Below are 57,671 nucleotides of genomic sequence, written 5' to 3'. Positions count from 1 at the left end.
GTGGATGTCGCCGTCGCGGTGCGCCTGGCCCGCTTCGGGGGCGAAGACGTTGGACAGCCAGTAGTTGGCGGTGACTTTTCCGGCCACGTTCAGGATCAGGCCGCCCAGGCTGTAGCCCTGGTTGGCGTTGGCGTTGACGCGCCAGTCTCGCTGGTCCAGGTATTCCTCCATGGCGCTTTCCACGTCGACAATCGTGTGGCGCAGCGCGCGCAGCCGGGCATGTTGTTCGCGGTGCACGATGTAGGCGCGGGCGGTGCGCCAGTAGCCGGCCTGGACCAGGGCTTCCTCGACCCGGTTCTGGATGGTTTCGACGCCGGGGCAGGGTTGGTCCGCCAGTGCGCCGATGACGTTATCCGTAAGGATTTGCGCGCCCGCCAGGTCCAACTCCCCCGTGCTGGTTCCGGCCGCCGCCATGGCATGCGCGATTTTGTCGCGATCAAAGGCCGCGACGCGGCCGTCGCGCTTGAGGATGTGTTGGATAGGCATTGTTGACACCATATGTAGTGGGGTGTGAAAACTCTACCACCACATATGGTGCTGCCGGCACGCAAGATGCGCGCGATATCAGCCTGATTTGATACGGGTCAAACAGGGGGGAACGGCCCCTGAAATGCGCAATGCGCGGCGGGCGTCAGAAGCCGATGCCGATGCCGGCCAACGAAATGGCCACGGCAAGGGCGGCCGTGCTGGCGGCCGGACGCGGCGCCCAGGACAGCATGCCGACCCACAGCAGCGCGCCGGCGGAAAGCCAGCCCAGCCAGGCGACGACACCCACGGTATTGCCCCACAGCCCGACGCAGGGAAGCAGGGCCAGCGCCAGCAGCAGCACGCCGGCACCGCGCAGCACGCGCGTGTGGCCGGCCGACGGATCGCGGCCCCAGACCTGGTCGTAATGGCGCGGCATGGCCAGGCTCAGGCAGGCCATGCCGGAGTAGGTCAGCAGCAACGCCATCACAATGGCGAATACGTCGTTCATGTTCATGCCGCAATCTCTTGGTTCGCGCGGGGAGTGCGCTGGGCGGGCGCGGGCATTGGCTTTTTCCACAAGCGGATGGCCGCCCAGGCGGATAGTACGCCAAAGGCGAGCGCCGTCAGTTCCACGCCGGCGCTTTCCCAGTCCCCACGCCCGATCTGTGCGAAGACGTGATCGCCCAGCGTCATGAACGACATCAAGGGCAGCAGCAGGCAAAGCGCGGCCAGCAGGCCCAACTGCGTGATCCACGCCTGACGCGGGCGGCACAGCCAGGCCAGCGCCAGCATCAGCGCCCAGATACCGAAGAAGCCGCGCAGTTCCCAAAGCACCCGGTTTTCCAGCGCGACGGGCAGCAGCCGGTTGGCCCAGAAGTAGCCAACGCAGGCCACCGCCAGGCCGGCCAGCGCGGCCACGTTCAGCCCTTCGAACAGCCGGTACATGCGGGCGGTGGCCCCGCCGAATTCATTGCCCAGCTTGGCGCGCCGCTTCACCATGAACAGCACGGCGCCGGTGCCCATCATGGCGGCCCCGGCCAGGCCGCAGATGAAATACAGCCACTGGATGGCCAGGCCGCCGAAGCGCGCCATGTGCAGGTCGCTCATTACCTGGCGCGCAAGGGCCGGCGTGCCACCATTGACGCCGCCCGCAGGCCGGGTGCGCAGCAGCTCGCCCGTGGCGCCCGAGAACTCGGCCATGCCGGTCGTGGCGCTGATATTGTTGAACGTGTCGCGGTCTTCGTTCCAGCCGTAGACGGCGATCCGCATGGAACGGTCTTCCGGATTGTGGATGACGATGGCGCGCGCGGTTTGGCCGATCAGCGCTTCCGCCTGCGCCACGAGGGGTTCAAGCTTCGGCATCGCAAGCGGCGCGCCCGTGCGCAGCGGTTTGACTTCACCCTGCATCTCGGCCAGGTACAGGCGGATGCCCTCCATGCCGGCGCCGTAGTGGGCGGCGACGGGCGCCGGCATCAGGTCGGCGCTGGAAATCACGATGCCGGTGTAGGCGATCATGAACTGGAAGGGCAAGGTCAGCACCGCGACGGCGTTGTGCGCGTCGAGCCATGAACGCTGCCCCTTCTTCGCGCGGAACGTGAAGAAGTCCTTGAAGATGCGTTTGTGCGTCACCACGCCTGATATCAGCGCGACCAGCATCGCCATGGTGGCGAACGCCACGATCCATAGGCCGAAGCGGGTCTCGTGCAGGGTGTAGTGAAAGTTCACGAAATGGGTGCCGCCCATGGTGGCGCGGCCTTCGTTGTCGTGATGGTCGTCCATCTCGGCGCCGGTGGCCGGGTTCAGTTCGGCCTCGGCGTACTGCCCGTTCTGATCGAACCAGTAGACCGACAGGCTGTTCTCATGCATGCGGTTGACGGGCCAGATTTCCCACATTTCAGCGCCCGGGTGCTTTTGCTGCATGTAGTCGACCGCCAGATCAAAGCGGCGGGCGCGGTCCACGGGGGCGCTTTCCTGCTGCGCGGCCAGGGCTTCGGCCGCGTGGTGTTCGGGCGTCATCCAGTGGCTGATCGGCTCGGAAAATACGGCCAGCGACCCGGTCAGGAACACCGCGAACAGCAGCCAGGAAAACCACAGGCCGACCCAGGTGTGCAACCAGGCCATGGATAGGCGGAAACCGGATTTCAGATCGAGCCTCTTTTATCGTCGTTGCCGCCGCGAGCCCGGCGGATTTTTGTTTTATTGAGAATGGTTCCAATTCTATGCGAACTGGGGCCGGAGTTGCGATGCTAAGCATTCCGGGCGGGCCCGTTTCAGGGCAAGCGGGGGTAGTCGGGCATGGCGCTTGCTGAAGGGGCGCTTCATCCCGTCCGACCGTCCGCCCAGGCCGGAGGCGGTCGATGCCAATGAAAGAGGAGCCTGCGATGAAACGCAATGCCGGAAACACCAAACAGATCAACGAACTGCTGTATCAGGCGCTGGAGACGGAGATCGGCGGTCTGTCGGTGTACGAAACCGCCGTGTCCTGTGCCATCAACGAAGACTTGAAGAAAGAATGGAAGGAATACCTGGAGGAAACGCGCACTCACCAGCGTGTCCTTTTGACCGTGTTTGAACAACTGGGACTCGACCCCGAGACGCAATCGCCGGGCCGGGCCGTGGTTCGCCACCTGGGCGAGTCGCTGGTGAAGGCCATGAAAATGGCGATCAGCGAAGGGGATGCCGCTGCCGCGCAGCTGGTGGCGACCGAATGCGTGGTGCTGGCCGAAACCAAGGATCACGCGAATTGGTCATTGATCGGCCTGATCGCCGATCAGGACACCGGGCGTGAGGGCAAGATCCTGAAGCAGGCCTATGACGCCGTGGCGACCGACGAAGACCACCACCTGTATCACACGCAGGGCTGGTCGCGCGAACTGTGGGTGGAGTCCCTGGGTTTCCCTGCTGTGCTGCCGCCGCCCGAGGAGGTCAAGCAGGTGGAGTCCGCCATCGGCGCATCGCGGGCCGAGCAGGCGCGCGACAAGATGCTGAAACACTAGGAGACCGGCAATGGCAACAAGGAAATCCGCAGGCAAGATGCCAGCAGGATCGCCGCCGGCGCGCAAGAGCGCCGCGGGCAAGGGCGGCGCGCTGGATACCGCCTATATGAATACCGATAGCGGCCCGGCCGCCGGCCCTGCCGGCAAGCCCGGCCATCCCGCGCTGAAGCGGGCTGCCGCGGTGGGCGACACGGCGGCGGCCATGCCCCACAACGCCGGCAAGGCCGCCGAGTACGGCGCCGATGCGGCGCGTTGCCCCTTCACGGGCGCGCATGTTGCAGCGGCGGACCCATCGGTGGGCGCCAGCACCTTGTCCGAAAGCGAAGTCTCGGGCAAGACCGTGGACGCCGCCGCGGCGGGCGTCAACGCGGTGGGCGGCGAGTTGGCGCGCGTGCGCGCCGACGCCAGCGCTCAGATGTTGACGACGAATCAGGGCGTGCGCGTCGCCGACAACCAGCATTCGCTCAAAGCCGGATTGCGCGGCCCGGCCTTGCTGAAAGACTTCATCCTGCGCGAGAAGATCACGCATTTCGACCACGAGCGCATCCCCGAGCGTATCGTGCACGCGCGCGGTTCGGCTGCGCATGGCTACTTTGAATGCTACAAGCCGCTGACCGACCTGACGGCCGCCTCGTTGTTTGCCGAGCAAGGCAAGCGCACGCCGGTGTTCGTGCGGTTTTCGACCGTGGCGGGCGAACGCGGCTCCAAGGATACGGCGCGCGATGTGCGCGGCTTCGCGGTGAAGTTCTACACCGATGAAGGCAACTGGGACCTGGTGGGCAACAACATGCCGGTCTTCTTCATCCAGGACGCCATGAAATTCCCGGACCTGGTGCATGCGGTGAAGACCGAGCCGCACCATGGCATGCCGCAGGCCGCGTCCGCCCACGACACATTCTGGGACTTCGTGTCGTTGATGCCGGAATCCACGCACATGTTGATGTGGCTGATGTCTGACCGCGCCATTCCGCGCAGCTACCGCATGATGCAGGGCTTCGGCGTGCATACGTTCCGCTTCGTCAACGCCCAGGGCGAGTCCCGGCTGGTGAAGTTCCACTGGAGCCCGGTGCTGGGCACGCATTCCCAGGTGTGGGATGAAGCGGTCAAGGTATCGGGCGCCGACCCCGACTTCCATCGCCGCGATCTGTGGGAAGCCATCGACGCCGGCAACGGCCCCGAATGGGAACTGGGCGTGCAGATCTTCACGGAAGAAGAGGCAGAGCGCTTCAGCTTCGACGTCCTGGACCCCACCAAGATCGTGCCCGAAGAACTGGTGCCCATCACCCCCATCGGGCGGATGGTGCTGGACCGCAACCCGGACAACTTCTTCGCCGAGACCGAGCAAGTCGCCTTCTGCGCGGCGCACGTCGTGCCGGGGGTGGACTTCACCAATGATCCGTTGCTTGCCGGGCGCATCCACTCGTATGTGGATACGCAGATCTCGCGGCTGGGCGGCCCGAATTTCCACGAAATCCCCATCAATGCGCCGCTGGCGCCCGTGCACAACAATCAGCGCGACGGCATGCACCGTCAAACCATCCATCGGGGCCGCGTGTCGTATGAACCGAATTCGCTGGCGGGCGGTTGTCCGTTCCAGGCCGGCATGGATGGCTACGTGCCGTTTCCGGAACCGGTGGCGGGCGACGAATTGCGCGGCCATCCCGAGAAGTTCGCCGAACACTACAACCAGGCTGCGCTGTTTTTCAATAGCCAGACCGACTGGGAGCAGCGGCACATCATCAACGCTTTCGCCTTTGAACTCAGCAAGGTCACCGTGCCGGCGATCCGCCAACGCATGGTGGCGTCGCTGCGCAACGCGTCGGATGAACTGGCCCAAGGCGTGGCGGACCAGTTGGGCATGGTCTTGCCCGAACCCCTGCCGCGCGCGGCCGCCCAGCCGCCCGCGCCCGAGGTCGAGGTGTCGCCAGCCCTGTCGCTGACCGCCAGGCCAGGCGACGGCGGCGTCGCCACGCGCAAGGTCGCCATCCTGGCCGCGGAAGGCGTGGACGGCGGCGCGGTTGCGGCCGTGGCGGATATGCTGACCCGGGCGGGCGTCGTGGTGCGGCTGGTGGGGCAGCGTATTGGCCCATTGCAAGCCGAGGACGGCAGCACATGGGATGCGGATGCGTCGCTGGACAACCATCCTTCCGGACTGTTCGACGGCGCTGTCGTCCCGGGCGGCGTGGATGCCGTGGGGCGCTTGCAGGCGGACGGGCGAGCGCTGGAGTTCCTGCGCGACGCGTTTCGCCACGGCAAGACGCTGATGGCGCTGGGGGCGGGCGCGACGTTGTTCGAGGCGGCGGGCATTACGCCAGACGCATCGGACGGCGGGCTGTTGACGGGCAGCGGGACGCCCGAGAACAGCGCGGTCGAATTCATTCAGGCGCTGGCCAAGCACCGGCATCCCGAGCGGGAGACCACGCCGCCCGTGGTGTAGGGCGAAGGGAGCGGGGCGGCTGGGAGCCGCGCGCCGGGATGGGGGATGGCGGGCGATTGCCCGCCATCATCAATAATGATTACAATTCCCATTCTTAAAAAAATCAGGAAGCGGTCGCGCTACGGCCATGTCGTCCTTGGAATCTCTGGAGCACCGCGAGCTGGGCTTGCTCTATCGCGATCATCATGGCTGGCTGCGCGGCTGGTTGCTGCGGCGGCTGGCCGTGCCTGCCGAAGCCGCCGACCTTGCGCAAGACACTTTTTTACGCCTGTTGGCCTCGCCCGCGTCCCTGGCGCAACTGCAGGGTGTGCGGCAGCCGCGCAGCTTTCTGGCCACGGTGGCGCAACGCACGCTGGTGGACCACATTCGGCGCCAGGTACTGGAACGCGCCTGGCTGGAGACGCTGGCACGGCAACCGGAGGCCCATGCGATCTCGCCCGAAACGCAAGCTATTCTGCTGGAAACCATTCGCGAGATCGATGCCATGCTGCACGGCCTGGGCGACAAAGTGCGACGGGCTTTCCTGATGTCACAGCTGGAAGGCGCAAGCTACGCGGACATCGCGGCCGCGCTGGGCGTGACGGTAAGTTCGGTCAAGAAGTACATGGCGCGCGCGACCGAGCACTGCTTGATCTACGCCTTGGAAAGGCAATAGCCGCGATGGCGAACCCGACAATCGCCGCGGCGGCGCAATGGTACGCGCGCCTTTGCGCCGACGACGTGGACGCGGCCGATGTGGCGGCGCATGGCCGCTGGCTGGCTGCCGACCCGGAACATGCCCGCATCTGGCGGCAGGTTGAGCGGCTGCGCGGCACGTTGGGCGCGGCGCCCGCGCGGCTGGCCGCCGATACGCTCATCCGCGCGGACCAGCACTTCGCGCGCCGGCGCGCCATGTTGCGCAACGGCGTGGGGGCGGTAATGCTGTTCGGCGCAGGCGGCGTGCTGGCGTGGCGCACCTTGCCCGTCGAACGGCTGGCGGCCGGCTATCTGGCCGACTACCGGATGGGCACGGGCGAACGGCGCGAACTGTTGCTGGCGGACGGCACCTTGCTGTGGCTGGACAGCGCAAGCGCGGTGGACGTTGCCATGGATGCGCGAGGCCGCCACGTGACCGTCCACGCAGGCGAAATCCTGATCGATACCGAACATGCCGCCCCGGGCCTGCCGCCTTTGCGCGTGACGACGCTGCACGGCACGGTTCGGCCGCTGGGCACGCGCTTCACCGTCAACCGGCAGGCTGCGTGCACGCGCGTCGCGGTGCTGCGGCATGCGGTCGAGCTGCTGCCCGCCAGCGGGGCATCGCCGCTGGTGCTGAGCGCGGGCGAACAAGGTGTGCTGGAAGCGTCGGGCGTGCGCCGTGAAGGCGCCATCCTGGGCGAACCCGACGCCTGGACCCGCGGTTTGCTGATCGTGGACGGCATGCGGTTGGGGGACTTCATCGCGCAACTGGATCGCTACCGTCCCGGCCGCCTCAGTTGTGACGACGCGGTGGCGTCCCTGCGGGTGTCCGGCGCGTTTCCCATCGACGACACCGACCGCGCGTTGGCGGCCGTGGAACGCGCACTGCCCGTGCGCGTGTCGCGCTTCACCCGCTACTACACCCGGGTGATCCCCCGCGGCTGATTTATTTTCAATTGGCATTGTCCTTTTTCCGCGCTCGTCCGACTTAGCAGGGATTACGTCGGATTTGATTCACGGAAAACCTGAGCTTATGCCTTTCAACATGTCCTTCCATCGCCATCCGGCGCCGCAGGCGCCGATCGCGCGCGCCGTCTTTGTTGCCTTGATGGCGCTTGCGTCGGCGCCATCCGTGCTGGCGCAGGCGGCGCCGTTCGCCGAGGCGGCCCGCCGCTATGATGTTCCCGCCGGCCCGTTGGGCCTGGCGTTGGGCCGCTTTGCCGCGCAGGCGGGGGTGGTGCTGTCATTTGACGCCCAACTGACGCAAGGCAAGCAAAGCGCCGGTTTGCAAGGTGATTACGGCATTGCCTCGGGACTGGCGGCCATGCTGTCGGGCACGGGGCTGGAGGCTGTCAGCCAAGGCGGCAACAATTACGGATTGCGTGTCGCCGGCGCGCAGACCCTTGCGCCGGTGGAAGTGCTGGGTTCGCGCGATCCCGCGCCCAGCGAGGGGACGGATTCTTATACCGTGGGTCTGTCGACGACGGCTACCAAGCTGCCGATGACGCTGCGCGAGACGCCGCAATCGGTGTCGGTGATGACGCGCCAGCGCTTATCCGACCAGGGGCTGAATACGCTGGAAGATGCCATTGCCAATACGCCTGGTCTGACCTTCAAGAAGAAGGGGTCGGCGGACGACAACGAGAAGGGGTTGTACGCCCGCGGCATGGAAATCACCAACATGCAGGTGGATGGCGTGCCCACGCACAAGGATTTCAATGCGCTGGGTCTGGATACCGCGCTGTATGACCGGATCGAAGTGGTGCGCGGTTCCACCGGGCTGTTGAACGGCGCCGGCAATCCCGCGGCCTCGATCAATCTGGTGCGCAAGCGGCCCACCCACGAGTTTGAGGCGGGCGTGGGAGCGGCCGTCGGCTCGTGGGACTACAAGCGCACGGAGTTCGACCTTGGCAGTCCGCTGGATGAAGCGGGCAAGCTTCGCGGCCGGCTGGTCGGCGCGTGGCAGGAGGGAGGTTCCTTCATCGACCGCGTCAAGCAGGATTCGCAATTGCTGTACGGCGTGATCGAGGCAGACCTGGCCGAACGCACGTTGCTGACCCTGGGTGCGGAGTATCAACGAAAAAAGTGCACGGCCTGCTCGTACTTTGGTTTTCCCGCCGCGTATGCCGACGGCACCAAAACGGATTTCCCGCAGCGCTTCAATTCGGCCACGGACTGGAGCCGCCAGGATCGCACGCGCTATAACGTGTTCGCGACGCTGGACCACGAATTCGCCCCGTTGTGGAAGGGCTCGTTGACCGTGTCCCGTACCGGTGACGACAACGACCGCACCTACGGCTGGTTCAGCAGCAACGGCTGGGCAGATCCGGCGACGGGCGCAGGCGCGTCGGTGTGGGTGGCGAAATGGCCCATTCCGAAAACGCAGAATGCGGTCGACGCCAGCGTGACGGGCGCGTTCGATGCCCTTGGCCGCCAGCACGACCTGGTCGTGGGCGCAAACGCATCGCGCACCCGCGGCGACTACGACATGTACCCGCTGTGGACCGCCCCGGGCTATGACGCGAAGATCCCCGACATCCGCCAGTGGAATGGCGACATGCCCGAGCCGGACTGGCAATCGACCGGCAAGCGCTACTACACCGAAAAGCAGGCGTCGATCTATGGCGCGGTGCGCCTGCGTCCGACCGACGCGCTGTCGCTGGTGTTGGGCTCGCGCGTGACGTGGTGGGACCAGCAGGCGTCCTACAACTACAACGATGGGTCGTCCTACCCGGACAATATGCGGGAGCAGGGCGTCTACACCCCGTATGCCGGCGTGGTCTACGACCTGACCAGCACGGTGTCCGCCTACGCCAGCTACACGAGCATCTTCCAGCCGCAACAGGCGCAAAGCGTGACCGGCGGCGTGCTCGAACCGATCAAGGGCAATACCTACGAGATCGGCCTGAAGTCGGCGTTGCTGGACGGCCGCTTGAACGGGTCCCTGGCCTTGTTCCGGACGCGCCAGGACAACTACGCGATGGTGGACGGTGACCGGCTGGCGCCGAATGGCGATAGCGCTTACGTCGCCGCCGATGGCGCAGTGATGCGGGGCGTGGAAGCCGAGATCACCGGCGAGTTGACGCCAGGCTGGCAAATGCAACTGTCCTATGCCTACGTGGACCGCCGCTTGCCGCAAGGCTTCATCACGCAAGTCGGCCTGCCGCGCCACATCGCCAAGCTGTACACCACGTATCGCCTGCCGGGGGATTTAAGCGCCCTGACCGTTGGCGGCGGGGTGCGCTGGGAGAGCGGCACCGAGTATTCCAGCCGAGGGCCGGGCGGCAAGCCGTTGGCATCTTCGCAAAGCGGGTATGCGTTGGTCGATTTGATGGCGCGCTACCAATTCAGCCGCCAGTGGTCGGCGACCTTGAACCTGAACAATGTCTTCGACAAGAAGTACTACGCCAGCACCAACGTCTACAGCAACTACTATGGCGCGCCGTTCAGCGCCATGCTGGGCGTGAACTACAAGTATTGATCCGCCCCACGGAACTGGCCGCCCCACGGAACCGGCCGCGTCGCATGCTTATGCGCCGCGGCCGGTTGCGTTCAGTCCAGCGTGATGTTCGCGCGCTTGGCCACCGCGCCGAACGTGCGCAGTTCACGGGCGATCTGTTCGTGGAACGCCTGGCCCGGCAGGTACACGGGTTCCAGGGCCAGGTCCGACACGGCCTTGCGCATCTGCGGATCTTCCATGATCTTGGCGACCGCGCGGTTCAGGGTGTCGAGAACCGGCGCGGGCGTGCGGGCGGGGGCGGCCAACGCGTACCAGCCGACGAAGGACACTTCGGGAATGCCCGCTTCGGTGAAGGTGGGGACGTCCGGCAACTGCGGCACGCGGTGCTCGCCCGTGACGGCCAGTGCGCGGACCTTGCCGGCGCGCACCTGTGGCGCGGCCGACGATACCGTGTCCACGCCCAGCGCGACCTCGCCGCCGATCATCGCGGTGATCAATTGCGCGCTGCCCTTATAGGGCACGGGCAGCATCTTGGCGCCCGCGGCTTCGGCGAACATTTCGCCGGCCAGGTGCGGCGCGGAGCCAGGTCCGAAGGTGCCGTACATCAAGCCGCCCTTGTCGCTTTGGCGTTTGGCCAGCGCGGCCGCTTCCTGCACCGTGCTGACCGCAAGCCCGTTCTGGGCCAGCAGCACGACCGGGGCCATGGCGACGATGGCAATCGGTTCGTAGCTGTTGATCGGGTCATAGGGCAACGTGGATTTCAAGGCCGGCAATACCGTATAAGTCGTGCTGCCCGATAGCAGCAGCGTGTAGCCATCGGGTTGCGCGCGGGCCACCGCATCGGCGCCGATCACCGTGGACGCCCCGGGGCGGTTTTCCACGATCACGGATTGCCCCAGGTTGCCCGACAGGCGGTTGGCCAGCAACCGGGCCACCGCGTCCGTGGCGCCGCCTGGCGTGAACGGCACGACGATCTTGATCGGCTGTTCGGGGTACGCGGCGTGGACCTCGCCCGCATAGGCGGCGACGGCAAGGTTGAACGCCATCACGGCGGCACAAAATCTAGCGGTCATGGCAAAGCTCTCGAAGGGTCATGGGGAAACGCGGGAAAGGGCCGGGGTCAGGCGGCCGCGGGAAAATCCGAAGCAGCGGCGGCATCCCGCAACGCGGCGCCCTGGTCGCCCAGGTCCCAGAACAGGCCGGCCATGATGGCGAGGCCTTCGCGCGCGACGCTGCCCAGCAGGTGTTCATTGGGCGCGTGCTGGGCGCAGGCGGGGTAGGAGTGTGGCACCCACAGCGTGGGCAAGCCCAGTTGATCGGCAAAAATGTCGTTGGGCAGCGAGCCGCCCAGGTTGGGCAGCAGCGCAGGCCGTTTGCCGGTCGTGCGTTCCAGCGACGCGGCGGCCCAGCGCACCCAGGCGTTGTCCGGCGACAAGCGGGTGGCGCCGGCCTGCATGCCGATCCGCACCTGCACGTCTTCAAAGCCGGCTTGGCGTAAATGCTCGCGCACATGGGTTTCCAGCGCGCGCCAGTCGGTGCCCACCACGAAGCGCAATTGGCACCAGGCCACGGCTTCGGGCGGGATCGCGTTTACTGGCTTGGACGGATCGCCCGCGCCGAACGTCAGGACGTCCAGGCTGTTCCAGCCAAATACCTTTTCGGCGGCGGACAGGCCGGGTTCGCCCCACCACGCGTTGATCTCGGGATCGTCCTCGCCGCCGCCCACCTGCAGGTCGGCCAGCGCGTCGGCGACCGGGGCGGGAATGGGAGGAGGGCGCAGGCCGTCGACGCAGATGCGGCCGGTGGCGTCGACCAGGGTGCCGATGGCGTGCATCAGCACGATAGCGGGGTTGGACAGCAGGCCGCCCCAATTGCCGGAGTGGTAGCCGCGCTCACGCGCGCGCAGCTTCAATTCGAAATTCACCGCGCCGCGCGATCCCATGAAAAGCGTGGGGCGCTCGGCGCTCAGGCGCGGGCCGTCGCTGGCGATGAACACGTCGGCCTTCAGCGCGTCGCGTTGTGCGTGGCAGAAGGCGGCCAGGCCGGGCGAACCGGCCTCTTCGCCGGTCTCGATCAGCCACGTCGTGTTGAAACCCAGCTTGCCGTCGCGTGCGGCGATCACGTGCCGCAGGGCTTCCAGGTTGATGGAGTGCTGACCCTTGTTGTCGGCTGTGCCGCGGCCATACCAGCGGTCGCCCTCGACCTGCAGCCGCCACGGGTCGCGTCCCGCTTCCCATTTCGCGGCGTTGCCGCGCACGACGTCGCCGTGGCCATACATCAGCACGGTCGGCAGGCCCGCTTGCTCGATGCGGCGCGCCACCAGGATAGGCAAATCCGCCCCGGCGGGGTTGGCGTGGACTTCACAGGAAAAGCCCAGCGCGGTCAGCAGCGGGATCAGGTCTTCATTCAGATAGGCGTGCTGGGCGGCCGCTTGTTCCGGCACTTCGCTTTCCGTGGCGTAGGCGACGCGACGCGCCAACGTGGTCAGCAGGGCGCCGGAGTCATAGGCATCGACGGCGTGGAGGACGGCTTGTTCGCGATTCACATCGGCTCTCGGGTGCGCAAAGGAAGCACAAAGTTATTACGCTTCACCCCGTGCCACAATTAGATAATTAGCATCTTTGCCATGCCTTTAAAGCATGGATTTCGGAGCCGACCATGATTTCACTGGCCTTGCGGTATTTCCTGGAGGTTGCCCGCTGCGGTTCCATCGCCGGGGCCGCGGCGGCGCAACACGTGGCGGCCTCGGCCGTCAGCCGCCAGATCGCCAAACTGGAAGACGATCTGGGCATCGTGCTGTTCGAGCGCCAGGCGCGCGGCATGGCGCTAAGCGAAGCCGGCCGGCAGCTTGCCGCCTACGCCAATGCCGCCGCGCTGGAGGCCGAGCGCGTCACGACCCAGATCCGCCAGCGCGGCCACGTGGGCGACGTGACCATCCGGCTGGCCTGCACCGAAGGCTTCGCGCACCGCTTCCTGCCGCTCAGCATGGCGGAGTTCAAGCGCGTGCGGCCGGAGGCGCGGTTTCACTTGCATGTCGAGCGCCCGGACGAGGTCAGCCGGCAGGTCGTGGAAGGCCTGTCGCAGATCGCGCTGCGCTATTCCACGGTGCAGGACGAACGTCTGAAGACCGAATTGCTGACGCGGGCGCCGGTGTATGCGGTGATGTGCCGCAGTCATCCACTGGCCAGCCGCCGTAGCGTGGGCATGCGGGATCTGGCGGACTATCCGTTGTCGCTGGGCGATTCGGGCACGACGGTCCGGCAACTGTTCGACGCCGCGTGCGCGAATGCCGGGCTGCATATAGAACCGGCCTATGTGTCGAACCATTCGGCGGCATTCCTGCCGATGCTGCCCGGCAGCCGCATTGTGGCCTTGACCGGGTACCTGACCCTGATGGGCCAGACGGGCAGCGATAAGCTGGCCGGGGTGCCGTTCACGAACCCGGAAATGCGGCAACGGAGCATCCAGGTGCTGACCCTGCAGGGCAGGACGCTGCCGCTGCTGGCCCGGGAGTTCCTGGCGTTCATGGCAGAGCGCCTGATCGTGGCGACGCGCTTGCCCGAGTAGCCTCAGTCCGCCGCTGAACCGGCCGGCGCGCGCGCCGCCCGGACTTTCAGCCGCAGCCGTTCCAGCGCCAGATAGACGATTGGCGTCGTGTACAGCGTCAGGAACTGGCTGATCATCAGGCCGCCGACGATCGCGACGCCCAGCGGGCGCCGCAGTTCGGATCCTTCACCCACGCCCAGCACCAGGGGCAGCGCGCCCAGCAGGCCGGCCAGATTGGTCATGACGATAGGCCGCAGGCGCAGCATCGCGGCGCGGTGGATGGCTTGTTCCGCCGTCAACCCTTCGCGCCGTTCCAGGCTGAGCGCGAAGTCGATCATCAAAATGGCGTTCTTCATGACGATGCCGACAAGCAGGAACAGCCCCAATAGCGCAATCAGGGTGAATTCGATGTTCGCCAGCCGCAATGCCAGCAAGGCCCCCACGCCCGCCGACGGCAGCGTGGACAGGATGGTCAGCGGATGCAGGGGACTTTCGTACAGGATGCCCAGCACCAGATAAATGGCGACCAGCACTGCCAGGATCAGCCAGGGCTGGTCCTGCACGCTTTGCTGGAAGTTGCGGGCGTCGCCGCCCAGGCGCGTCTGGATCGTGGAGGGCACCATCAGCTTCGCCATCGTGGCGTCGATGGCGGCAAGCCCCTGTTCCAGCGACACGCCTTCGGCCAGCGAAAAGCCGACGCCCACGGCCGCGAACAGGCCGTCGTGGAAGACGCGGTCGTTGACCAGGCCGTTCTCGTACGTGGCAAAAGCCGTCAGCGGGATGCGGGTGCCGTCAGCCGCCACGACCTGCACCTGCTCCAGGACCTCGGGGTCTTCGGTGTAGCGCGGGTCCAGTTCCAGCACCACGCGGTACTGGTTCATGGCGTCGTAAAGGGTGGCGACCTGGCGCTGGCTGAAGGAATTGCTTAGCACGCTGCTGATCGTGTCCATGTCCACGCCCAAGCGTTGGGCGGCGCTGCGGTCGATATTGATCACCACCTGCTGGGTGGCGCCGTCGCCCACGGCGTCCACGTCGCGCAGTTCCGGAATGGCTTGCATGGCCTTCGAGATCTTGCGCGACCATTCCCGCAGCGCGGGCACATCGCTGGCCATGATGGCCAGTTCGTGGTCGCCCGAGTTGCCGAAGCCGCCCGGCATGCGCAGGTCTTGGTCCACGTTCAGGAAGAACATGCCGCCCGGCACCGGCGGTGCGTTCATGCGCAGCCAATTGATGACTTCCGTCGAAGATTCGGCGCGCTGGGCCACGGGCTTCAAGCGGATCAGGAAGAGCGAATTGCTGATGCCGAGCCCGCCGCCGTTATAGCCGATGACGTCTTGCACGGCCGGGTGCTTGAGCACCAGCTGGCGATACTGGTCGATCTTGGGCTGCATGACCTGGAACGAAAAGCCGTCGTCGCCCCGCACGAACCCGACCAGTTGGCCCGTGTCCTGCACCGGCAGGAAGCCCTTGCGGGCATCCACGTACAGGTAGACGTTCAGCCCGATGACGCCGGCCAGCACCAGTAGCGTCAGGCGCGCATGGCCAAGCACCCGCGCAAGCGATGCGCCGTACCCCTCGTGCAGACGCGCGAAGGCGGCCTGCATGCGTGAGGGCCGGACCGGGGTGGCATGCGGCGTCGCCCCGGGCTTGAGCCAGCGCGCGCACAGGGCGGGGATGATGGCGACCGACACCACCAGCGAGATCACCGTAGCGGCCACCAGCGTGATCGAGAATTCGCGGAACAGGCGTTCAACGAGCCCGCCCATGAACAGGATGGAGACGAACACCACGCTCAGGGCGACGGTCATGGCGACCAGCGTGAAACCCACTTCGCGCACCCCGCGCAGTGCCGCCTTGCGGGGCGACAGACCGCGTTCGATGTGCCGCGAGATGTTCTCCAGCACCACGATCGCATCGTCCACCACCAGTCCGGCGGCCACGATCAGCGCCATCAGCGACAGGTTGTTCAGCGAAAAGCCCCACACATACATGACCGCGAAGGTGGCGATCAGGCACACCGGAATCGCCACGCTGGGGATGGCGGCCGCCCGCGCGTTGCCCAGGAACAGCCACACCACCAGGATCACCAGCGCCGTGGCCAGCCCCAGCGTGACGTGGGCTTCGCGCAGCGTGGCGTTAATGCCGGGCGAGCGGTCCAGCGCCACGGTCAGGTCCACGTCGGCCGGCAACAGCGCCCGCAACCCGGGCAGGGCCTCGTTGATGGCCGTGATGGTTTCGATGATGTTCGACCCCGGCTGGCGGCTGATGGTCAGCACGACCGCAGGGTTGCGGTTGTGAAAGCCGCTGCTGTAGCGGTTTTCCACCGAATCGCTGACTTTCGCCACCTGGGCCAGCCGGATGACGGCGCCATCCCGGTGGCGCACGATCAGGCTGTCGTACTCTTGCGCGGTGCGCGGCTGCGCGGGCGCGCCGATCTCCCAACGCTGGCCCGCCGAATCCAGCTGGCCTTGCGGGCGCATCGGCGCCGCGTCGGAGATGGCCTCGCGCACGTCGTCCAGCGCCACGCCGTAGTGAGCCAGCGCGTTCGGATTGACCTGCACTCGCACGGCGGGCAAGGAACTGCCGCCCATCGTCACTTCGCCCACCCCGTTGATCTGCGAGATTTTCTGCGCCAGCACGGTCGCGCCCAGGTCGTACAGCTGGCCAGCGGGACGCGTCGGGGAACTGAGCGCCAGCGCCATGATGGGCGCTTGCGAGGGGTTGATCTTTCGATAGCTGGGATTGCCCGGCATGCCAGCGGGAAGTTCGGCGCGGGCCGCGTTGATGGCCGCCTGCACGTCGCGGGCCGCTTCATTGACGTCGCGGTCCAGGTCGAACTGCAACTGCACGCGCGTGGCGCCCTGATTGCTGGACGACGTCATGGAGCTGACGCCCGCGATGCTGCCCAAGGCACGCTCCAGCGGGGCGGCCACGGTGCTGGCCATGCTCTCGGGGCTGGCGCCCGGCAGCTCGGCGCGCACTTCGATGGTGGGGAAATCCACCTGGGGCAGGGGGGCCACGGGCAGCAGCCGCCAGGCCACCGCGCCTAGCAGCGTCAATGCCAGCGCCAGAAAAATGCAGGCGACCGGCCGGTGCAGCAGAGCCCGGATCATGCCGCGGGCCCGTCAGTCCTTGCGGGCTTGGCGGGAACGCCGCGCCGCTGGCCCAGGCGGTGGAAAAACAGGTAGACGGCCGGCGTAGTGAACAGCGTCAGGATCTGGCTGACCAGCAGCCCGCCGACCATGACCCAGCCCAGCGGCTGGCGTAGTTCGGCACCGGAGCCGGTGGCCAGCATCAGCGGCAATGCGCCGAACAAGGCGGCCAGCGTCGTCATCAGGATGGGCCGCAGGCGCAGCAGGGCGGCTTCGCGGATGGCGGCTTCCGGCGGCAACCCGCGCGATCGCTCAGCCTCTAGCGCGAAGTCCACCATCATGATGCCGTTCTTCTTCACCAGCCCGATCAGCAGGATGATGCCGATGACGGCGATCAGGTCCAGTGGCCGGCCCGTGATCAGCAGCGCCAGCAGCGCGCCTACCGTGGCCGACGGCAGCGTCGACAGGATGGTGACGGGGTGGATCGCGCTTTCATACAGCATGCCCAGCACCAGGTACATCGTGACCACGGCGGCCAGCATCAGCCACAGCGTGTTCGATAACGAGGCCTGGAACGCCGATGCGGCGCCCTGCAGGCGCAGCTCCACGCTGGGCGGCATGCCGATGTCGCGTTGGGCGGCTTCGATGGCGGCGATGGCCTCGCCCAGCGAGCCGCCCGGGGGCAGGTTGAACGACAGATTGACCGCCGGGAACTGCGACAGGTGGTTCACGGCCAGCGGCACGGCGCGTTCGCTGACAGTGGCCAGCGCCGATAGCGGGATCGCCTGGCCGGCGTCGGTCTGTAGATGGATGCGCTCCAGCGCGTCGGGACTCAAGGCCAGCCGGCGGTCCACTTCCAGCACCACGCGGTATTGGTTGGATTGCGTGAACAGGGTGGCAACCTGGCGCTGGCCGAACGCGTTGTACAAGGTCTGCACCACGTCGTCCATCGTCACGCCCAGCCGCGCGGCGGTATCGCGCGACACTTGCAGGAACGCCTGGCGGCCGTCGCCTTGCAGGTCTGACGACACCTCGGCCAGCGCAGGCGATTGGTCCAGGCGCTGCGTCAGCGCGTGGCTCCATTGCGCCAGCAGTGCGCTGTCCGGGGATGTCAGGGTGAACTGGTATTGGCCCCGGCTGACGCGGTCTTCGATGTTCAGTTCCTGCACCGGTTGCAGGAAGAGCGAGATGCCCTGGACGTCTCGGGCGCGCGCATCCAGCCGGGCCAGGATGTCGGCCAGCGGCGCGCTGCGCTCGGCCCAGGGCTTCAGGTTGATCAGCAGGCGGCCGGTGTTCAGCGTGGTGTTCATGCCATCGATCCCGATAAAGGACGACAGGCTCTGCACGTCGGGGTCAGCCAGCAGGCTGTGCGCCACCGCCTGCTGGCGCCGCGACATGGCGTCGAACGAGGTGTTCTGCGACGACTGGGTCACGCCCTGCAGCACACCGCCGTCCTGCACCGGGAAGAAGCCCTTGGGCACCGCCAGGTACAGCAGGCCGGTCAGCACCACGGTGGCCAGCATGGCCAATAGCGTCAGGCGCTGGTGGCGCAAGGTCACGTCGAGCCAGCCGGCGTAGCGCGCCTGCACGCGGTCCAGCAGGCCGGGCCGCGAGTCCACGTGGGCGGGCAGCAGGCGGGCGCACATCATGGGCGTCAGGGTCAACGACACCGCCAGCGATATCAGAATGGCCACGGCCAGCGTGATGGCGAACTCGCGGAACAGGCGGCCCACCACGTCTTCCATGAACAACAGCGGGATCAGCACCGCGATCAACGACAGCGTCAGCGAGACGAGCGTGAAGCCGATCTGCCCCGCGCCCTTCAGCGCGGCCGACATGGGGCTGTGCCCCTGTTCGCGGTAGCGCGCGATGTTCTCCAGCATGACGATGGCGTCGTCCACCACGAAGCCCGCGCCGATGGTCAGGGCCATCAGCGTCAGGTTGTTGGTGGAAAAGCCGGCCAGGTGCATGAAACCGAAGGTGCCGATCAAGGACAATGGCACCGCCAGGCTGGGGATCAGGGTGGCCGGCAGGTTGCGCAGGAACAGAAACGTCACCAGCACCACCAGGCCCACGGCGAACACGAGTTCCCACTGCACGCCGCGCACCGATGCGCGGATGCTCTCGGTGCGGTCGGTCAGGATGCGCACTTGCGCCGCGGCGGGCAGGCTGGCGGTCAACTGCGGCAGCAGGGCCTTGACCTGATCGGCCACGGCGATCACGTTGGCGCCCGGCTGGCGCTGGATGTTGACCAGCACGGCGGGCTGCTTGTCGACCCAGGCGGCCAGGTAGCGGTCTTCCGCGCCGTCTTCGATCATGGCGACCTGGCCCAGCCGCACCGGCGCGCCGTTCTTCCAGGCGACGATCAGCTCGCGGTATTCCTCGGCGCTTTGCAATTGGTCGTTGGCGTCCATGATGACGGACCGTACCGGGCCGTCGAAGCTGCCTTTGGGCTGGTTCGAGTTGGCCTTGGCGATGGCTTCCTGCACGTCCGACAGTTGCAGGCCGCGGGCCGCCAGCGCCATCGGGTTGACCTGCACCCGCACGGCTGGCCGCTGGCCGCCGGCCAGGCTGACCATGCCCACGCCGGATAGTTGCGACAGCCGCTGCGTCATGCGCGTGTCCACCAGGTCGTAAACCTTGGGCAACGGCAGGGAGTCCGAGGTGACGGCCAGCGTCAGGATGGGCACGTCGGCGGGGTTGACCTTCCGATAAACGGGCGGCGTCGGCAAGTCCGGGGGCAGCAGCGAGCCGCTGGCGCTGATCGCCGCCTGCACTTCCTGTTCGGCCACGCCCAGGGACACGTCCAGCGAGAATTGCAGCGTGATCACCGAAATGCCGCTGCCGCTGGTGGACGAGATCTGCTTGACGCCCGGTATCTGCCCGAAACGCCTTTCAAGCGGCGCCGTGACCGCGCGCGCCGTCACGGTGGGACTGGCGCCGGGATATTGGGTAGTGACCTGGATGATCGGGTAATCCACCTGCGGCAGCGCCGCCACCGGCAGCATGCGCCACGCCAGAATGCCCGACAGCAGCAGGGCGATCATCAGGAAGGACGTTGCGACCGGGCGCAGGATGAAGGGGCGTGACAGGCTCATGCGCGATTCAGGTAAGGGACTCGACGATCTGGACTTCGCGTCCGTCGTGCAGGCGGTCCACGCCTTCGACCACGACGCGCTCGGAAGCGGTCAGGCCGCTTTCCACGACCACGCGGCCGGCGTTGGCGGACCCCAGTTGAAGGACCCGGCGCGCGGCGCGCTGGGCGTCGTCGATGACAAAGACGAAAGCGCCCTCGGTGCCGTACTGCACGGCGGCAGAGGGGATGGTGACGACGTTGTCCTGCTGCACGACGGCCAGCCGGATGTTCACGAACTGGTTGGGAAACAGCGATTCGTCGGCGTTGTCGAAGCGGGCGCGCAGCCGGACGGTGCCGCTGGCCGCCTGGATACGGTTGTCCAGCGCTTCCAGTGTGCCTTCGGCCAGGATGCGGCGGTCATCCGCGTCCCAGGCCTGTACGCGAAGGACTGCCGTCTTGGCCTGGGCGCGGCGCAGGATGTCCAGCCGGGTTTCGGAAATGCTGAAAATCGCGGAAATCGGCATGGTCTGCACCAACGTCGTCAGGCCGTTGGCGTCGTCGGCGCGCACGTGATTGCCGGCGTCGACGCGGCGCAGCCCGATGCGGCCGTCCTGCGGCGCCACAATCCGGGTGTGGGACAGCAGGCGCTCGGCATCGGCGACCTGGGCGTGGTTCAGCTGCCGCTGCGCCGTGTACGCGCGCACCTGGGCTTCCGCGGTGTCCAGTTGCTGGCCCGCGACGGATTCCTGGCGCGCCAGCCGGCGGTAGCGTTGCAAGTCGGCCTGGGCGTTGTCCAGCAACGCCTGGGTGGTCGCCAGCGCGCCTTCGGCGGCCGCCAGGGCGGCCAGATACGGACGGGCGTCGATCTCGGCCAGTAATTGGCCCCGGGTGACGGGCTGGCCTTCGGTGTAGTGCAGCCTGATCAATTCGCCGTCGACCTGGCTGCGCAACGTCACCTGGGCCAGCGGCGTGATGGTGCCCAACGCGTGGAGGTCGCGCTGCAGCGGGCCCACGCGGGCGGCGGCAACGCTGACGGCGACGGGAATCTGCCCGTATTCGGGCGGACGCGGGGCGGCGGGGCCCTTTTCCATCAGCCAGTACGCAAGCCCGATCAACACGGCCAGCGACAGGGCGGCGGCAATCAGGATCAGGCGCTGGGTTCGGGAAGGGCGGCCCGCAGAATAGGGCAGTGACATCTGGGCTGCCAGGCAGGATGTTGCGGACAGCCGAGATTCTATATTAATAATAATGATTAGCGTTATTAATGGTGAATTTCAACAGGGGTTTTCGCCATGTTCCGGTAGGGAATTCAACGTAAAATTCGGCCGACGCCGCGAAATACCGGCGCAATACGCCTTTCCTCACGGCATGTACGTCGATCTCCATACCCTTTATCTCCTTATCATCGGAACGCTGCTGGCCAGCGCGGGGATGATCTTCTGGGAGCTTCGGGCCCATCCACGGCGCAGCAAGACGCTGCGTCTGCTGGGCACCGGTTTCGCGACGTTGGCAGCAGGATGCGTCCTGATCCTGTTCCGCCGCGACCTGCCCGGCGCTTACGGCGCGGCCTTCAGCAATCTTGTCGTGCTGGCGGGCTATCTGCTGGTGCTGAACGGGGTGTCGTCGCTGCGCGGGCGTCAGTACCGCGCGGTCTCCTTGGGCTTGCTGGCCGTGATGGCGCTGGTGTGGGCAGTCGCCGGGGCGCGATGGCCGGACGTGGTGTGGGCCTATGCCAGCGCGGTGCCGATCGCGCTGATCAGTGGCATGACGTCGTTGGAGATGCTGCGGTGCCGGGCGCTGCAGCCGCTACAGCCGCGGCGGATCATCGTCGTGGTAACGGGCATCCATGCGCTGTTGTATACGGGCAGGGCCTTCGTGCTGCCCTGGATGGTGGCGCAATACGGCCAGGCGGTGCTGATGGCCGCCAGCAACATCACGATGTACGAAGGCGTGTTGTATTCGGTCATTTTGCCGATGACGCTGCTGAAACTGATCCGCGAAGAAACCCACGGCCAGCTGCTGCAGGAATCCCAGACGGATTATCTGACCCGGCTGGGAAACCGCAGGTGGTTTTTCGAGCAGGGCGCGCGCGTCATCGGCACCGCCGGGCATGGCTGCGTTTCCATTTTGGCGTTCGACCTTGACCACTTCAAAGCCATCAACGACCTGCATGGCCATGAAACGGGCGACAAGGTGCTGACCTCGTTCGCGGGCGTGGCCCAGGGCGCTGTCGGGCCCGGCGCCGTGCTGGCCCGGATCGGCGGCGAAGAGTTCGCATGCCTGTTGTCGGGCGACGATGCGCGGCGCGCGCATCTGTTGGCCGAGACAATCGTCAGGCGCTTCGCCGAAACCGTGGCGGATCCGGCCTTGGGCGTCGGCGTGCGGGCCACGGTCAGCGTCGGCCTGGCCCAGTTCGACGGCGACGCACCTGCGCTGGCTGCCGGGCTGGCCCAGGCCGATCGCGCGCTGTACCACGCCAAGGCGCTGGGCGGCGACCGCGTCGAATTGGCGCGCTTGCCGGCCAGTTCCGCCGCCGCCTGACCCGCGTGTCGTTATAGTGGCGGCTGTTTTCAATACCCGATCAGCAAGGAGCAGGTTCATGGGCGAGCATTCCCTCGAAAGTCCGCGGCAGTTGTTCGACCGCCTTCAGGCAAGGCTGGAGACCGAACGCGCCCGCTTGGGGCAATGGCAGGCCGTTGAGGCGGATTACCGGCAGAAGTACGCCGAAGGGCTGGTGCCGCTGGAACAACAACTGCATGAGCTGCGCATGAAGCTGGTGCTGTGTTTCGATCATGCGTACAAGAACATGGGGCTGTCCAAGTCGGAACGCGAATTCGTGTCTGAACTGGTGGTGGAGTTTTCGGAAGAACTGCTGCAATTGGCCGCCAAGGGCGCGCTGCCGGCGGGCTGCGACACCGGCCGGCTCAAGACGCTTTATAAAAAACATGGTGGCTCCGACTACGACGCGGACGTGGCCGAAGAGACCGAAGATGCCAAGGTCGAGCTGGCCGATGCGCTAGGCCTGGATCCGGACGCCGATCCGGCCGCCTGGTCGCCGGCGCAACTGCTGCTGCGCATCCAGGACCAATACGAAGACGACGAGGCCGAGGAACTCCTGGCGTTGGCGCGCCTGGCCACCCGGACCACCACGCCGAACGCGGTGGCATGGCAAGCGCTGCAAGACGCCGAGCGCGAGCGCGCCAGCCAGGCCGCACGGAATCCGGACCTTCAGGCCGATGTGGACACCGCCGGCGACATCGACGATGCGCGCCTGCCGCAGCTCAACGCCATCCTGCAAGCCCAGCTGGACGAAGTGCTGCACCAGTCCACGTATGCGGAAGCGGGTTTCAAGCTGCGCTACGACCTGGATCCCTTCGCCTCGTTCGATCCGGAAACGGTGATAGAGGATCTGGACGCCGATATCGTCGACATCAAGGAATACATCAGCGAACTCGAACACGAGGTCATGCAGTTTTCGGACCAGGGGGCGCTCAAGTCCTGGCTCAAGGCGATGAAGCGTGAAGTCGAGGCCATCGAGCGCCGGGAAGGCCGGGCGGGCCGCGACTGAAGCTGCCGGGCGCCGACAGGGCTGCGCGTCAGACGCGCGGCCCTGTCGGCGCCCGCGCCGCGGGTGCTACGTGCGCCGAGCCACCGGCACCACGCGCATGACGGGCGCCGCCGGCTTGGCGGCGTCGGCGCGTGGCCGGATCATCATCGGGAAGAAGCGCCACAGGTATAGCCCCAGGGCCAGCACCCAAGCCGTGGTCGACGCGTGCAGGAAGCCGACGGAAGCGGCGGTGGGCAGCAGGGCAGCCAGGCGCAGCAGCGCCGCCAGGATCATCAGGGCGTAGCTGGTCACCATGCTGCGGTCGGTTTGCAGCGGCCGGCCCAGGTGGCCCAGGGCGGTACGGGTGACCATGCCCAGGATCAGCACCGCAAAGCCGGCCACGCCGACCACATGGGCGGGCCAGGCGGCGCGCACGACATAGCCGGCCAGGTGCGCGGCGCCCACCAGCAGGCCGATCCCCACCCCCAGATACCCGGCATACAGAATCCATAGCAGCGGCACGCGGCGCACGGCCCAGGGTTTCCACGATACCCATTGCGCCAGCGCGATCAGCCCCGTTGCCGCCAGCGCCAACGACGCCGTGCGCGGCGCGCCGACGACGAGGCAGACGATAGCGGCCACGCCCAGGGCCAGTTGCCAGTGGCCGCTGCGCGTGTGCGGCGGAATGTCCAGCCCGGCCACTGCGCGCTTGGCGAAAAACGGCAGGACGCGGCGCGCGATCAGCAGCGTCAGCACCGCCATGCACAGCAGGCCCGCGTTGAAATAACGCATCACGGCCAGATAGTCGCCCTGCACGACGGCCCACAGGTACATCGCGTTGGCGGCCGCCAGCCCCAGCAGCAGGAAAGGTACGCCCGCGTTGCGCTGATTGCGCGTGACCCAGACGGCGCGGCCCAAGGCGGCGGCGCCCCACAGGAAGAACCCCAGATCGGCGGCGGCGGCCACCACGAACGCCGGCCGGCCCGGCATCAGGTAGCCCGCGCGCGCCACGATCCACAGCAGGCACAGTGCAGCCAGCGCATTGCCGCGCAACGGGTTCTTGCCCGTCCAGTTGGCGCCCGCCGTCAGCAGAAAGCCCACGCCGATGGTGGCGACAAAGCCCCACAGCATCTCGTGCGCATGCCAGTACATGCCGCCCATGACGCCGGTGATGCGCGCCGGGGCGTGTACCCACAACCACACGGACGCCAGCGCCCAGAAGCAGCCCGCCAGGTACAGCGGGCGAAACCCCATTTCGGTGAAGGCGCGCCATTGGGGGCGGGGCGGCCGGGCGGCCGGAGCGGGTTCGTCGATGGTCATCAGCGGAGGCATGGCGGTCTGCGGTGTTTAAGGTGTATTGAAAATACATATTAATACCGAGGCCGCGCGGTCACCAGCGTGATTGTTTGACGCAACGCAAACCCGCCCGGGAACCCAGCGGTGACTAGGCACATTGGCAGGGGCCGGATGGTCAGCCGGCGAATGGCGGCGAGGGCGGCCGGTCCCTAGGCTAGGGCCTGTATCAGTGAGCCAAGCGAGAATAACCATGACAGCAGCAACTTCCCCGTCCGGCAGGCCGATGCGGGTCCTGATTTCCAGCACATTCGCCTTCACCATCTGTTTCGCGGTCTGGATGATCTTCGCGGTGCTGGGCATTCCCATCAAGGCCCAGTTGGGCCTGTCCGAAACCCAGTTCGGCCTCTTGGCCGCCATGCCGGTCCTGACGGGGTCGCTGGTGCGGGTGCCGTTGGGCATCTGGACCGACCGCTATGGCGGCCGCCCGGTGTTCTTCATCCTGATGCTGCTGGCGGTCGTGCCGATCTGGCTGCTGTCCTATGCCACCGAGTACTGGCACTTCCTGGTGCTGGCCTTGTTCGTCGGCCTGACGGGCGGCTCGTTCTCGGTCGGCACGCCTTACGTGGCGCGCTGGTTCCCGCGCAGCAAGCAAGGCTTGGCGATGGGCGTGTTCGGCGCGGGCAACTCCGGGTCGGCCATCACCAAGTTCGTGGCGCCGGCGCTGATCGCGGCCGCTGGCGGTGCCTGGGTCATCGTGCCCCAGGTGTATGCCGTGGCGTTGCTGGTCACCGCCGTGCTGTTCTGGATGTTCTCCGCGTCGGACCCCGCCCACCGCGTCACGCGCGGCGCGACCCTGTCCGCGCAGTTCGCCATGCTGAAGGACCCGCGCGTCTGGCGCTACTGCCAGTACTACTCGGTGGTGTTCGGCGGGTATGTCGCGCTGGCGCTGTGGATGACCAAGTACTACATCGGCGAATACGGCTTCGACATGAAGCTGGCCGCGTTATTGGCCGCCTGCTTCTCGTTGCCCGGCGGCGTGCTGCGGGCGTTGGGCGGCTGGATCTCGGACCGCCACGGCGCCTACAAGACCACATGGTGGGTGATGTGGGTGTGCTGGGTGGCGTTCTTCCTGCTGAGCTATCCGCAAACCGAATTCACCATCATGACGGCCAATGGCCCGCGCAGCTTCGGCATCGCGCTGGGACCCGTCTCGTTCACCGTGCTGCTGTTCATCGTCGGCATCGCCATGGCGATCGGCAAGGCGTCGGTCTTCAAGTTCATCTCGGATGAGTTCGGCGAAAACATCGGCGCCGTGTCCGGCATTGTCGGCCTGGCGGGCGGCCTGGGCGGCTTCATCCTGCCCATCCTGTTCGGCGTGCTGCTGGACCTGACCGGCGTGCGCTCCAGCGCTTTCATGCTGCTGTACGGCACGGTCTGCGTATCGCTGGTCTTCATGCACTTCAGTTTCCGGCCGGAAAGCGCGGCCAGCGCCTCGGCGGCCGTTCGCAAGCAAACCGCTTGAGCCCGCGCTCGACCCCTTCCACCTAAAGAGAGCCTTCATCATGTCCACTCAAGTCCTATCGCGTTGGGAGCCGGATAATCCCGGCTTCTGGAAGCAGACCGGCGCGCGCGTCGCCAACCGCAATCTCTGGATCTCCATTCCGGCGCTGATGCTGGCGTTCAGCATCTGGATGCTGTGGAGCGTGGTGGTGGTCAACCTGGACCGCGCCGGCTTCATGCTGTCCAAGAACCAGCTGTTCTGGCTGACCGCGCTGCCCGCGTTGTCTGGCGCCACGCTGCGCATTTTCTATTCCTTCCTGGTGCCGGTTTTTGGCGGCCGTAAATGGACGGCCATCTCCACGGCCTCGTTGCTGATTCCGGCATTGGGCATGGGGTTCGCGCTGCGCGACCCGACCACCTCGTTTCCCACGCTGCTGATCCTGGCGCTGCTGTGCGGCCTGGGCGGCGGCAACTTCAGTTCCAGCATGGCCAACATCAGCTTCTTCTTCCCCAAGGAAAAAAAGGGCTTGGCCACGGGGCTGAACGCCGGCATCGGCAATCTGGGCGTATCGCTGGTGCAGTTCGTGGTGCCGGTGGTGATCTCGGTGGGCATCTTCGGTGTTGCTGGCGGCGCGCCGCAGGAAATCACCGTCAACGGCGCGCAGCAGAACCTGTGGCTGCAGAACGCCGGCTTCATCTGGGTGATCCCCATCGCCATCGCGGCCATCGCCGCGTGGTTCGGCATGAACGACATCGCCGACGCGCGCGCGTCCTTCGCCGACCAGGCCGTGATTTTCAAACGCAAGCACAACTGGTTGATGTGCTGGCTGTACGTGGGCACCTTCGGTTCGTTCATCGGCTTCTCGGCGGGTTTCGCCATGCTGACCAAAACGCTGTTCCCGCAGGTCAATCCCATGACCTACGCGTTTCTCGGCCCGCTGGTGGGTTCGCTGACGCGCCCCGTGGGCGGCTGGGTGTCCGACAAGCTGGGCGGCGCGCGCGTCACGCTGTTCACCTTCGCCGGCATGATCGCCGCGGTGCTGGGCGTGGTGATGTTCCTGCCCGTGGGCGGGCAGGGCGGCGATTTCAACGGCTTTCTGGCCATGTTCATCGTGCTGTTCGCGCTGACCGGCCTGGGCAACGGATCCACGTTCCGCATGATCCCCGTGATCTTCCTGCGCGAACGCACGCAGGCGGCAGAAGGCAAGGGCGCGGCGGGCCAGAAGCAGGCCATGAGCGAAGCGGCCAAGGAATCCGCCGCCGTGCTGGGCTTTTCCGGGGCCATCGGCGCCTACGGCGGCTTTTTCATCCCGCGCAGCTTCGGCACTTCTCTGGAAATGACGGGCGGTGTGCAGGCTGCGCTGTATTGCTTCATCGGCTTCTACGCCACTTGCATGCTGATCACCTGGTGGTTCTACGCGCGCCGCAACGCGCCGGTGCCTTGCTGAGCGCGCGCCGCGCGCGCGGCCGGGGTGACTAGTCACTTTGCCGCGCCCGGCCTGTGCCACTGGCGAATGGTCGGGGGACAGCGCCGCGCCTAAAGTGGTTTCAACGGCATTGATCGCAGTACGCGCCGGCCAGGCCGGCGTTCTTGGAGAAACACAATGAGTCATTTTCTGGACCGGCTGAAGTTCATGTCGCGGGTGAAGTCCACCTTCGCGAACGGCCACGGCGAAACGGTCAACGAAGACCGCAAGTGGGAAAACGCCTATCGCTCCCGTTGGCAGCACGACAAGGTCGTGCGTTCGACTCACGGCGTGAACTGCACGGGGTCGTGTTCGTGGAAGGTCTACGTCAAGAATGGTCTGATCACCTGGGAAACCCAGCAGACGGACTATCCGCGCACGCGTCCCGACCTGCCTAACCACGAACCCCGCGGCTGTCCCCGGGGCGCCTCTTACAGCTGGTACGTGTATTCGGCGCAGCGGGTGAAGTACCCGATGATCCGGGGCCGCCTGATGGAAATGTGGCGCGAGGCGCGCAAGACCATGGACCCCATCGCCGCCTGGGAATGGATCAGCCAGGACCCCGTTCGCGCCAAGCGCTACAAGGCCATTCGCGGCCTGGGCGGCTTCGTGCGCGCCGATTGGGATACGGCCACCGAGATCATCGCCGCCGCCAACGCGCTGACCATCAAGAAATACGGCCCGGACCGCGTGATCGGCTTTTCGCCCATCCCGGCCATGTCCATGGTCAGCTATGCCGCCGGCGCGCGCTACCTGAGCCTGCTGGGCGGCGCGTGCCTGAGCTTCTACGACTGGTACTGCGACCTGCCGCCTGCCAGCCCGCAGGTCTGGGGCGAACAGACCGACGTGCCGGAATCGGCCGACTGGTACAACTCGACCTATCTGATGGTGTGGGGCTCGAACGTGCCCCAGACCCGCACGCCCGACGCCCACTTCTACACCGAGGTTCGCTACAAGGGCACCAAGACGGTGGCCGTATCCAGCGATTTTGGCGAAATGGTCAAGTTCGGCGATATCTGGCTGGCGCCCAAGCAGGGCACCGATGCGGCGCTGGCGATGGCCATGGGCCACGTGATCCTGAAGGAATTTCACCTGTCGGCGAACCCGTCGCCGTACTTCCAGGATTACGTGCGCCGCTATACCGACATGCCGATGCTGGTCCTGCTGAAGGAGCGCGATGGCTTTTATGCGCCCGACCATTTCCTGCGTGCCTCGCACCTGGATGGCGCGCTGGGCGAGCAGAACAACCCCGATTGGAAGACGCTGGTGCTGGACGCGCGCAGCGGCGACCTGGTGGCGCCCAACGGCAGCATCGGCTTCCGCTGGGGCGAAGGCGCCGTCAACGGCGGTGAAAAGGTCGGACGCTGGAACCTGGAATCCAGGGACGGCGGCAATGGGCGCGAGATCGAGCCGGCCCTGAGCCTGGTCGGCGCTGGCAGCGATGTGGTCGGCGTGGGCTTCCCGTACTTTGGCAGCGAACACGACGAACTGCTGGTGCGCAACGTGCCGGCCCGCCGCATCCGCCTGGCCGACGGCACGGACGCGCTGGTTGCCACCGTGTACGACCTGCAAATGGCCAACTACGGGCTGGACCGCGGGCTGGGCGGCGGCAACGTCGCGTCGTCCTTCGACGACGACGTGCCCTATACGCCCGCGTGGCAGGAAAAGCACACTGGCGTGCCGCGCGCGCAGGTGATCCAGGTGGCGCGTGAATTCGCGCAGAACGCGCACGATACCGAAGGCAAGTCGATGGTGATCGTGGGCGCCGGCCTGAATCACTGGTACCACATGGACATGATCTACCGCGGCATCATCAACATGCTGATGATGTGCGGCTGCGTCGGAAAAAGCGGGGGCGGCTGGGCCCACTATGTGGGCCAGGAAAAGCTGCGTCCGCAGTTCGGTTGGGCGCCCCTGGCGTTCGGCTCGGACTGGGTGCGCCCGCCGCGCCAGATGAACGGCACGTCCTTCTTCTATGCGCACACCAGCCAGTGGCGTCATGAAAAGCTGAATGTGCAGGAAATCCTGGGGCCGACCGCCGACCGCGCCAAGTATGGCGACCTCAGCATGATCGACCTGAACGCCCGCGCCGAGCGCATGGGCTGGCTGCCGTCGGCGCCGCAACTGCGCACCAATCCGCTGGACGTGGTGGCCCAGGCCGAAGCCGCCGGCGTCGACCCCGTGGCACATGCGGTCGAGCAACTGAAATCCGGGGCGCTGCGCATGTCGTGCGAAGACCCGGACGATCCGGCCAACTTCCCGCGCAACATGTTCGTCTGGCGTTCCAACATCCTGGGTTCCAGCGGCAAGGGCCACGAGTACTTCCTGAAGTACCTCCTGGGCACGCAGAACGCGGTGTTCGGCGACGAGGGCGACGCGATCAAACCCACGGAAGTGACGTTCCAGGACGATGCCGCCGAAGGCAAGCTTGACCTGCTGACCGTGCTGGACTTCCGCATGAGCACCACCTGCCTGTATGGCGACATCGTGCTGCCGACGGCCACCTGGTATGAAAAGGACGATCTGAACACGTCCGACATGCACCCGTTCATCCACCCCTTGAGCGAAGCGGTGCAACCGCTGTGGGAAAGCAAGACCGACTGGGAGATCTACAAGCTGCTGGCCAAGAAGTTCAGCGAGATCGGCGGGCCCTACCTGGGCAAGCGCCGCGACCTGGTGCTGACGCCGCTGATGCACGACACGCCGGGGGAACTGGGCCAGGCCTTCGAGCCCAAGGACTGGAAACTGGGCGAGTGCGACCTGGTGCCGGGCAAGACCGCGCCGTCCATGACCGTGGTCGAACGCGACTACAACGACATCTACCGCAAGTTCACGTCCGTCGGCCCCTTGCTGGACAAGCTGGGCAACGGCGGCAAGGGCATCAACTGGAACACCGAGCACGAAGTGCGCGAGTTGGCCGGCATCAATGAAAGCGTGGCCGAAGCTGGTGTCAGCCAGGGCCGACCGCGCCTGGACACCGCCATCGACGCCGCCGAAATGATCCTGACCTTCGCGCCCGAGACCAACGGTCACGTGTCGGTAAAGGCCTGGGAAGCGCTGGGCAAGATCACCGGACGCGAACACACGCATCTGGCCGCCGGCCGCGAGCACGACAAGATCCGCTTTCGCGATGTCCAGGCGCAGCCGCGCAAGATCATTTCCGCGCCGACGTGGTCGGGCCTGGAAAGCGAAGAGGTCAGCTACAACGCCGGTTATACCAACGTGCACGAACTGATTCCGTGGCGCACGCTGACCGGCCGCCAGCAGTTCTACCAGGACCATCGCTGGATGCTGGATTTTGGTGAGGGTTCCTGCGTGTACAAGCCGGCCATCGACACCAAGACGGTCGCGCCCATGCTGGGCCGCTACCCGAACGGCGAAAAGGAACTGGTCCTGAACTGGCTGACGCCGCACCAGAAGTGGGGCATCCACAGCACGTACTCGGACAACCTCCGGATGTTGACGCTCAGCCGCGGCGGCCCCCACGTGTGGGTGTCGGAAACCGAAGCCAAGCAGGCCGGGCTGGTCGACAACGACTGGGTGGAAGTCTTCAACGTCAACGGTACCTTGACCGCGCGGGTGGTGGTAAGCCAGCGCGTGCCGGTGGGCATGTGCCTGATGTATCACGCGCAGGAAAAGATCGTGAACGTGCCTGGCGCCGAAACCAGCGGCAAGCGCGGTGGTATCCACAACTCGGTCACGCGCACGGTGCTAAAGCCCACGCACATGATCGGCGGCTACGCGCAGCAGGCCTACGGTTTCAACTACTACGGCACGGTCGGCGCCAACCGCGACGAATTCGTGGTGCTGCGCAAGATGAAGAAAGTGGACTGGCTGGATGGCCCGCTTGTTGAAGCCCCTGCCACGGAAGCAACGCAACAAAAAGAGAAGCAATCATGAGGATACGCGCTCAAATCGGCATGGTGCTGAACCTGGACAAGTGCATCGGCTGCCACACTTGCTCGGTGACCTGCAAGAACGTGTGGACCAGCCGCGATGGCGTCGAATACGCCTGGTTCAACAACGTCGAGACCAAGCCCGGCATCGGCTATCCCAAGGAATGGGAGAACCAGGACAAGTGGAAGGGCGGCTGGAAGCGCACCGCCGCCGGCAAGCTGGAACCGCGCCAGGGCGGCAAGCTGCGCATCCTGGCCAACCTGTTCGCCAACCCGAACCTGCCGGCCATCGACGACTACTACGAACCCTTCACGTTCGACTACGAGCACCTGCAGAACGCCCCTTTGCTGCAGACCCCGCCCACCGCGCGCCCGATTTCGGTGCTGACGGGCAAGAAGATGGAGAAAATCCAATGGGGTCCGAACTGGGAAGACGATCTGGGCGGCGAGTTCAGTTCGCGCAGCCGGGACGCGCTTTTCGAAGGCGTGCAGAAAGAGATGTACTCGACGTTCGAGAACACCTTCATGATGTACCTGCCGCGCCTGTGCGAACACTGCCTGAATCCGGCCTGTGTCGCCAGCTGCCCGTCCGGCTCGATCTATAAGCGCGAAGACGACGGCATCGTGCTGGTGGACCAGGACAAATGCCGCGGGTGGCGCATGTGCATCTCGGGCTGCCCGTACAAGAAGATCTACTACAACTGGAGCAGCGGCAAGGCCGAGAAGTGCACCTTCTGCTACCCACGCATCGAAGCGGGCCAGCCGACCGTCTGCTCGGAAACCTGCGTGGGCCGCATCCGCTACCTGGGCGTCATGTTGTACGACGCCGACCAGATCGAGCGCGCGGCGGCCACCGCCGACGAGCAAGACCTGTACGAATCGCAGCTGGACCTGTTCCTGGACCCGCATTCGCCGGAAGTGATCGCCGCTGCCCGCGAACAGGGCATTCCCGAATCGTGGCTGGAAGCCGCGCGCCAATCGCCCGTCTACAAGATGGCGGTGCAATGGCGCGTTGCCTTCCCGCTGCACCCGGAATACCGCACGTTGCCGATGGTCTGGTACATCCCGCCGTTGTCGCCCATCCAGACGGCGGCGGAGGCCGGCAAGATGCCTCAGCGCACCGTGGGCAAGAGCGCCATGATTCCGGACGTGTCCAGCCTGCGCATTCCGGTGCGTTACCTGGCCAACCTGCTGACGGCGGGCAAGGAAGCGCCGGTGCTGCAAGCCCTGGAGCGCATGCTCGCCATGCGCGCCTACAAGCGCTCGGAAACCGTGCACGGCGAACGCGACACCGCCTTGCTGGAGCAGGTGGGCCTGACCGAAGCCACCGTGCAGGACATGTACAAGATCATGGCCATTGCCGACTACGAGGACCGTTTCGTCGTGCCTAGCAGCCATAAGGAAGTGGTGGAAGACAGTTTCAACGAGAAGGGCAGTTGCGGGTTCACATTCGGCAATGGCTGCTCGGGCGGCGTGTCCGAAGGCACCTTGTTCGGACGCAAGCCTGAAGGCAGCGAGATCTTCATCGAGATGCCGAAATCCCGCAAGAAAGCCGCCGTGGCGCGCTAGGAAAGGAGAACTTCATGAACCTGTACCGTTTGCTTTCCGCTTTGCTCAGCTATCCCGAGCCCGACCTGCTGGACGCCCTGGGCGAAGTGGAAACGGCGCTTGCCGCCGATCCCGACGCCGAGGAAGCCCTGCAGCCGTTGATCGCCTACCTGGCCACCAACGGCCTGATCGCCGTGCAGGAGAACTATGTGGCCACGTTCGACCGCAACCGCTCGCATTCGCTGCACTTGTTTGAACACGTGCACGGCGAAAGCCGCGACCGCGGCCAGGCCATGGTCGACCTGTTGGAGACTTACCGCGGCCACGGCTTCGAACCCATCGTATCCGAGCTGCCGGACCATGTCCCGTTGTTCCTGGAGTTCCTGGGCGTCATCGAACCGGACGAGGCGCAGGAACTGCTCGATGAGGCGATCCACGTGCTGGCCGCCATCGGCGCTCGGCTGGCCAAAGGCGACAGCCCCTACGCAGGGATCTTCGCGGTGCTGCGCGCCCAGTCCACCGTGACCCCGCGCGAACAGACGGCGCCGCCCGTGCGCGACATGGACGATGCCATGGAGACCTTCGGCGTCAGCCAGGACGGCGTTGAACCGCTGCTGCGGCCGTTCTCGGGCGATGGCGCGCAAGCCCTGCGCTTCTACCCCCGGGCGCCGGCCGCCCATTAATGCTCAGGACGACGCATCATGAATTCCCTGAATCAGTTTCTCTTTGGCATCTATCCCTATATTGCGCTGACGGTCTTCCTGCTGGGCAGCCTGGCGCGCTTCGAGCGCGAGCAATACACCTGGAAGACAGACAGCTCGCAACTGCTGCACCGCGGCCAGTTGCGGCTGGGGAACATCCTGTTCCACGTCGGCATCCTTGGGCTGTTCTTCGGCCATCTGGCCGGGCTGCTGACGCCTGTCGTGGTGTGGGACACCCTGGGCGTCTCGCACACGCTGAAGCAGGCGGTCGCCATGGCGGCTGGCGGCATCATGGGCGGCCTCTGCCTGATCGGGTTGTTGATCCTGATCCACCGCCGCCTGACTGATCCGCGCATTGCCCGCACGACCCGTCCCGGCGACAAGCTGCTGCTGTTGTGGATCCTTGTCACCTTGCTGCTGGGCCTGTCGACCATCGTGCTGTCGGCTGGCCACATGGACGGCGAAATGATGGTGCGCCTGATGACCTGGGCGCAGCACATTGTCACCTTCCAGGGCGACGCCGCCAGCCATGTCGCCGATGTGCCGCTGCTGTTCAAGATGCACCTGTTCATGGGCCTGACGCTGTTCGTGATCTTCCCGTTCACGCGCCTGGTGCACGTCTGGAGCGGCTTCGCCTCGCTGGGCTATCTGGGCCGCGCGTGGCAGTTGGTCCGTCCGCGCTGAATCGACACGTACCCAGGAGACGAACATGCCTGTCATTGTGAATGGCGTCGAACTGAACGACGCAGATCTGGAACGTGAACTGCCGCTACACGCGGAAGCCGACAATCCGATGCGCCACGCGGTCACCGCGCTTGTCTTGCGCCGGGTGCTGCTGGACGAAGCCGGCCGGCTCGGGCTGGCCGCCGAAGACGAAGAGGGCGCTATCAGCGCCTTGCTCGCGGCACAGGCGCCAGCCCCCCAGGCGGACGACGCCGCCTGCCGCCGCTTCTATCAGATGCACCCGCAACGTTTCATGGTGGGCGAACTGGTCGAAGCCGACCACATCCTGTTCCAGGTCACGCCCAGCGTGAACCTGGACATGCTGCGCGCCCACGCCAACGTGGTGCTGCAGGAATTGCTGGCCGATCCTTCGCGCTTCGCCGAGGTGGCGCGCGAACAGTCCAACTGCCCGTCGGCGACGGTGGGCGGCAACCTGGGCCAGCTGGGCCGCGGCGACACCGTGCCGGAGTTCGAACGCGCCGTCTTCGCGCTGCCCTCGGGCGGATTGCTGCCGCAGTTGCTGCAAACCCGGCACGGCCTGCACATCGTCCGGGTGACGCGCCGCATCGAAGGCCGGCTGTTGCCGTATGAGCACGTGGCGCAGCAGATCGCCATGGCGCTGACTTCGATGAGCCGCGACACGGCCTGGCGGCAGTACACCAAGCTGCTGGTCGAGCGCGCCGACGTCCAGGGTGTTGATCTTGCCGCAGGCGGTGAACCCGAACGCGTCTACGGCGGGAGCGCCGCATGATGGACGAGCCCGCTGCCGGACCTCTGACAGACGGCTTCGGACGCCGGATCGACTACCTGCGCGTTTCCGTCACCGACCGCTGCGATTTGCGTTGCAGCTACTGCCTGCCGAAGGATTTCAAGGGCTTCGAGACGCCGGCCAACTGGCTGCGCCATGATGAAATGGCGCGGCTGGTCGGCGTGTTCGTGGGCCTGGGCATCCGCAAGGTCCGGCTCACGGGGGGCGAACCGCTGCTGCGCCGGGGCGTGGCCGATCTGGCGCGAGACATCGCCGCGATGCCGGGGCTGGCCGACCTGTCCGTCTCCACCAACGGCACGCAATTGGTGCGCCATGCCGAAGCGCTGCGCGCCGCTGGCGTGACCCGGCTGAACATCAGCCTGGACACACTGGATGCCGCCGCCTTCAACCGGATCACTGGCCGGGATTGCCTGGATTCGGTGCTGGCGGGGTTGGCCGCGGCGCGGCAAGCGGGCTTTTCTCCCATCAAGCTGAACAGCGTCGTGCATGCCGCGACGCCGGAAGACGACGTTCGGCGTTTGCTGGACTATGCGGTCGAACAAGGGTTCGTGCTGCGCCTGATCGAGCCCATGCCGATGGGCGAATGCGGCCGGGGCTTCACGCATACGGACTTGAACGCGCTGGGCGCACGCCTGGCGGCGGACGCCGGGCTGGTGCCGTCCCTGGCCGGGTCGGGAACCGGCCCGGCACGGTACTGGACAGCGGGCGAGGGCGCGCCGGTGCTGGGCGTGATTACCCCCATGTCGCGTCATTTCTGCGCCGCTTGCAACCGCGTTCGCCTGGGCGTGGACGGCACGCTATACCTGTGTCTGGGGCAGGAAGCCCAGGTGCCGCTGGGCCGGCTGCTGCGTAGCGGGGCCAGCGACGCCCAACTGACTCGGGCGATTCTGGCGGGCATCGCCGCCAAGCCGGAACGCCACGATTTCGTTACCCGCCCCGAGCGCATCGTCCGGTTCATGGCGCAGACGGGGGGCTGACATGCGAGATATCGAACGGTTCGTCGATGGCTTCCAGCGGTTTCAACAGCAATACTACGAACAGGCGCCCGCGCTGTACCGTAATCTGCGCGACGGCCAGCACCCCAGCACGCTGCTGATCGGCTGCTGCGACTCCCGGGTGGACCCCGCCATGATGCTGGGCTGCGACCCCGGCGACATTTTTGCGGTGCGCAACGTGGCCAACCTGGTGCCGCCCGCCAGCGCCGATCGCGGTCTGCAGGGCGTGCTGGCGGCGATACAGTTCGCGGTGGAGCAATTGCGGGTCAGCCGCGTGATCGTGTTGGGACACGCGCATTGCGGCGGCATCCGGGCGCTGATGGAACGGCGCGCCCGCAGCGATGGCGAAACCGACTATCTCGAGCGCTGGATGGACATCGCGGAACCGGCCCGCCACCGCGTGCTGCGGCAGATGCCGGCCGCCACCGACGCCGAGCGCCGCCGCGCCTGCGAGCAGGCGTCCATCCTGATCTCGCTGCGCAACCTCGAGGACCTTCCTTTCGTGCGCCGCGCGGTCCAGGCGGGCGACCTGACGCTGCACGGCTGGTACTTCGATCTGGTGGCCGGGGCATTGCTGGCATACTCGCCGCGGGCAGACGCGTTTCTGCCCGTAGTCTGTCCCTTGTTTACGGAGCATGCATGACCCCAGTTTTCGGTATTGCCGGCCGGTCCGGCAGCGGCAAGACCACCTTGATCGAAGCGATGTTGCCGTTGCTGGCGGCGCGGGGCCTGCGCGTGAACGTCATCAAGCACAGCCACCACGATTTCCAGATGGAGCCGCCAGGCAAGGACAGCGCGCGCTTCCGGCTGGCCGGCGCGCAGGAAGTGATGGTGGCGTCGCCTTACCGCTACGCCATCGTCCACGAGCTGCGCGATGCGCCGGAGCCCTCGCTGGCGGAACAGCTGGCCCGCCTGTCGCCGGCCGATCTGGTGCTGGTCGAAGGCTTCAAGCAGGCGGCGATCCCGCGCATCGAGGTTTTTCGGCCCGCGCTGGGCAAACCGCCGCTGCATGCGCAAGACAGCAGTTTCCTGGCGGTCGCGACCGACGCGCCGCTGGACGCCGGATTGCCCTGCCTGCCGCTGAACGACCCGGCGCGGGTGGTTGATTTCCTGTGCGGCGCGCTGGGCCTGGAATGAAGGCGTCTACACTGTCAGCCGTACCGCGCTGCCTGCACCGATCGTCATGACGCCTTCCTCACCCATCGCCGGACTTGATGGCCTGCCTTCGCCGCGGCATCGCCTGTCCACGCGCATCATCGCCAGTTCACTGGCGGCGCTGGTGGTAGTTTTGTCGATGATCAGTTGGACGCTATGGCTGTCCTGGCAACTGGAAGGCGCCGGCGCGGCCATCAACGACACGGGCAGCCTGCGCATGCGCGCCAACCGCGTGGCGGTCGAACTGATGCGCCCGCAGGCCGGCCGCGAGGTCCGCACCCAAGAGCAGATCGCGGTGCTGGACGAAACCATCGCGCGGTTGGCGCGGGGCAACCCGGCCAGACCGCTCTTCATTCCCAGCAACGCGGAGATCCGCGCGCAATGGCACGACGTGGCCAGTTACTGGCAAGACGTCATGAAACCGGCCGCGCTGCGCAGCATCGGGCAGCCCGACGCCGCGACGTATCTGCAGACCCTGCCTGAATTCGTCTCGCGCGCCGATACCCTGGTGGGAATGATCGAACAGGACAACGCTGGCAAGACCACGTCGCTGCGGCTGTCGCAGGGCATCCTGGCCGCGATCGCCAGCGCCGGCACGCTGGCGATGATCTATCTGCTGTACTTATGGATCATCGCGCCCGTGCTGCGTTTGCGCGACGGCCTGAAGCGCATGGCCGAGCGCGAATTCAGCACGCGTCTGCCGGTGGAAAGCCAGGATGAATTCGGGCTGCTGGCCAGTGGCTACAACCGCATGGCGGACGAACTGCAAGACCTGTACACCGGCCTGGAACAGCGGGTAGAGCAAAAGACCGCGCAGTTGGCCGCGCAGAACCGCGACATCGGCGCGCTGTACGACATGGCGGCCTTCTTGAACCAGCCGAACGAGATCGAGGCCATGTGCGACGGCTTTTTGCGCCGCGTCATGTTGCAGTTCGACGCTGAGGGCGGCAGCATCCGGGCGCTGGATCCCACCAACGAAAAGCTGAATCTGGTGGTGTCGGTGGGCTTGTCCGACGAACTCGTGGAATCCGAACATTGCATGAAGGTCGGCGATTGCTACTGCGGCGTCGCGACACGGCAGGCGGGTGTCATCGTCATCCAGGATTTCCGCCATGCATCGCCCGAACTGGACTTGAACTGCCAGCGCGAGGGCTTTGCCAGCGTGGCGGTGTTTCGCATCGTGACCCGCGACGAGGTCCTGGGATCGTATTCATTGCATTTCCGCCAGCAACGCCGTTTGGCGCCGTCCGATTCGCAGTTGCTGGAGACCCTGGGCCAGCACCTGGGCGTGGCGCTGGACAACCGTCGCTTAAGCGCGCAGGCCCGGCAACTGGCGGTGGTGCAGGAACGCGGGCTGGTCGCGCAGGGCCTGCACGACAGCCTGGCGCAGGGGCTGAATTTTCTGAACCTGCAATTGCAGATGCTGGACGGCGCGGTCAAGCGCGGCGACCAGGAAGAAATCACCGAGATCCTGCCGTTGCTGCGCACGGGCGTGGACGAAAGCTACCAGGACGTGCGCGAACTGTTGACCAACTTCCGCAGCAAGCTGGGGCAGGGGGATCTGCGGGCCGCCATCGAATCCACCGTGGACCGCTTCCGCCGGCAGACCGGCATCGACACCGACCTGCATTTCGGCGGGGACGAAGGCGGGCCGCTGCCACCCGAGCAGCAGCTGCAGGTGCTGTTCATCCTGCAAGAGGCGCTATCCAATGTGCGCAAGCACTCCGAAGCCAGCCAGGTGCAGATATCGGTAAGCAACGAGCGCGACTTCTCGCTGTTGATCCGCGATAACGGACAAGGTTACGACGCTGCCGAAGTGGCCGAACGCGGCGAGTCCCATGTGGGCCTGCACATCATGCAAGAGCGCGCCGCGCGGATGCGTGCCGTGATAAAACTCGAATCCCAGCTCGGCGCCGGCACGCGCGTCGCGCTGACCTTGCCTGGCAGCGAACGCCAGGCCGCCTGACACGTTCCCAACATGCCTATCCGTATCCTCCTCGTCGATGACCACACGCTGTTCCGTTCCGGCGTGCGCCTGCTGCTGCAACGCCAGCCCGATTTTGAAGTGGTGGCCGAGGCGGGGGATGGTGTCGAGGGCATCAAGCGCGCCAAGGAACTCAAGCCCGACGTGGTGCTGCTGGACTTGAACCTGCCTGGCCTGTCCGGCCTGGAAACGCTGCAACTGCTGACGCAGGATCTGCCGTCCTGTGCGGTCATCATCCTGACGGTCTCGGAAGAGGCCGACGAGCTGGGCCAGGCGCTGCGCGATGGCGCGCGCGGCTATCTGGTGAAGAACATCGACGCCGAAGTGCTGACCACGGCCATCCGCCGGGCCGCGGCCGGTGAATCGGTCATCGCCGAAAGCATGACCGCCAAGCTGGTCGACCAGTTTCGGGGGCAGGCCTCGCTGGCGGCGCAGACGCCCGGCAACGCCGAACGCCACCGGCTGACCGCGCGCGAAACGCAGATTGTCCAATGCCTGGCGCGCGGCGCCAGCAACAAGGTCATCGCGCGTGAGCTTGACGTCAGCGAAAGCACGGTCAAGATCCACGTGCAGAACGTGTTGAAAAAGCTGAACCTGACCAGCCGCGTGCAGGTCGCGGTGTACGCCGTGGAACACGGGCTGCATTCCGAAGAATAGCGCCGCGTTTTCACGGCGCGGGCGCAGCCGGGTTTGATCTGCGACAAGGCCCGGATGGCGGCCGGACCCTAGACTGGCCGGCATGCAAACTCGAACCTCTCCCATAGAGCTCGTGGCCCCCGCCGGCAGCCTGGCTGCCTTGAAAGCCGCAATCGAGGCGGGCGCCGATACCATCTATCTCGGGCTCAAGAACGCCACCAACGCCCGCAATTTCGCCGGGCTCAATTTCACCGAAAACGACATCCGGGCCGGCGTCGACCTGGCGCACCGCAAGGGCCGGCAGGTGCTCTTCGCCATCAATACCTTCGTGCAGGCGGGCCGCGCGCAAGAATGGCACGACGCGGTGGATGCCGCCCACGGGCTGGGCGCGGATGCGGTCATCATGGCCGATCCCGGCCTCTTGGCCTACGCCAGCGATCGCTATCCCGACTTGCGCTTGCATCTGTCCGTGCAGGGCTCCGCCACGCACGCCGACGCCATTGAACTGATGAAAGCGCAATTCGGCATCCGCCGCGTGGTGTTGCCGCGTGTGCTGACCCTGGCCGAAGTCGCCCGCATTTGCGCGAACGTCAGCGTGGAAGTCGAAGTCTTCGGCTTCGGCAGCCTGTGCGTCATGGCGGAAGGCCGATGCCTGCTGTCGTCCTACGCCACCGGCGATTCCCCCAACAACAAAGGCGTGTGTTCGCCCGCCCACGCCGTGCGCTGGGTAGAAGAGAACGGCCGCATGGACGCGCGCTTGTCCGGCATTCTCATCGACCGCTACGAACCCGGCGAGCCAGCCGCCTATCCCACGTTGTGCAAGGGCCGCTTCGACGTCGACGGCGTGGCCGATCACGCATTGGAAGAGCCCACCAGCCTGAACGCCATCGGCCTGTTGCCGCGCCTGGCCGAAATGGGTGTGTCCGCCATCAAGATCGAGGGCCGCCAGCGCAGCCCGGCCTATGTCACGCAGGTGGTCTCCACACTGCGTGCGGCGCTGGACAGCGTGCATGCCGACGCTGCGCGCTTTTCCCCGCGGCCCGAATGGAACGCCTTGCTGGCGCGCCATGCGGAAGGATCCCAAGTCACCCAAGGCGCATTTGAACGTCCATGGAAATGAAACCGACCCCATTCCAGATATCCGTTGGCCCGCTGTTGTATTACTGGCCGCGCCAGCGCACGCTGGACTTCTACGCCGATCTAGCCGACAGCCCGGCCGATATCCTCTACATCGGCGAAACGGTCTGTAGCCGCCGCCACGAACTGCGCGCGGACGACTGGCTGGACCTTGCCCGCGATCTCCGGGACGCGGGCAAAACCGTGGTGCTGTCCAGCCGCACCTTGATCGAAACCGGCGCGGAGGCGCACGCCTTGAAGAAGCTCTGCGACCAGGACGACTTCATGGTCGAGGCGGGTGAACTGGGCGCGATGCGGCATCTGGCGGGCCGCGCCTTCGTGGCCGGCCCGCATGTGAACGCCTATCACGGCGGCACGCTGCGCTGGCTGGCCAGCCAGGGGGCGGTGCGCTTCGTGGCGCCGCTGGAAATGGACGGCGCCACGCTGGCCCGCCTGCTCGAAGAACGCCCGACCGACATGGCGGCCGAAGTGATGGTGTGGGGCCGCATGGCGCTGGCCTTTTCGGCGCGCTGCTTTACCGCCCGGCACTTCCGCCTGAAGAAGGACGATTGCGGTTTCCGTTGCATCGAACATCCCGACGGGTTGGACATGCGCACGCGCGAGTCTCGCGAGTTCCTGGGCATCAATGGCATTCAGGTGCAGTCCGCCGCGTGCCTGGACTTGCTGGCTCAGGCGTCCGAACTTGCCCGCATGGGCGTCGACGTCCTGCGCGTCAGCCCGCAGTCATCCGGTACCCTGGATGCCGTGGAGGCGCTGGACGCGATCCGTGACGGCGGCGCGCCCATGCCGGTTTCTCCGCCCGCCGGCGTGGGCCGATGCAACGGCTATTACCACGGCCGCTCCGGTATCGAACTGCTGGAGGCCACCGCGTGAGTTCCGCCTTGAACTTCGGCCCGCCGGCGTGGCTTGCCCGCCTGGGCCGGCGGCTGCCCGCGCCATTCGTCTCGTTGCACTTCGTCGCCGGCCTGGAATTGTCGCGACGGCTCAATTGGCTACAGCCGCCAGCGGAACTGGACGGCCGCAGTTTCGCGATCACCATTGAAGACCTGGGCCTGCGCAGCGCCTTCACAGTGCGTGGCGGCGCATTCCGGCCCGCCTGGGACCGCGCCACATGTGACCTGGAACTGGGCGCCAAACTGGCCGACCTGGTCAGCCTGGTGCGGGCGGAAACCGACGCCGACACGTTGTTCTTCCAACGCCGCCTGCGGATTTCGGGGGACACCGAACTTGGCCTGATCGTGAAGAACTGGCTGGATGCCGCGCCCCGGCCAGCGTGGCTGGAGCGGCTGCGCGGGGCAGGGGGCTAACGAGGCCGCGGCAGCGCCAAGCCACTACGAAATAAGGGTTTTTACTCATTAGACAAAGTAATACGGCGGATAAGAAATAAGAATTTTTCTTATGGTGGGGCCAGCGCTATAACAGCGGGCTGATAGACCTCAACCTACCTTAAGAGAGATAAACATGAGGGGAACAACTGCGACAGGGCACCAGCCGGTGCGCGCGTCGACCGCCGCCTTCGTCGGTACCATGATCGAGTGGTACGACTTCTACATCTACGCCACTGCCGCGGCGCTGGTGTTCGGCAAGCTCTTCTTCCCGTCGGCCTCCGGCTTCTACGGCACCCTGGCCGCGTTGGGCACGTTCGCGGTGGGCTTCTTCGCCCGCCCGCTGGGCGGCGCGATCTTTGGCCATATCGGTGACAAGATCGGGCGCAAGAAATCGCTGGTGATCACATTGGTGATGATGGGCTCGGTGACCGTGTTGATCGGCCTGTTGCCCACCTATGCCTCCATCGGCTTCTGGGCGCCGGTGCTGCTGATCGTGTTGCGCATCGTGCAGGGCATTGCGGTGGGCGGCGAATGGGGCGGGGCGGTGCTGATGGCCGGCGAGCATTCGCCGGACCAGAGCAAGCGCACTTTCTTCGCGTCCTTTGCGCAATTGGGCAGCCCCGCCGGGCTGATTCTGTCGATGCTGATGTTCAAGCTGGTGACGGGCCTGGACGATGACGCCTTCCTGAGCTGGGGCTGGCGCGTGCCGTTCCTGTTTTCGGCCGTGCTGTTGATCGTGGGTTTCGTGATCCGGCTGAGCGTCAACGAATCGCCCGATTTCCTGGCCGAGAAGCAGGCGCAGGCCGATCGGGCCAAGTCGGCCTCGGCCACCACATCCGCCACGCCCGTGCAGGCGCCGCTTGCCCAGGTGCTGCGCGGCGCGCCCCGCCTGTTGATGCTGGCGGTTGGGGCCAATGTGCTGGGTATCGCGGGCTTCTACTTCACCAACACGTTCATGATCGCCTATACCACGCAATACGTGGGTCTGAACCGCGCGGTGATCCTGGACTGCCTGCTGGTCGTGTCGATCATGCAGTTCTTCATCACGCCGCTGGCCGCCTACGTAGCCAGCCGTGTCGGCAACCTGCGGTTCCTGGGCGCCATGGCGTTCGTATCGATGTTCACGCCCTACGTTATGTTCAACCTGGTCGACCAGGGCTCGCTTACCAGTATTACGCTGGGCGTTGGCGTGGCGGTATTCTTCATGGGCGCCTACTACGCGGTGATCGCAGGTTACGTCAGCGACAGCTTTCCGACCCGCATCCGCTACACCGGCATCTCCATGGCGTATCAGCTGTCGGGCGCCATCTTCGGCGGCTTGACGCCGTTGCTGGGCACCGTGCTGGCCGAGAATTTCAAAGGCCAGTGGTGGCCGCTGGCGTTGTTGTTTTCGGCGATATCGTTGCTTTCCCTGGTTTCCGTCCTGCTGCTAGGCAATGCCGGCCAGCGCACCGAGCAATTCCAACTGAAGGATCAGCAAGCATGAAGGCATTTTTCCACGACGACCAAAAGCTGCACCACCCGCAGACCTATTTTTCGCGCGGCAAGATGCGCACCCCCCAGGAGGTGCCGGCGCGGCTCGATGGCCTGGTGCAGGCGGCGCGCAAGCTGGGATTCGACGTGCAGGCGCCGGCCGATCATGGGGCGGGAGCCTTGTCGGCCGTGCATTCCCTGGACTATCTGCAATTCCTGCAAAGCGCCCATGAAGACTGGATGAAGCTGCCGGGCGATTGGGGCGGCGAAGTCGTGTCCAACGTATTTGTACGCGAACCCAACGCCCTGCGCGGCGTGCTGGCCAAGGCGGGCCGCTACCTGGCCGATGGCAGTTGCCCGGTGGGTCCGCACACCTGGCAGTCGGCGTATTGGGCGGCACAGTGCGCGGTTGCCGGCGCCGAGGCCGTGCTGGCGGGCGACCGCCACGCCTACGCGATCTGCCGTCCGCCCGGCCATCATGCCCGTCGCGACGCCGCGGGCGGCTTCTGCTATCTGAACAACGCCGCCATCGCGGCCCAACGGCTCCGATCGGCATTCGGCCGCGTGGCGATTCTGGATACCGATATGCACCACGGCCAGGGCATCCAGGAGATTTTCTACGAGCGCAACGACGTGCTGTACGTGTCCATCCACGGTGACCCCGAGAACTTCTACCCTGTTGTCGCGGGCTTCGAGGACGAGCGCGGGGCCGGCGAGGGCTATGGCTACAACATCAACCTGCCCATGCCGCACGGTTCCCCCGAGTCGGTGTTCTTCGACCGGCTGGCCCAGGCGCGCCGGGCGATCGACCTGTTCCAGCCGGACGCGCTGGTCCTGTCGCTGGGTTTCGACATCTTCGAAAAAGACCCGCAAGCCATGGTCGCCGTCACGGAAGACGGCTTCGAACGCCTGGGCCGGGAAGTCGGCAGCTTGCGGCTGCCCACCGTGATCGTGCAGGAAGGCGGCTACTATATCGAAGGGTTGGAATCCAACGCGTCGCGGTTTTTCGCGGGGCTGTCCGGCGTTTGAAGCGCGCGGCGCCGGCATGGCCAGCGGGGTTCGACAGCCTTTTTTTCGATCCCTTCCGCGATGCCATGCCCCAGCCGCCCGCCCGAAAACCGACTTCGCCGCCCACCGCGCTGACGCTTGCGCCCGAACGCATGGACTGGAACCTGTTGCGCACCTTCATGTTCGTGGTGCAAGAGCGCGGGGTGGGCCGGGCGGCGCAGGCGCTGCATCTGAGCCAGCCAGCCGTCAGCCAGGCGCTCAAGCGGCTGGAAGAGGCGGTGGGCGGCTTGCTGCTGCATCGGCGCAACGGCGAATTCCGCTTGACGGGCCTGGGCGACGAGATCTACGCGATCGCCCGCGACATGTATGGCACGATGGCGCGCATCGAGAACGCCGCCACCCAGGACAAGGCAGAGATCGCAGGCACGCTGCGGCTGCTGGTGATGAGCAAGGTGCAAAGCCCGGCATACGATGACTTCCTGGCGCAGTTCCATCGGCGCTATCCCAAGATCGAATTCCACATGGACGTGCTGCCCAGTGCGGCCATCCTGGACGCGCTTGCCAAGCGGGTGCCGGCGTTAGGCATCTGCCTGTGCCGCAAGCCCGTCGATGCCTTGGAGCGGCGCCTGTTCCTGAGGCACCATTACGCGGTGGTGTGCGGCCGGCATCATCCGCTGTTCTCCAGGCAGCGGGTCAGCATCGAAGACCTGATGGACCAGAATTTTGTGTGCTTCGCCAGTGATCAGATCGGCGACACGCTGTCCCCGCTGACCATCTTCCGTGACCAGCAAGGCTTCACGGGCCGGATCGTGGGCACGTCGCCCAATATCGAAGAGGTGCGGCGCATGGTGGTGGCCGGCATCGGGCTGAGCTTCCTGCCCGAACACCTGATTCGCCAGGATGTCCTCAACGGCGAACTGCGGCGCCTGCCGCCCGCCGAGTCCGTGGCCGAAATCGATGTGTTCCTGACCTGGCACAAGCAGCGCAAGCTTACGGCGGTGGAAGTGGCGTACCTGAATGCCTTCGATCGTTTTTTAAGCCGCACGCCGCTGGCGTCGCGCGCGGGCTGATTTCCATTCGCCTGGCCACCCGCGACAGCGCCAGGCTTGCCGCGAAATACAACAACGCCACGGCCAGATAGACCTCGACGTGGTAGGGCCGCCAATCGGTACCGGCCACCACCGCCTTGGCCGCGCCCAGCACGTCGAACACGCCGATGATGCTGACCAGCGACGTGTCCTTGACGGCGCCGACGAAGACGCCCAGCGCGGCAGGGGCGGCGATGCGGCGGGCCTGCGGCCAGATCACCGTGGCATAGGCGGTGGCGGGGCGCATGCCCAGCGCGCGCGCCGCCATCATCTGACCTGGCGGGATAGCCTGTAACGCCCCGCGCAGCACTTCGGCAAGCAGGCAGGCGGTATGCAGCGTCAGCGCCGCCAGCGCCATATTGAATTTCGACATGCCGCCGCCCAGCAGCATCGGCAGCACGAAAGACGCGAACAGCAGCTGCGTCACCAGGGGAATGCCGCGCACGGCTTCGATCAGGCAGGCCGCGGCCAGCGCGCCCGCGCGGCTGCCGGACCGGCGTATCAGCGCCAAAGCAAAGGCCAGCGGCACGGCGGCGGCCAAGGCGGCGATGGCGAGTATCAGCGTTACCAGCAGCCCGCCCCAGCGCTGCGGACCGATCAAGGCGCCGCCCCACGGCCAGCCCGTCAACGCGCCAACCACGATCAGTAGCAGCGCGGCCAACGCGGCGGCGCGCGCCCGGGCAGGCACGCGCTGCCCGCCCAGCGCCAGTGCGATCCCGCCCAGCAACGCCACGCAGGCGACGGCGCCGGGATAGCGGTCGGCCGGCGTCATGGTGCCGAAGAACAGCAGCGGCAGGTTTTCGCCCACGGCAGCCCAGCAGGCGCCGGCAGCGTCGGCGCACGCTGCGGGGTCGCCCCGCCAGACGGCCCGCAACACGGCCCAGTCCAGCAGCGCCCAGGAGACGGCGGCCAGTAGCACGGTCAAGGCTACCGACACCACCTTGCGGCGCCACGGGCGCGCGTCGCGGCCGGCTGCGCGCCACAACGGGCGGTCCCCCAGCCTTGCGCCGTGCGTGTCGCCCGGGCCATGGCGGGTATTGCGCGCGTTCCAGGCCGACAAGCCGCCGCCCAGCGCTAGCGCCAGCGCCAGGTAGACCGCCACGGCCAGGGCAATCCCTTCCAGCGCAAGACCCGTTTGCGTGATGGCGGTGTTGATGACGGCCATCAGTTCCTGGTAGCCGATGGCGATCGCCAGCGTGCTGTTCTTGACCAGCGCCAGGCACTGGTTCGCATAAGGGGGCAGGGCGACGCGCGTGGCGTAGGGGGCGATCACCCTGCGCAGCACGGCCCAAGGCGTCAGGCCCATGGCCTGGCCGGCCTCGACCAGCCCGACCGGTACGGCACGTACCGAGGCCCGCACGATGTCGGCGATGTAGGCCGCATGGAAGACCACCAGGCCGATCAGCAACGCCGCGAATTCGATGCTGGGCTGCCAACCGCCTTGCAGGCCCAGCCCGCGCTTGACGGGCAGGTCTATCTGCATGGCGGGCAGCCAGTGCGCGGAGAATGCGGCGATGGCCAATGCGGCGATGGCGGCGCCGTTGCCCCAGCGGCGTTTTGCCTGCCAACCCAACATCAAGGCCAGTAGCGCGAGGGCGGCATAGGGCAACGCGCTTTGCACGGCGGGCAAAGCCAGCCCGCGGTTGGACAACAGCACCGACGGCATTGGCGACCACGCTTGCCGCACATCCGGCAGGCGTAGCAGCAATCCGTACCAGAGGAACAGTTGCAGCAGCACGGGCGTGTTGCGCAATGGCGCGATGATGGCGGCGGCGCAACGCGCGGCCAGCGGATGGGGCGACAAGCGCATGAGGCCCAGCGCGATGCCAAGCGCGGTCGCAAGCGGAATTGCCACGGCCGCCACGGTCAGTGTATTGACCAGGCCCGCCGCGATCGACATCCAGTAAGGGTCCTCCGGCGTGACGGCGAGCAGGCTTTCCGAAATCCGGAAGCCGGCGGGCTGAAGCAGGAATCCGAATCCGCCCTGGATGCCACGCATGGCCTGCACCGATTCGATATGCCCCAGCAAGACGGATGCCATGCCGCCCAGCGCGAGGATCCAGGCCAGCGACGGTAGCCAGCGGCGTAGTGAGCCAGGAGAAGGGAAGGGAAGAGTCGTTACAGTCGTCATGGCAGGTGGCAATGCAAAAGGCGGGCCATGGGCCCGCCCGCCGCGTTCAGAAGGTCATGGTCATTGGAACGGCGGCGAATACAGCAGGCCGCCCTGGTTCCATTGCGCGTTCAGGCCGCGGTCCAGCTTCAGCGGGGTGGCGGCGCCCAGGTTACGGTCCCACACTTCGCCATAGTTGCCGACGGCCTTGATGGCGTTCTTCGCCCAGCTCTCGTCCAGGCCGAAGCTCTTGCCGATGCCCGCATCCACGCCCAACAGGCGGCGGACTTGCGCATCGCTGCTTTGTGCCTGGCTGTCGGCATTCTTGGCCGTGATGCCTAGCTCTTCAGCGGCGACCAGCGCGTTGACGGTCCAGCGCACGATGGCCGCCCAGTTGGCGTCGTCCTGCCGCACGAAGGGACCCAGCGGCGACTTGTTGATCCGCTCGGGCAAGATCACGAAGTCATCCGGCTGGCCGGCCCGCGCGGCGCGGCTGGCCGCCAGCGTGGAGGCGTCCGACAGGTAGACGTCGCAGCGGCCGGCATAGAAGGCCTGTTCCAATTCCACCAGGTTTTCGATCACCACCGGGCGATACGTGAGCTTGTGCTTCTTGAAGTAATCGACCAGGTTCTGTTCGTTGACCGTGCCGGGCTGCACGCAGACCTGTGCGCCGTCCAGTTCGGTGGCGCTTTTGACGCCCAGCTTGCGCGGCACCAGAAAGCCCTGGCCGTCATAGAAGACGATGCCGGCGGACACGATCCCTAACCCCGCGTCGCGGCTGGACGTGATGGTCGTGTTGCGGTTAAGCACGTCGATCTCGCCGGACTGCAACGCGGGAAACCGCTGTTGCGAACTGAGCGGGACGAAGCGCGTTTTCTCGGCGTCGCCCAGCACGGCGGCGGCCAGCGCGCGGCACAGGTCTGCGTCCAGGCCGGTCCAGCGGCCCTGTTTGTCGGCGATCGACAAGCCCGCCGACCCCTGGCTGACGCCGCACACCAGTTCACCGCGTTTCTTGATGGTGTCCACCGTGCCGGCGTGGGCAGCGCCGGCGATCGTCAGCGCCGCCGCCACGCCCGCCACGTTGAGTAGTTGAGTCAGTCGCATGCCGTTCCCGTATCATTTGTATGCAAGAAAGGCATGAATTATGGGCGGGCGTCCGCGATTTTCGAGCGACTATATGGTCATATCAATATAAGAACTAAGCCTTATCCAGATACGCGTCATATACCTAGAATTCCGGCATACCAAGTTGGAATGACAGGGAAGGTCGCGCATGAGCTGGCAGGACGAATTCAGGCAGTTGTTTCCCATCACGCGTGACAAGGCCTACGCCAACATCGCGTACACCAGCCCGCTGTCGCCCAAGGTGGCGGATGCTGTCGCCGCTTTCTTCGATGGCATCACGCATGCCCGTAGCGACAAGCCGCAATGGCTGCGCGACGCGGACGCATTACGCGTTCGGCTGGCTCGCTTGATTGGCGGAGACCCGCGCCGGCTGGCCTTCACGAAGAACACCACCGAAGGCTTGAATACCGTTGCGCAAGGCCTTGCATGGCAAGACGGCGACAACCTGATCGTCGACGACCAGGAACATCCCACGAACGCCTTGCCCTGGCTGAACCTGCGCCGCCGCGGTGTGCAGGTGCGGGTGGCGAAGGCGGACGCGCACCGCTACACGGTGGACGATCTATGGCGCCACGTGGATGCCCGCACCCGCCTGATCGCGGTGTCCTGGGTGCAGTACGGAACGGGCTTGCGCACCGACATCGCCGAGCTGGGCCGCCGTTGCGCGGCGCGCGGCATCTGGCTGATTGTCGACGGCATCCAGGGCGCAGGCCTGTTGCGCGCCCAGGTCGATGCATGGCAGGTGGATGCCTTCGCATGCGGCGCCCACAAAGGTCTGCTTGGCCCGTTGGGAGTGGGATTCCTGCACGTGTCCCCCAAGTTGCTGGACGCGTTGGACCCGCTCTATATCGGCCCGTCTGGCGTGACCTCCCTGGACAAGTCCGGCTTGCAATGGCAGGTGGGGGTATCCGACGCGGGCGACGCCCGCCGGCTGGAATCCGGCAACCTGAACTATCCCGGCATTGCCGGTTGGGCGGGGGCGCTGGATTTGATCGAAGCCGCGGAACCCGAGCGCATCGAACCTTGGGTGCTGGAACTGTCGCAGGCGCTTGGCGACGGCCTGCGTGCGTTGGGCGCGCAGGTGGTGTCGCCGCCTGACGCCGCGTTGCGCAGCACGACCACGGCATTGCGCGTGCCCGATCCCGCCGCTGCCCTGGCGCATCTGAATCAGGCGGGCGTGATCGCCAGCGTAGTGGAGTATGGTTACGTACGCTTGTCCGTCGGCGCCTATAACAATCATGCAGACGTGGAACGCATCTTGCGCGCCGTGCGCGCGCTTGGCGTCTGACCTGAATCATCAATAACGCATCTCCAGGAGAGACACATGACTGAACCGAAGAAGCCTAATTGGCGCTTGGAAACCATTGCCGTGCATGGCGGCTACCGGCCTGATCCCACGACGCGCGCGGTGGCCGTGCCCATCTATCAAACGGTTGCCTACGCGTTCGACGACACGCAGCATGGCGCCGACCTGTTCGACCTGAAGGTGCCGGGCAACATCTACACCCGCATCATGAACCCCACGACCGACGTGCTGGAGCAGCGCGTGGCGGCGCTGGAAGGCGGTATCGCCGCGCTGGCGCTGGCCTCGGGCCAGGCCGCCGTCACCTATTCCATCCTGACCATCGCGGAAGCGGGCGACAACATCGTGTCGTCCAGCACGCTGTACGGCGGCACCTACAATCTGCTGGCGCACACGTTGCCGCAGTACGGCATCACCACGCGCTTCGCCAACCCCAGCGATGTGGCCGCTTTCGAAGCGCTGATCGACGATCGCACCAAGGCCATCTTCGCGGAATCGGTGGGCAATCCGCTGGGCAACATCACCGACATCGCCGCGCTGGCCGACGTCGCCCACCGCCATGGTTTGCCGCTGATCGTGGACAACACCGTGCCGTCGCCGTACCTGCTGCGCCCGATCGAGCACGGCGCCGACATCGTCGTGCAGTCGCTGACCAAGTACCTGGGCGGCCACGGCACCAGCCTGGGCGGCGCCATCATCGATTCCGGCAAATTCCCGTGGGCCCAGCACAAGGCACGCTTCAAGCGCCTGAACGAACCCGACGTCAGCTATCACGGCGTGGTCTATACCGAAGCCTTCGGCGCTGCTGCGTACATCGGCCGCGCGCGGGTCGTGCCGTTGCGCAATACGGGTGCGGCGATTTCGCCGTTCAATTCCTTCCAGATCCTGCAGGGCATCGAAACGCTGGCGCTGCGCGTGGACCGCATCGTTGAGAACGCCGTCAAGGTGGCCAGCTACCTGCGCGAGCATCCGAAGGTGGAATGGGTCAACTACGCCGGCCTGCCGGACCACCCCGACCACGCGCTGGCAAAGAAGTACCTGGGCGGCAAGGTCCCCGGCCTGTTCACCTTCGGCGTGAAGGGCGGCCGCGACGCCGGCGCACGTTTCCAGGACGCCCTGCAGCTCTTCACGCGTCTGGTCAACATCGGCGATTCGAAGTCGCTGGCCACGCACCCGGCTTCCACCACGCACCGCCAACTGAATCCGGAAGAGCTGCAGAAGGCCGGCGTGCGCGAAGAGACGGTGCGCCTGTCGATCGGCATCGAACACATCGACGACCTGATCGCCGACCTGGAACAGGCGCTGGCGCAGGTGTGACCCACGCGGGGGCGCTTGCGCGTTCAGCCTTGCGCCGCGCGGCGTTTGCGCCAGGCCGAAGGCGCCACGCCCTCTGTACGCTGGAACACGCGGCTGAACGCGGCCTGGGATTGGTACCCCACGCGTTCGGCGGCGTCCTGGATGCCCATGCCCTGGCTCAAGAGACGTCGCGCCACGCGCATGCGCAGCCGTTGCAGCAGATGCGCAGGCGTCGTGCCGCTTTGCAGTGTGAAGCGCCGATGGAACGTTGCCTTGGACATATGCAGGCGGTCCGCCATGTCCTGCATGCTCCAGGTGGCGGCGGGGTCCTCCAGAATGGCTTGGAGCAGGCCCGCCATGGCCGGATCCCGTGCCAGCACGAACAGGCCATAGGCCTGCCGGTCGTGGATGGCCAGATGGCGCAGCATGAAGAAGATGAGCAGGTCGGTCAGCCGTTCCAGCACGACGGGCGACGCGCCGGGTTCACGTGCCGTTTCGCCCAATATCAATTCAAAGACGCCCCGCGCCGTGCGGAAGCGTTCATCGTCGGCGCGCAGCACCAGGTAGTCGGGCAGGGTATCGGCCAGCAGGTCCGCCAACCCGGGGCGAAACTGGAAAAACCCGCAGGCAAGGCCCGTGCTGTCTGTTTGCCGAGGCAGCAGCGGTTCCATGGCGGTGCACAGGGCGGCGCCCGGCGCGGGCGGGTCCAGCGGCGTCAAGGCATGCGGGATGTCGCGCAGGAAGAAGACGCCGTCGCCGGCGCCCAATGTCAAGGACGCTTCGTCTTCGCCCAGGTCGACCCGGCAGCGGCCGTGCAGAATAAGATGAAAGCTGGCGCGCGCCCGCCCGCTGGTGCTGGCGGACCAATTGCCGCAGTACTGCCCCAGGTGATACAGGCTGGATTGGACTTCCAGGCTGGACAGCAGCAGCGCGTCGACGGCGGCCTGGTCGGTATGATCGGGATGCAAGGGCAAGGTAATTAGGCAGGCGGTGATGGCATGAAACTGATCCGGTCAGCAAGCCGGTGCAGTTTAGGAGGATGATCGCGGATCGAATCCGGTTATAAGCGCATAGCTGAAAGTCGATAAGATCTAGCATCAAGTTGCGATCTTCGTGCATTGTCGCTTGCCGCCGGCCACCCGCACAATATGGTTTTCTACGATACCCCAGGAGATCTTCATGGCTCGTTTGCCCGTCCATACCGCGCAAAGCGCTCCCGAATCCACGCGTCCCGCGCTGGCCGCCGCGGAACAGGCCTCGGGATACCTGTCCAATCTGCTGGGAGTCCTGGCTAACGCGCCGGTCGCGCTGGAAGCGTATCAGACGCTATCGCAGATCAATGCCCGCGCGGGCCTGACCTTGCAAGAGCGCGAAGTGGTCCAGCTGGTGGCCGGGACGCGTCATGGCTGCACGTTCTGCGTGGCCGGGCATACGGCGCTTGCGCGCAACAAGGCCCGGCTTTCGCCCGAAGTCGTGGATGCGCTGCGCGCCCAGGGCGTGCTGCCCGATGAACGTTTGCAGGCCCTGGCCGCCTTCACGGAAGCCGTCATCCAGACGCGTGGCCGCGTCAGCGACGACGCCTTGCAGGCGTTGCGCGACGCCGGGTATTCGGACGGCAATGCGCTGGAAGTCATCGTGGGCGTCGGGCTGGCCACGATCTGCAACTTCGGCAACAACCTGGCCCAGACGCCGTTGAACGATCAATTGCGCGACTACGCCTGGAGCGGTGCGTGATGGCGGGGCAACCGCTCGGCGCAGGACGCGCCGCAGACTGGGCCTTGCCCCAGGATCTGGCGGCGTGGCTGGATCAGCACGCCGACGCGCTGGACGACGGCAGCCTGGGCGCCGCCGCCGTGCTGCCCCGGCTGGCTGACGCCGGGCTGTTCCGCATTGGCGTGCCGGCGGCCCAGGGCGGCTTGCGCGGCACCGACATCGGCGACGCGATCGAAGCCGTCTCGCAGGTGGCCGAACGCTCGGTTGCCAGCGCCTTCGTGGTCTGGAGCCAGCGCGTCTTCATCGAATACTTGTTGCGCAGCCCGAACACCGGGCTGGCCGATGCCTGGATGGCGCGGCTGCTGGCGGGCGAACAGGCCGGCGCCACCGCGCTATCGAACGCCATGAAATTCCTGTCGGGCATCGAATCGTTGCAGATCGGCGCCCGCGACGCTGGCGGCGAATGGGTGTTGGACGGCCGCATGCCGTGGGTGACGAACCTGCGGCCGCAGGGGTTTCTGGTCGCGGCTGCCGTTACCGCCCCGGACGGCACGCCCGCCGTGGTGGCGCTGCCGCACGACATCGCGGGCCTCGTCCGCAGTCCGGACCTGTCCCTGCTGGCCCTGCAATCCAGCAACACCGCGGCGTTGACCGTGCAGGGTGTGCGCATCGGCCCGGAATGGCTGATCCATCCCGATGCTCGGCAGTACCTGCCTGGCGCGCGTCCGGCCTTTGCCGGCCTGCAATGCGGCCTGTCCATCGGGCTGGCCCGCCGTGCGCTGCAAGCCGCAACGCAAACCGGCCAGGGCCAGGCGTCGCGCGGCATCCTGGGTGAACCCCTGCAAGCGCTGCGCCAGCAGGTCGATACCCTGGCCGCCAGCCTGATCGCTGGCGTGCGCAGCGAACGCTTCGTGGCCGAACCGTGGGCGCTGTTCGAGATCCGCATCGCGCTGGCTGAAGCCGCGAATCAGGCGGTGCAGCTGGAATTGCAGGCCAGTGGCGGCGCGGCGTATCTGAAGCCCGCCGGCGCGGGCTTCGCGCGGCGCTGGCGCGAAGCCGCCTTCCTGCCGATCGTCACGCCCAGCCTGGTCCAGTTGAAGACCGAACTGGCCAAACGCCAAGCCAGACTGGCTGCCGAGGCTACCGCATGACGGCCGGCGCGCCGCCGGTTCTGCAGGCACGCGGCCTGGCGCTGCGCTACGCCGGCGCGGCCAGCCCCGTTTTCCATGACGTGGATCTGGATCTGGCGCGCGGTGAAGTCGTGGCGGTGCTGGGCGCCAGCGGGGCAGGCAAGTCCAGCCTGCTGCGCGTGCTGGCGGGCTTGCAGTCGGCCACGGCCGGATCGCTATTGATGGAAGGCGCGCCGTTGACCGGCGTGCACCCCCGCGTGGCCGTCGCTTTCCAGGATCCCAGCCTGCTGCCTTGGCTGTCGCTGGAACGCAATGTCGCGTTCGGTCTGGATTTCACCCATCAACCCGTGCTGACGGACGACCAGCGCCGGACGCGGATTGATCAGGCCATTGATGAAGTCGGCCTGTCGCATGCCCGGCACCTGCGTCCGTCGCAATTGTCCGGCGGCATGGCGCAGCGCACCGCGCTGGCACGCTGTCTGGCGCGTCAGCCATCGGTGCTGCTGCTGGACGAACCCTTCGGCGCGCTGGACGAAGTCACGCGCAGCGATATGCAGACGCTGCTGCGCAAAGTGGTGGCCGATTTCCGGACCGCCGCCGTCCTGATCACGCACGATATCGATGAAGCGCTGGTGCTGGCCGACCGGATCGTCCTGCTGGGCGGCGTGCCCGGGCGCATCCTGGGCCAATGGCAGGTGGATCTGCCGCATCCGCGCGCCGACCTGCTGCCCGAAATGGGCGTGCTGCGTTTGGAAATCCTGACCCGTCTGCGCGCCGCGCTGCGGGTTGTGCGCGGCGATCCCGCGCTGGTTTGAACGGACGTTCGTCCACCAAGGAGCTCATAGATGTGCCTGGAACACATGTCGCGTCGCGACTGGTTGAAACTCTCGGCCCTGCTGACGGCAGGCGGCGCAAGCACGTTGCTGTCGGCGTTCAACGCCCGCGCTCAAAGCGAGCCGGACGCGCCGGTACGGATCGGCTATCTGCCCATCACGGACGCCGCGCCGCTGCTGGTGGCGCATAACAATGGCTTGTTCGACAAGGCCGGCGTCAAAGCGGAAAAGCCCACGCTGCTGCGCAGTTGGGCGCAGGTAATCGAAGCCTTCATTTCCGGCCAGGTGAACGTGGTGCACCTGCTGTCGCCCATGACGGTATGGGCGCGCTTCGGCAGCAAGGTGCCGGCCAAGGTCGTGGCCTGGAACCACGTGGGCGGATCGGGCCTGACGGTGGCCCCCGCCATCAACAGCGTCAAGGAACTGGGCGGCAAGACGGTTGCCATCCCATTCTGGTATTCCATCCACAACGTCATGCTGCAATATCTGCTGCGCGAAAACGGCTTGACGCCGGTGGCGCGCAAGGACGGCTCGGTCGGCGCGAATGAGGTCAACCTGATCGTCATGGCGCCGTCGGACATGCCGCCGGCCCTGGCGCAGAACCGCATCGCCGGCTACATCGTGGCCGAGCCCTTCAATGCCGTCGCCGAAACGCTGGGCGTGGGCAAGGTGCTGCGCTTCACCGGCGACATCTGGCGCAACCATGCCTGCTGCGTCGTCTTTATGCATGAGCGCGACCTTGAACAGCGTCCCGCGTGGTCGCAGAAGGTGGTCGATGCCATCGTGCAGGCCCAGCTGTGGATACGCGATCACCGGGCCGAAACCGCCCAGCTGTTGTCCAAGGAAGGCATCAACCGCTACACGCCGCACGGCTTGCCGGCCTTGACCAAGGTGCTGGCGCCGCCCGCCGCCGACCGCGAAGGCTACCTGGGCAGCGGCGCCATCCGCCACGCCGACTGGGACGAGCGCCGCATCGACTTCCAGCCCTATCCGTTCCCCAGCTACACCGAGGAACTGGTGCGCCGCTTGCGCGATACGGTGATCGAGGCCGATCGGGGCTTCCTGGCCGACCTGGACCCGGCGCGCGCGGCCCGTGAGCTTGTCGATGACCGCTACGTCAAGCGTGCCATCGAATCCGTGGGCGGTCTGAGCCGCTTTGGCTTCCCGGACGCTTATACGCGGACTGAAATGGTGCAGGCGTGACGGCACGCGAGTCATTTGCCGGTTCGCAAGCGCCCGCAGCAGCCGCGCCTGGGGGATCCGCCGGAAGCGCCGATCCGGCCGGATCAAGCGCCAAGCCGGTCCGCCGCCCGGGCAACGGCGGCTTGGGCCTGGGGCGGCGTTGCCTGTTGGGGCTGGGCGGTTTGGCGGCCTTGCTGGCGTTGTGGTGGCTGGGCACCGACGTCCTGTCGCCAGCCGGCGGCATGGCGCGGCGTTTTTCGCCGGGCGCCACCTTCGTGAGCCTGGCGGAATTGCTGACCGCATCGGACCTGCCCATGCATATCCTGGTCAGTCTGCGGCGCATTGCCGTGGGGCTGGGGTTTGCACTGTTGATCGGCGTGCCGCTGGGGCTGGCGATCGGCAGCTGGCGCCGCCTTGAGGCCGCCGTATCGCCCGCCATGCAGTTTTTGCGGATGATCTCGCCGCTGTCCTGGATGCCCATTGCCGTCATGGTGTTCGGTGTGGGGGATGATCCTGTCTATTTCCTGCTGACGTTCGCCGCCGTCTGGCCCATCGTGCTGAATACCGCCGCAGGCGTGCAGCAGCTGGACCCGCGCTGGCTGCAACTGGCCCAAAGCGTGGCCGCCACCCGTTGGGAAACCTTGCGCAGCGTCATCCTGCCCGGCGTGCTGGGGCACATTCTGACCGGGGTGCGGCTGGCGATCGGCATTCTGTGGATTGTGCTGGTGCCCTGCGAAATGCTGGGCGTGTCGGCCGGGATGGGGTACTTCATCCTGGATACGCGCGACCGCCTGGCCTATTCCGAACTGATGGCCATGGTGCTGATGATCGGCGTACTGGGCTTCTTGCTGGATGCGGCCGCGCGGGCGCTGTACCGCTATTGGCGCGGGTAGGGCGCCGCGCCTACTTGCGCACGGTCTTGCCCGGCGGCGGGCACACCATGGCACGCAGCTTGCGCTGGACCGGGTCGCGGGGG

At 66.3% G+C, this 57,671-nt stretch carries 45 protein-coding genes (1 of these 45 running past the window's edge); 33 read left to right on the top strand and 12 right to left on the bottom strand.

Translation table 11 applies throughout. From position 1 onward, the window contains the following. The 3 genes from ACE039_RS02175 to ACE039_RS02165 form a co-directional block, all read right to left on the bottom strand. On the bottom strand, positions 1 to 486 hold the start of the coding sequence (locus tag ACE039_RS02175) for a ribonucleoside triphosphate reductase (protein ID WP_485821567.1). It extends 1,509 nt beyond the left edge of the window; 486 of the gene's 1,995 nt are visible here — the first part of the coding sequence; its start codon is at positions 484 to 486; the stop codon falls past the left edge of the window. A 145-nt stretch (positions 487 to 631) separates the two neighbouring features. Beyond that, on the bottom strand, positions 632 to 982 hold the full coding sequence (locus ACE039_RS02170) for a DUF3325 domain-containing protein (protein ID WP_006223268.1): 351 nt from the start codon (positions 980 to 982) through the stop codon (positions 632 to 634). Next, positions 979 to 2,589, bottom strand: a complete 1,611-nt coding sequence (locus ACE039_RS02165; RefSeq protein ID WP_485821566.1) for a PepSY-associated TM helix domain-containing protein — start codon at positions 2,587 to 2,589, stop codon at positions 979 to 981. The genes ACE039_RS02170 and ACE039_RS02165 overlap by 4 nt, the downstream gene beginning before the upstream one ends. Before the next feature lie 260 nt (positions 2,590 to 2,849). Here ACE039_RS02165 and ACE039_RS02160 point away from each other — a divergent pair, with 260 nt between their 5' ends. The 5 genes from ACE039_RS02160 to ACE039_RS02140 all read left to right on the top strand — a co-directional run bounded on the left by ACE039_RS02160 (position 2,850) and on the right by ACE039_RS02140 (position 10,060). After that, positions 2,850 to 3,464 carry a hypothetical protein gene (locus ACE039_RS02160; RefSeq protein WP_105557195.1) on the top strand — a complete coding sequence of 205 codons (615 nt, stop codon included), beginning with the start codon at positions 2,850 to 2,852 and terminating at the stop codon, positions 3,462 to 3,464. Positions 3,465 to 3,501: 37 nt separating this feature from the next. Beyond that, entirely contained in the window at positions 3,502 to 5,901 is a 2,400-nt protein-coding gene (locus tag ACE039_RS02155; RefSeq protein ID WP_485821648.1) for a catalase, read from the top strand. A 127-nt stretch (positions 5,902 to 6,028) separates the two neighbouring features. Next, positions 6,029 to 6,556: a sigma-70 family RNA polymerase sigma factor gene (locus ACE039_RS02150; protein WP_313462640.1), complete on the top strand. Its 528-nt coding sequence runs from the start codon at positions 6,029 to 6,031 to the stop codon at positions 6,554 to 6,556. A gap of 5 nt (positions 6,557 to 6,561) precedes the next feature. Next, complete coding sequence (locus ACE039_RS02145) at positions 6,562 to 7,524, top strand: FecR domain-containing protein (RefSeq protein ID WP_485821565.1); 963 nt, start codon at positions 6,562 to 6,564, stop codon at positions 7,522 to 7,524. 88 nt (positions 7,525 to 7,612) lie between these two features. After that, complete coding sequence (locus ACE039_RS02140) at positions 7,613 to 10,060, top strand: TonB-dependent siderophore receptor (RefSeq protein ID WP_485821564.1); 2,448 nt, start codon at positions 7,613 to 7,615, stop codon at positions 10,058 to 10,060. Positions 10,061 to 10,131: 71 nt separating this feature from the next. On the opposite strand, the gene ACE039_RS02135 is transcribed toward ACE039_RS02140, so the two are convergent. Further along, positions 10,132 to 11,112, bottom strand: coding sequence for a Bug family tripartite tricarboxylate transporter substrate binding protein (locus ACE039_RS02135; protein ID WP_485821563.1), 981 nt, complete (start codon positions 11,110 to 11,112; stop codon positions 10,132 to 10,134). Positions 11,113 to 11,159: 47 nt separating this feature from the next. After that, a complete protein-coding gene (locus tag ACE039_RS02130; RefSeq protein WP_485821562.1) occupies positions 11,160 to 12,584 on the bottom strand; it encodes a M20 family metallopeptidase in 1,425 nt (474 codons plus the stop codon). 113 nt (positions 12,585 to 12,697) lie between these two features. Here ACE039_RS02130 and ACE039_RS02125 point away from each other — a divergent pair, with 113 nt between their 5' ends. Continuing rightward, a complete protein-coding gene (locus ACE039_RS02125) occupies positions 12,698 to 13,606 on the top strand; it encodes a LysR family transcriptional regulator (protein WP_448708336.1) in 909 nt (302 codons plus the stop codon). Between the two features lie 2 nt (positions 13,607 to 13,608). On the opposite strand, the gene ACE039_RS02120 is transcribed toward ACE039_RS02125, so the two are convergent. The 3 genes from ACE039_RS02120 to ACE039_RS02110 are packed head-to-tail and all read right to left on the bottom strand — an operon-like array spanning position 13,609 to position 20,949. Further along, positions 13,609 to 16,698, bottom strand: a complete 3,090-nt coding sequence (locus tag ACE039_RS02120) for an efflux RND transporter permease subunit (RefSeq protein WP_485821561.1) — start codon at positions 16,696 to 16,698, stop codon at positions 13,609 to 13,611. Next, positions 16,695 to 19,775: a multidrug efflux RND transporter permease subunit gene (locus ACE039_RS02115; RefSeq protein ID WP_485821560.1), complete on the bottom strand. Its 3,081-nt coding sequence runs from the start codon at positions 19,773 to 19,775 to the stop codon at positions 16,695 to 16,697. Before ACE039_RS02115 ends, ACE039_RS02120 begins: the two co-directional genes overlap by 4 nt. Before the next feature lie 7 nt (positions 19,776 to 19,782). Next, entirely contained in the window at positions 19,783 to 20,949 is a 1,167-nt protein-coding gene (locus ACE039_RS02110; protein WP_485821559.1) for an efflux RND transporter periplasmic adaptor subunit, read from the bottom strand. 172 nt (positions 20,950 to 21,121) lie between these two features. On the opposite strand from ACE039_RS02110, the gene ACE039_RS02105 reads away from it, so the two are divergent. Continuing rightward, on the top strand, positions 21,122 to 22,294 hold the full coding sequence (locus ACE039_RS02105; RefSeq protein WP_485821558.1) for a GGDEF domain-containing protein: 1,173 nt from the start codon (positions 21,122 to 21,124) through the stop codon (positions 22,292 to 22,294). Between the two features lie 58 nt (positions 22,295 to 22,352). After that, on the top strand, positions 22,353 to 23,321 hold the full coding sequence (locus ACE039_RS02100) for a molecular chaperone DnaJ (protein ID WP_485821557.1): 969 nt from the start codon (positions 22,353 to 22,355) through the stop codon (positions 23,319 to 23,321). Positions 23,322 to 23,387: 66 nt separating this feature from the next. Here the strand turns inward: ACE039_RS02100 and ACE039_RS02095 are convergent, their stop codons facing one another. After that, positions 23,388 to 24,632 (bottom strand): NnrS family protein, encoded by a 1,245-nt coding sequence (locus ACE039_RS02095; protein WP_485821556.1) that lies wholly within the window; start codon positions 24,630 to 24,632, stop codon positions 23,388 to 23,390. Positions 24,633 to 24,846: 214 nt separating this feature from the next. Between ACE039_RS02095 and ACE039_RS02090 the strand changes: the two genes are divergently transcribed. The 18 genes from ACE039_RS02090 to ACE039_RS02005 all read left to right on the top strand — a co-directional run bounded on the left by ACE039_RS02090 (position 24,847) and on the right by ACE039_RS02005 (position 45,985). Beyond that, positions 24,847 to 26,118: an MFS transporter gene (locus tag ACE039_RS02090; protein ID WP_448710316.1), complete on the top strand. Its 1,272-nt coding sequence runs from the start codon at positions 24,847 to 24,849 to the stop codon at positions 26,116 to 26,118. Positions 26,119 to 26,158: 40 nt separating this feature from the next. Continuing rightward, positions 26,159 to 27,544: a NarK family nitrate/nitrite MFS transporter gene (locus ACE039_RS02085; RefSeq protein WP_485821555.1), complete on the top strand. Its 1,386-nt coding sequence runs from the start codon at positions 26,159 to 26,161 to the stop codon at positions 27,542 to 27,544. A 156-nt stretch (positions 27,545 to 27,700) separates the two neighbouring features. Next, positions 27,701 to 31,462, top strand: a complete 3,762-nt coding sequence (locus ACE039_RS02080) for a nitrate reductase subunit alpha (RefSeq protein WP_485821554.1) — start codon at positions 27,701 to 27,703, stop codon at positions 31,460 to 31,462. Next, positions 31,459 to 33,027 carry a nitrate reductase subunit beta gene (gene narH / locus ACE039_RS02075; RefSeq protein ID WP_105557212.1) on the top strand — a complete coding sequence of 523 codons (1,569 nt, stop codon included), beginning with the start codon at positions 31,459 to 31,461 and terminating at the stop codon, positions 33,025 to 33,027. The genes ACE039_RS02080 and narH overlap by 4 nt, the downstream gene beginning before the upstream one ends. Positions 33,028 to 33,041: 14 nt before the next feature. Beyond that, complete coding sequence (narJ, locus tag ACE039_RS02070; protein ID WP_313463286.1) at positions 33,042 to 33,689, top strand: nitrate reductase molybdenum cofactor assembly chaperone; 648 nt, start codon at positions 33,042 to 33,044, stop codon at positions 33,687 to 33,689. A gap of 18 nt (positions 33,690 to 33,707) precedes the next feature. Further along, entirely contained in the window at positions 33,708 to 34,391 is a 684-nt protein-coding gene (narI, locus tag ACE039_RS02065; RefSeq protein WP_105557214.1) for a respiratory nitrate reductase subunit gamma, read from the top strand. Between the two features lie 25 nt (positions 34,392 to 34,416). Continuing rightward, entirely contained in the window at positions 34,417 to 35,181 is a 765-nt protein-coding gene (locus ACE039_RS02060) for a peptidylprolyl isomerase (RefSeq protein WP_485811850.1), read from the top strand. Then, complete coding sequence (gene moaA, locus ACE039_RS02055) at positions 35,178 to 36,176, top strand: GTP 3',8-cyclase MoaA (RefSeq protein ID WP_485821553.1); 999 nt, start codon at positions 35,178 to 35,180, stop codon at positions 36,174 to 36,176. Before ACE039_RS02060 ends, moaA begins: the two co-directional genes overlap by 4 nt. A gap of 1 nt (position 36,177) precedes the next feature. Continuing rightward, a complete protein-coding gene (locus ACE039_RS02050) occupies positions 36,178 to 36,837 on the top strand; it encodes a carbonic anhydrase (protein ID WP_485821552.1) in 660 nt (219 codons plus the stop codon). Then, complete coding sequence (mobB, locus tag ACE039_RS02045; RefSeq protein ID WP_448710309.1) at positions 36,834 to 37,331, top strand: molybdopterin-guanine dinucleotide biosynthesis protein B; 498 nt, start codon at positions 36,834 to 36,836, stop codon at positions 37,329 to 37,331. The genes ACE039_RS02050 and mobB overlap by 4 nt, the downstream gene beginning before the upstream one ends. A gap of 46 nt (positions 37,332 to 37,377) precedes the next feature. Next, positions 37,378 to 39,315 carry a type IV pili methyl-accepting chemotaxis transducer N-terminal domain-containing protein gene (locus ACE039_RS02040; RefSeq protein WP_485821551.1) on the top strand — a complete coding sequence of 646 codons (1,938 nt, stop codon included), beginning with the start codon at positions 37,378 to 37,380 and terminating at the stop codon, positions 39,313 to 39,315. Positions 39,316 to 39,327: 12 nt separating this feature from the next. Continuing rightward, positions 39,328 to 39,990, top strand: coding sequence for a response regulator (locus ACE039_RS02035; RefSeq protein ID WP_485821550.1), 663 nt, complete (start codon positions 39,328 to 39,330; stop codon positions 39,988 to 39,990). An 82-nt stretch (positions 39,991 to 40,072) separates the two neighbouring features. Further along, positions 40,073 to 41,089, top strand: coding sequence for a ubiquinone anaerobic biosynthesis protein UbiU (ubiU, locus tag ACE039_RS02030; RefSeq protein ID WP_485821549.1), 1,017 nt, complete (start codon positions 40,073 to 40,075; stop codon positions 41,087 to 41,089). Continuing rightward, positions 41,086 to 41,979 carry a U32 family peptidase gene (locus ACE039_RS02025; protein ID WP_485821647.1) on the top strand — a complete coding sequence of 298 codons (894 nt, stop codon included), beginning with the start codon at positions 41,086 to 41,088 and terminating at the stop codon, positions 41,977 to 41,979. Before ubiU ends, ACE039_RS02025 begins: the two co-directional genes overlap by 4 nt. Beyond that, complete coding sequence (gene ubiT / locus ACE039_RS02020; protein WP_448710304.1) at positions 41,976 to 42,413, top strand: ubiquinone anaerobic biosynthesis accessory factor UbiT; 438 nt, start codon at positions 41,976 to 41,978, stop codon at positions 42,411 to 42,413. The genes ACE039_RS02025 and ubiT overlap by 4 nt, the downstream gene beginning before the upstream one ends. A 154-nt stretch (positions 42,414 to 42,567) precedes the next feature. After that, positions 42,568 to 43,920, top strand: a complete 1,353-nt coding sequence (locus tag ACE039_RS02015; protein WP_485821548.1) for an MFS transporter — start codon at positions 42,568 to 42,570, stop codon at positions 43,918 to 43,920. Then, positions 43,917 to 44,936: a histone deacetylase family protein gene (locus ACE039_RS02010; RefSeq protein WP_105557224.1), complete on the top strand. Its 1,020-nt coding sequence runs from the start codon at positions 43,917 to 43,919 to the stop codon at positions 44,934 to 44,936. The genes ACE039_RS02015 and ACE039_RS02010 overlap by 4 nt, the downstream gene beginning before the upstream one ends. A 65-nt stretch (positions 44,937 to 45,001) precedes the next feature. Next, positions 45,002 to 45,985 (top strand): LysR family transcriptional regulator, encoded by a 984-nt coding sequence (locus ACE039_RS02005; protein WP_485821547.1) that lies wholly within the window; start codon positions 45,002 to 45,004, stop codon positions 45,983 to 45,985. Here the strand turns inward: ACE039_RS02005 and ACE039_RS02000 are convergent. Beyond that, positions 45,906 to 48,134, bottom strand: coding sequence for an ABC transporter permease subunit (locus ACE039_RS02000; protein ID WP_485821546.1), 2,229 nt, complete (start codon positions 48,132 to 48,134; stop codon positions 45,906 to 45,908). The two genes, ACE039_RS02005 and ACE039_RS02000, sit on opposite strands and share 80 nt — an antisense overlap. A gap of 60 nt (positions 48,135 to 48,194) precedes the next feature. Then, positions 48,195 to 49,217: an amino acid ABC transporter substrate-binding protein gene (locus ACE039_RS01995; protein ID WP_485821545.1), complete on the bottom strand. Its 1,023-nt coding sequence runs from the start codon at positions 49,215 to 49,217 to the stop codon at positions 48,195 to 48,197. Between the two features lie 169 nt (positions 49,218 to 49,386). On the opposite strand from ACE039_RS01995, the gene ACE039_RS01990 reads away from it, so the two are divergent. Both ACE039_RS01990 and ACE039_RS01985 read left to right on the top strand, forming a co-directional pair. Further along, positions 49,387 to 50,526: an aminotransferase class V-fold PLP-dependent enzyme gene (locus ACE039_RS01990; protein ID WP_485821544.1), complete on the top strand. Its 1,140-nt coding sequence runs from the start codon at positions 49,387 to 49,389 to the stop codon at positions 50,524 to 50,526. Between the two features lie 36 nt (positions 50,527 to 50,562). Then, positions 50,563 to 51,858: an O-acetylhomoserine aminocarboxypropyltransferase/cysteine synthase family protein gene (locus ACE039_RS01985; protein WP_485821543.1), complete on the top strand. Its 1,296-nt coding sequence runs from the start codon at positions 50,563 to 50,565 to the stop codon at positions 51,856 to 51,858. Between the two features lie 23 nt (positions 51,859 to 51,881). On the opposite strand, the gene ACE039_RS01980 is transcribed toward ACE039_RS01985, so the two are convergent. Continuing rightward, positions 51,882 to 52,805, bottom strand: coding sequence for a cupin domain-containing protein (locus tag ACE039_RS01980; RefSeq protein ID WP_485821542.1), 924 nt, complete (start codon positions 52,803 to 52,805; stop codon positions 51,882 to 51,884). A 211-nt stretch (positions 52,806 to 53,016) separates the two neighbouring features. Between ACE039_RS01980 and ACE039_RS01975 the strand changes: the two genes are divergently transcribed. Genes ACE039_RS01975 through ACE039_RS01955 form a run of 5 tightly spaced genes read left to right on the top strand, consistent with a single transcriptional unit; the run spans position 53,017 to position 57,588 of the window. After that, entirely contained in the window at positions 53,017 to 53,571 is a 555-nt protein-coding gene (locus ACE039_RS01975; protein ID WP_105557229.1) for a carboxymuconolactone decarboxylase family protein, read from the top strand. Then, positions 53,571 to 54,701, top strand: coding sequence for an acyl-CoA dehydrogenase (locus ACE039_RS01970; protein WP_485821646.1), 1,131 nt, complete (start codon positions 53,571 to 53,573; stop codon positions 54,699 to 54,701). The genes ACE039_RS01975 and ACE039_RS01970 overlap by 1 nt, the downstream gene beginning before the upstream one ends. Further along, positions 54,698 to 55,495, top strand: coding sequence for an ABC transporter ATP-binding protein (locus ACE039_RS01965; protein ID WP_448712826.1), 798 nt, complete (start codon positions 54,698 to 54,700; stop codon positions 55,493 to 55,495). The genes ACE039_RS01970 and ACE039_RS01965 overlap by 4 nt, the downstream gene beginning before the upstream one ends. A 30-nt stretch (positions 55,496 to 55,525) precedes the next feature. After that, positions 55,526 to 56,716, top strand: coding sequence for an ABC transporter substrate-binding protein (locus tag ACE039_RS01960; protein ID WP_485821541.1), 1,191 nt, complete (start codon positions 55,526 to 55,528; stop codon positions 56,714 to 56,716). Next, complete coding sequence (locus ACE039_RS01955; protein ID WP_199196802.1) at positions 56,713 to 57,588, top strand: ABC transporter permease; 876 nt, start codon at positions 56,713 to 56,715, stop codon at positions 57,586 to 57,588. Before ACE039_RS01960 ends, ACE039_RS01955 begins: the two co-directional genes overlap by 4 nt. Positions 57,589 to 57,671 lie beyond the last annotated feature (83 nt).

It is taken from the genome of Achromobacter maghribensis, assembly GCF_057334215.1.
The sequence above is the reverse complement of the archived record's forward strand: the minus strand, read 5'-3'. Positions and strand labels throughout refer to the sequence as shown.

Excerpts from the sequence above, each read along its gene's own strand:
- ACE039_RS02170 (WP_006223268.1), bottom strand. The coding sequence starts at position 982 with ATGAACATGAACGACGTATTCGCCATTGTGATGGCGTTGCTGCTGACC.
- ACE039_RS02165 (WP_485821566.1), bottom strand. The coding sequence starts at position 2,589 with ATGGCCTGGTTGCACACCTGGGTCGGCCTGTGGTTTTCCTGGCTGCTG.
- ACE039_RS02160 (WP_105557195.1), top strand. The coding sequence starts at position 2,850 with ATGAAACGCAATGCCGGAAACACCAAACAGATCAACGAACTGCTGTAT.
- ACE039_RS02155 (WP_485821648.1), top strand. The coding sequence starts at position 3,502 with ATGCCAGCAGGATCGCCGCCGGCGCGCAAGAGCGCCGCGGGCAAGGGC.
- ACE039_RS02150 (WP_313462640.1), top strand. The coding sequence starts at position 6,029 with ATGTCGTCCTTGGAATCTCTGGAGCACCGCGAGCTGGGCTTGCTCTAT.
- ACE039_RS02145 (WP_485821565.1), top strand. The coding sequence starts at position 6,562 with ATGGCGAACCCGACAATCGCCGCGGCGGCGCAATGGTACGCGCGCCTT.
- ACE039_RS02140 (WP_485821564.1), top strand. The coding sequence starts at position 7,613 with ATGCCTTTCAACATGTCCTTCCATCGCCATCCGGCGCCGCAGGCGCCG.
- ACE039_RS02135 (WP_485821563.1), bottom strand. The coding sequence starts at position 11,112 with ATGACCGCTAGATTTTGTGCCGCCGTGATGGCGTTCAACCTTGCCGTC.
- ACE039_RS02125 (WP_448708336.1), top strand. The coding sequence starts at position 12,698 with ATGATTTCACTGGCCTTGCGGTATTTCCTGGAGGTTGCCCGCTGCGGT.
- ACE039_RS02120 (WP_485821561.1), bottom strand. The coding sequence starts at position 16,698 with ATGATCCGGGCTCTGCTGCACCGGCCGGTCGCCTGCATTTTTCTGGCG.
- ACE039_RS02115 (WP_485821560.1), bottom strand. The coding sequence starts at position 19,775 with ATGAGCCTGTCACGCCCCTTCATCCTGCGCCCGGTCGCAACGTCCTTC.
- ACE039_RS02110 (WP_485821559.1), bottom strand. The coding sequence starts at position 20,949 with ATGTCACTGCCCTATTCTGCGGGCCGCCCTTCCCGAACCCAGCGCCTG.
- ACE039_RS02105 (WP_485821558.1), top strand. The coding sequence starts at position 21,122 with ATGTACGTCGATCTCCATACCCTTTATCTCCTTATCATCGGAACGCTG.
- ACE039_RS02100 (WP_485821557.1), top strand. The coding sequence starts at position 22,353 with ATGGGCGAGCATTCCCTCGAAAGTCCGCGGCAGTTGTTCGACCGCCTT.
- ACE039_RS02095 (WP_485821556.1), bottom strand. The coding sequence starts at position 24,632 with ATGCCTCCGCTGATGACCATCGACGAACCCGCTCCGGCCGCCCGGCCG.
- ACE039_RS02090 (WP_448710316.1), top strand. The coding sequence starts at position 24,847 with ATGACAGCAGCAACTTCCCCGTCCGGCAGGCCGATGCGGGTCCTGATT.
- ACE039_RS02085 (WP_485821555.1), top strand. The coding sequence starts at position 26,159 with ATGTCCACTCAAGTCCTATCGCGTTGGGAGCCGGATAATCCCGGCTTC.
- ACE039_RS02080 (WP_485821554.1), top strand. The coding sequence starts at position 27,701 with ATGAGTCATTTTCTGGACCGGCTGAAGTTCATGTCGCGGGTGAAGTCC.
- narH (WP_105557212.1), top strand. The coding sequence starts at position 31,459 with ATGAGGATACGCGCTCAAATCGGCATGGTGCTGAACCTGGACAAGTGC.
- narJ (WP_313463286.1), top strand. The coding sequence starts at position 33,042 with ATGAACCTGTACCGTTTGCTTTCCGCTTTGCTCAGCTATCCCGAGCCC.
- narI (WP_105557214.1), top strand. The coding sequence starts at position 33,708 with ATGAATTCCCTGAATCAGTTTCTCTTTGGCATCTATCCCTATATTGCG.
- ACE039_RS02060 (WP_485811850.1), top strand. The coding sequence starts at position 34,417 with ATGCCTGTCATTGTGAATGGCGTCGAACTGAACGACGCAGATCTGGAA.
- moaA (WP_485821553.1), top strand. The coding sequence starts at position 35,178 with ATGATGGACGAGCCCGCTGCCGGACCTCTGACAGACGGCTTCGGACGC.
- ACE039_RS02050 (WP_485821552.1), top strand. The coding sequence starts at position 36,178 with ATGCGAGATATCGAACGGTTCGTCGATGGCTTCCAGCGGTTTCAACAG.
- mobB (WP_448710309.1), top strand. The coding sequence starts at position 36,834 with ATGACCCCAGTTTTCGGTATTGCCGGCCGGTCCGGCAGCGGCAAGACC.
- ACE039_RS02040 (WP_485821551.1), top strand. The coding sequence starts at position 37,378 with ATGACGCCTTCCTCACCCATCGCCGGACTTGATGGCCTGCCTTCGCCG.
- ACE039_RS02035 (WP_485821550.1), top strand. The coding sequence starts at position 39,328 with ATGCCTATCCGTATCCTCCTCGTCGATGACCACACGCTGTTCCGTTCC.
- ubiU (WP_485821549.1), top strand. The coding sequence starts at position 40,073 with ATGCAAACTCGAACCTCTCCCATAGAGCTCGTGGCCCCCGCCGGCAGC.
- ACE039_RS02025 (WP_485821647.1), top strand. The coding sequence starts at position 41,086 with ATGAAACCGACCCCATTCCAGATATCCGTTGGCCCGCTGTTGTATTAC.
- ACE039_RS02015 (WP_485821548.1), top strand. The coding sequence starts at position 42,568 with ATGAGGGGAACAACTGCGACAGGGCACCAGCCGGTGCGCGCGTCGACC.
- ACE039_RS02010 (WP_105557224.1), top strand. The coding sequence starts at position 43,917 with ATGAAGGCATTTTTCCACGACGACCAAAAGCTGCACCACCCGCAGACC.
- ACE039_RS02005 (WP_485821547.1), top strand. The coding sequence starts at position 45,002 with ATGCCCCAGCCGCCCGCCCGAAAACCGACTTCGCCGCCCACCGCGCTG.
- ACE039_RS02000 (WP_485821546.1), bottom strand. The coding sequence starts at position 48,134 with ATGACGACTGTAACGACTCTTCCCTTCCCTTCTCCTGGCTCACTACGC.
- ACE039_RS01995 (WP_485821545.1), bottom strand. The coding sequence starts at position 49,217 with ATGCGACTGACTCAACTACTCAACGTGGCGGGCGTGGCGGCGGCGCTG.
- ACE039_RS01990 (WP_485821544.1), top strand. The coding sequence starts at position 49,387 with ATGAGCTGGCAGGACGAATTCAGGCAGTTGTTTCCCATCACGCGTGAC.
- ACE039_RS01985 (WP_485821543.1), top strand. The coding sequence starts at position 50,563 with ATGACTGAACCGAAGAAGCCTAATTGGCGCTTGGAAACCATTGCCGTG.
- ACE039_RS01975 (WP_105557229.1), top strand. The coding sequence starts at position 53,017 with ATGGCTCGTTTGCCCGTCCATACCGCGCAAAGCGCTCCCGAATCCACG.
- ACE039_RS01970 (WP_485821646.1), top strand. The coding sequence starts at position 53,571 with ATGGCGGGGCAACCGCTCGGCGCAGGACGCGCCGCAGACTGGGCCTTG.
- ACE039_RS01965 (WP_448712826.1), top strand. The coding sequence starts at position 54,698 with ATGACGGCCGGCGCGCCGCCGGTTCTGCAGGCACGCGGCCTGGCGCTG.
- ACE039_RS01960 (WP_485821541.1), top strand. The coding sequence starts at position 55,526 with ATGTGCCTGGAACACATGTCGCGTCGCGACTGGTTGAAACTCTCGGCC.